Source organism: Vibrio sp. M260121 (assembly GCF_036533715.1).
Classification (GTDB): Bacteria; Pseudomonadota; Gammaproteobacteria; order Enterobacterales; family Vibrionaceae; genus Vibrio.
Window position 1 is genome coordinate 57,672 of record NZ_JATABF010000001.1, and the last position, 57,671, is coordinate 115,342.

At 45.9% G+C, this 57,671-nt stretch carries 55 protein-coding genes (2 of these 55 cut by a window edge); 31 read left to right on the forward strand and 24 right to left on the reverse strand.

Features of this window, described 5'->3' with window-relative positions; all coding sequences use genetic code 11:
- Positions 1–474, reverse strand: the 5' portion of a protein-coding gene (gene smrB, locus QTO06_RS00285) for an endonuclease SmrB (RefSeq protein ID WP_009698558.1). 57 nt of this gene lie to the left of the window's left edge; the window shows 474 of its 531 coding nt (coding positions 1–474); the start codon lies at positions 472–474; the stop codon falls past the left edge of the window.
- A 61-nt stretch (positions 475–535) separates the two neighbouring features.
- On the opposite strand from smrB, the gene prmB reads away from it, so the two are divergent.
- Together prmB and aroC are read left to right on the forward strand one after the other, a co-directional pair.
- Entirely contained in the window at positions 536–1,468 is a 933-nt protein-coding gene (gene prmB / locus QTO06_RS00290) for a 50S ribosomal protein L3 N(5)-glutamine methyltransferase (RefSeq protein ID WP_005433096.1), read from the forward strand.
- A 221-nt stretch (positions 1,469–1,689) separates the two neighbouring features.
- Positions 1,690–2,775, forward strand: coding sequence for a chorismate synthase (aroC, locus tag QTO06_RS00295; protein ID WP_039842461.1), 1,086 nt, complete (start codon positions 1,690–1,692; stop codon positions 2,773–2,775).
- Between the two features lie 85 nt (positions 2,776–2,860).
- Here aroC and QTO06_RS00300 read toward each other — a convergent pair whose 3' ends face one another.
- Positions 2,861–3,484, reverse strand: a complete 624-nt coding sequence (locus tag QTO06_RS00300; RefSeq protein WP_038896114.1) for a trimeric intracellular cation channel family protein — start codon at positions 3,482–3,484, stop codon at positions 2,861–2,863.
- A 30-nt stretch (positions 3,485–3,514) separates the two neighbouring features.
- Here QTO06_RS00300 and QTO06_RS00305 point away from each other — a divergent pair, with 30 nt between their 5' ends.
- The 4 genes from QTO06_RS00305 (at position 3,515) to QTO06_RS00320 (ending at position 5,324) form a co-directional block, all read left to right on the forward strand.
- Positions 3,515–3,652: a hypothetical protein gene (locus QTO06_RS00305; protein WP_163000554.1), complete on the forward strand. Its 138-nt coding sequence runs from the start codon at positions 3,515–3,517 to the stop codon at positions 3,650–3,652.
- A gap of 160 nt (positions 3,653–3,812) precedes the next feature.
- The gene (locus QTO06_RS00310; RefSeq protein ID WP_049536885.1) at positions 3,813–4,343 is read left to right on the forward strand and encodes an elongation factor P hydroxylase; all 531 of its coding nucleotides are present in this window, start codon (positions 3,813–3,815) and stop codon (positions 4,341–4,343) included.
- A gap of 15 nt (positions 4,344–4,358) precedes the next feature.
- Positions 4,359–4,622 carry a YfcL family protein gene (locus tag QTO06_RS00315; protein WP_256902414.1) on the forward strand — a complete coding sequence of 88 codons (264 nt, stop codon included), beginning with the start codon at positions 4,359–4,361 and terminating at the stop codon, positions 4,620–4,622.
- Between the two features lie 177 nt (positions 4,623–4,799).
- Positions 4,800–5,324 (forward strand): NADPH-dependent FMN reductase, encoded by a 525-nt coding sequence (locus QTO06_RS00320; RefSeq protein ID WP_331406478.1) that lies wholly within the window; start codon positions 4,800–4,802, stop codon positions 5,322–5,324.
- Between the two features lie 277 nt (positions 5,325–5,601).
- Here QTO06_RS00320 and mnmC read toward each other — a convergent pair whose 3' ends face one another.
- On the reverse strand, positions 5,602–7,620 hold the full coding sequence (gene mnmC, locus QTO06_RS00325) for a bifunctional tRNA (5-methylaminomethyl-2-thiouridine)(34)-methyltransferase MnmD/FAD-dependent 5-carboxymethylaminomethyl-2-thiouridine(34) oxidoreductase MnmC (RefSeq protein ID WP_017817811.1): 2,019 nt from the start codon (positions 7,618–7,620) through the stop codon (positions 5,602–5,604).
- A 128-nt stretch (positions 7,621–7,748) separates the two neighbouring features.
- On the opposite strand from mnmC, the gene fabB reads away from it, so the two are divergent.
- The 10 genes from fabB to purF all read left to right on the forward strand — a co-directional run bounded on the left by fabB (position 7,749) and on the right by purF (position 21,879).
- Positions 7,749–8,960 carry a beta-ketoacyl-ACP synthase I gene (gene fabB / locus QTO06_RS00330; RefSeq protein WP_005448024.1) on the forward strand — a complete coding sequence of 404 codons (1,212 nt, stop codon included), beginning with the start codon at positions 7,749–7,751 and terminating at the stop codon, positions 8,958–8,960.
- A 403-nt stretch (positions 8,961–9,363) separates the two neighbouring features.
- Positions 9,364–10,497: a 4-phosphoerythronate dehydrogenase gene (locus QTO06_RS00335; RefSeq protein WP_331406479.1), complete on the forward strand. Its 1,134-nt coding sequence runs from the start codon at positions 9,364–9,366 to the stop codon at positions 10,495–10,497.
- Positions 10,494–11,507 carry an aspartate-semialdehyde dehydrogenase gene (locus QTO06_RS00340; protein WP_331406480.1) on the forward strand — a complete coding sequence of 338 codons (1,014 nt, stop codon included), beginning with the start codon at positions 10,494–10,496 and terminating at the stop codon, positions 11,505–11,507. The genes QTO06_RS00335 and QTO06_RS00340 overlap by 4 nt, the downstream gene beginning before the upstream one ends.
- A gap of 209 nt (positions 11,508–11,716) precedes the next feature.
- Positions 11,717–15,850 carry a FimV/HubP family polar landmark protein gene (locus QTO06_RS00345; RefSeq protein ID WP_331406481.1) on the forward strand — a complete coding sequence of 1,378 codons (4,134 nt, stop codon included), beginning with the start codon at positions 11,717–11,719 and terminating at the stop codon, positions 15,848–15,850.
- A 90-nt stretch (positions 15,851–15,940) separates the two neighbouring features.
- A complete protein-coding gene (gene truA, locus QTO06_RS00350) occupies positions 15,941–16,735 on the forward strand; it encodes a tRNA pseudouridine(38-40) synthase TruA (RefSeq protein WP_005439796.1) in 795 nt (264 codons plus the stop codon).
- Positions 16,736–16,931: 196 nt separating this feature from the next.
- Positions 16,932–17,858 (forward strand): acetyl-CoA carboxylase, carboxyltransferase subunit beta, encoded by a 927-nt coding sequence (gene accD, locus QTO06_RS00355; RefSeq protein WP_005439795.1) that lies wholly within the window; start codon positions 16,932–16,934, stop codon positions 17,856–17,858.
- 46 nt (positions 17,859–17,904) lie between these two features.
- Positions 17,905–19,167 carry a bifunctional tetrahydrofolate synthase/dihydrofolate synthase gene (gene folC / locus QTO06_RS00360; protein WP_331406482.1) on the forward strand — a complete coding sequence of 421 codons (1,263 nt, stop codon included), beginning with the start codon at positions 17,905–17,907 and terminating at the stop codon, positions 19,165–19,167.
- Positions 19,168–19,181: 14 nt separating this feature from the next.
- Positions 19,182–19,775 carry an SPOR domain-containing protein gene (locus QTO06_RS00365; RefSeq protein ID WP_009707340.1) on the forward strand — a complete coding sequence of 198 codons (594 nt, stop codon included), beginning with the start codon at positions 19,182–19,184 and terminating at the stop codon, positions 19,773–19,775.
- 61 nt (positions 19,776–19,836) lie between these two features.
- Positions 19,837–20,328 carry a CvpA family protein gene (locus QTO06_RS00370; RefSeq protein WP_005432921.1) on the forward strand — a complete coding sequence of 164 codons (492 nt, stop codon included), beginning with the start codon at positions 19,837–19,839 and terminating at the stop codon, positions 20,326–20,328.
- 36 nt (positions 20,329–20,364) lie between these two features.
- On the forward strand, positions 20,365–21,879 hold the full coding sequence (purF, locus tag QTO06_RS00375; RefSeq protein ID WP_005439792.1) for an amidophosphoribosyltransferase: 1,515 nt from the start codon (positions 20,365–20,367) through the stop codon (positions 21,877–21,879).
- A 66-nt stretch (positions 21,880–21,945) separates the two neighbouring features.
- Here purF and QTO06_RS00380 read toward each other — a convergent pair whose 3' ends face one another.
- Positions 21,946–22,821, reverse strand: a complete 876-nt coding sequence (locus QTO06_RS00380; protein ID WP_331406483.1) for a LysR family transcriptional regulator — start codon at positions 22,819–22,821, stop codon at positions 21,946–21,948.
- A gap of 284 nt (positions 22,822–23,105) precedes the next feature.
- On the opposite strand from QTO06_RS00380, the gene QTO06_RS00385 reads away from it, so the two are divergent.
- The 7 genes from QTO06_RS00385 (at position 23,106) to recR (ending at position 28,959) form a co-directional block, all read left to right on the forward strand.
- Positions 23,106–24,212 carry a response regulator gene (locus QTO06_RS00385; RefSeq protein WP_331406484.1) on the forward strand — a complete coding sequence of 369 codons (1,107 nt, stop codon included), beginning with the start codon at positions 23,106–23,108 and terminating at the stop codon, positions 24,210–24,212.
- Between the two features lie 240 nt (positions 24,213–24,452).
- Positions 24,453–24,584 carry a hypothetical protein gene (locus QTO06_RS00390; RefSeq protein ID WP_005432936.1) on the forward strand — a complete coding sequence of 44 codons (132 nt, stop codon included), beginning with the start codon at positions 24,453–24,455 and terminating at the stop codon, positions 24,582–24,584.
- A gap of 15 nt (positions 24,585–24,599) precedes the next feature.
- A complete protein-coding gene (locus QTO06_RS00395) occupies positions 24,600–25,004 on the forward strand; it encodes a YbaN family protein (protein ID WP_331406659.1) in 405 nt (134 codons plus the stop codon).
- A gap of 166 nt (positions 25,005–25,170) precedes the next feature.
- Positions 25,171–25,716, forward strand: coding sequence for an adenine phosphoribosyltransferase (apt, locus tag QTO06_RS00400; RefSeq protein WP_005432901.1), 546 nt, complete (start codon positions 25,171–25,173; stop codon positions 25,714–25,716).
- Positions 25,717–25,724: 8 nt separating this feature from the next.
- The gene (gene dnaX, locus QTO06_RS00405; protein WP_331406485.1) at positions 25,725–27,917 is read left to right on the forward strand and encodes a DNA polymerase III subunit gamma/tau; all 2,193 of its coding nucleotides are present in this window, start codon (positions 25,725–25,727) and stop codon (positions 27,915–27,917) included.
- Positions 27,918–27,999: 82 nt separating this feature from the next.
- A complete protein-coding gene (locus tag QTO06_RS00410; RefSeq protein ID WP_005432961.1) occupies positions 28,000–28,329 on the forward strand; it encodes a YbaB/EbfC family nucleoid-associated protein in 330 nt (109 codons plus the stop codon).
- Positions 28,330–28,359: 30 nt separating this feature from the next.
- On the forward strand, positions 28,360–28,959 hold the full coding sequence (gene recR, locus QTO06_RS00415; protein ID WP_005432989.1) for a recombination mediator RecR: 600 nt from the start codon (positions 28,360–28,362) through the stop codon (positions 28,957–28,959).
- A 53-nt stretch (positions 28,960–29,012) separates the two neighbouring features.
- Here the strand turns inward: recR and aqpZ are convergent, their stop codons facing one another.
- Together aqpZ and QTO06_RS00425 are read right to left on the reverse strand one after the other, a co-directional pair.
- Positions 29,013–29,711 (reverse strand): aquaporin Z, encoded by a 699-nt coding sequence (aqpZ, locus tag QTO06_RS00420; protein WP_005432982.1) that lies wholly within the window; start codon positions 29,709–29,711, stop codon positions 29,013–29,015.
- A gap of 215 nt (positions 29,712–29,926) precedes the next feature.
- Positions 29,927–31,186, reverse strand: a complete 1,260-nt coding sequence (locus QTO06_RS00425) for an amino acid permease (protein WP_331406660.1) — start codon at positions 31,184–31,186, stop codon at positions 29,927–29,929.
- Between the two features lie 313 nt (positions 31,187–31,499).
- Here QTO06_RS00425 and QTO06_RS00430 point away from each other — a divergent pair, with 313 nt between their 5' ends.
- The 3 genes from QTO06_RS00430 to QTO06_RS00440 are packed head-to-tail and all read left to right on the forward strand — an operon-like array spanning position 31,500 to position 33,857.
- Positions 31,500–31,880 carry a RidA family protein gene (locus tag QTO06_RS00430; RefSeq protein ID WP_331406486.1) on the forward strand — a complete coding sequence of 127 codons (381 nt, stop codon included), beginning with the start codon at positions 31,500–31,502 and terminating at the stop codon, positions 31,878–31,880.
- Positions 31,881–31,894: 14 nt separating this feature from the next.
- Positions 31,895–33,172: an L-cysteine desulfidase family protein gene (locus QTO06_RS00435; RefSeq protein ID WP_331406487.1), complete on the forward strand. Its 1,278-nt coding sequence runs from the start codon at positions 31,895–31,897 to the stop codon at positions 33,170–33,172.
- Between the two features lie 28 nt (positions 33,173–33,200).
- Positions 33,201–33,857: a helix-turn-helix transcriptional regulator gene (locus QTO06_RS00440; RefSeq protein ID WP_009707329.1), complete on the forward strand. Its 657-nt coding sequence runs from the start codon at positions 33,201–33,203 to the stop codon at positions 33,855–33,857.
- Here the strand turns inward: QTO06_RS00440 and QTO06_RS00445 are convergent.
- Positions 33,854–34,102 (reverse strand): YkgJ family cysteine cluster protein, encoded by a 249-nt coding sequence (locus QTO06_RS00445; protein WP_009707328.1) that lies wholly within the window; start codon positions 34,100–34,102, stop codon positions 33,854–33,856. The genes QTO06_RS00440 and QTO06_RS00445 overlap by 4 nt on opposite strands.
- Positions 34,103–34,323: 221 nt before the next feature.
- Here QTO06_RS00445 and QTO06_RS00450 point away from each other — a divergent pair, with 221 nt between their 5' ends.
- A complete protein-coding gene (locus QTO06_RS00450) occupies positions 34,324–34,764 on the forward strand; it encodes a YcgN family cysteine cluster protein (protein ID WP_005532658.1) in 441 nt (146 codons plus the stop codon).
- Positions 34,765–34,826: 62 nt separating this feature from the next.
- On the opposite strand, the gene QTO06_RS00455 is transcribed toward QTO06_RS00450, so the two are convergent.
- The 3 genes from QTO06_RS00455 to QTO06_RS00465 all read right to left on the reverse strand — a co-directional run bounded on the left by QTO06_RS00455 (position 34,827) and on the right by QTO06_RS00465 (position 38,358).
- Positions 34,827–35,078 carry a GlsB/YeaQ/YmgE family stress response membrane protein gene (locus QTO06_RS00455; RefSeq protein WP_010643991.1) on the reverse strand — a complete coding sequence of 84 codons (252 nt, stop codon included), beginning with the start codon at positions 35,076–35,078 and terminating at the stop codon, positions 34,827–34,829.
- An 80-nt stretch (positions 35,079–35,158) separates the two neighbouring features.
- A complete protein-coding gene (locus tag QTO06_RS00460) occupies positions 35,159–36,886 on the reverse strand; it encodes an aspartate:alanine exchanger family transporter (protein WP_020195702.1) in 1,728 nt (575 codons plus the stop codon).
- A 77-nt stretch (positions 36,887–36,963) separates the two neighbouring features.
- Positions 36,964–38,358, reverse strand: coding sequence for a glutamate decarboxylase (locus QTO06_RS00465; RefSeq protein ID WP_331406489.1), 1,395 nt, complete (start codon positions 38,356–38,358; stop codon positions 36,964–36,966).
- Positions 38,359–38,721: 363 nt separating this feature from the next.
- Between QTO06_RS00465 and QTO06_RS00470 the strand changes: the two genes are divergently transcribed.
- The gene (locus tag QTO06_RS00470) at positions 38,722–40,413 is read left to right on the forward strand and encodes a mechanosensitive ion channel domain-containing protein (protein WP_005439768.1); all 1,692 of its coding nucleotides are present in this window, start codon (positions 38,722–38,724) and stop codon (positions 40,411–40,413) included.
- 74 nt (positions 40,414–40,487) lie between these two features.
- On the opposite strand, the gene QTO06_RS00475 is transcribed toward QTO06_RS00470, so the two are convergent.
- From QTO06_RS00475 to QTO06_RS00510, 8 genes are all read right to left on the reverse strand, one after another.
- Positions 40,488–40,772 carry a putative quinol monooxygenase gene (locus tag QTO06_RS00475; RefSeq protein ID WP_331406491.1) on the reverse strand — a complete coding sequence of 95 codons (285 nt, stop codon included), beginning with the start codon at positions 40,770–40,772 and terminating at the stop codon, positions 40,488–40,490.
- Between the two features lie 55 nt (positions 40,773–40,827).
- A complete protein-coding gene (locus QTO06_RS00480) occupies positions 40,828–41,223 on the reverse strand; it encodes a VOC family protein (protein WP_045480672.1) in 396 nt (131 codons plus the stop codon).
- 100 nt (positions 41,224–41,323) lie between these two features.
- A complete protein-coding gene (locus QTO06_RS00485) occupies positions 41,324–41,620 on the reverse strand; it encodes a ribbon-helix-helix domain-containing protein (RefSeq protein WP_005439764.1) in 297 nt (98 codons plus the stop codon).
- A 139-nt stretch (positions 41,621–41,759) separates the two neighbouring features.
- On the reverse strand, positions 41,760–43,337 hold the full coding sequence (locus tag QTO06_RS00490) for an alkaline phosphatase (RefSeq protein WP_331406492.1): 1,578 nt from the start codon (positions 43,335–43,337) through the stop codon (positions 41,760–41,762).
- 712 nt (positions 43,338–44,049) lie between these two features.
- Positions 44,050–44,409: a hypothetical protein gene (locus QTO06_RS00495; protein ID WP_005439760.1), complete on the reverse strand. Its 360-nt coding sequence runs from the start codon at positions 44,407–44,409 to the stop codon at positions 44,050–44,052.
- 460 nt (positions 44,410–44,869) lie between these two features.
- Positions 44,870–45,817, reverse strand: coding sequence for a ChaN family lipoprotein (locus QTO06_RS00500; RefSeq protein WP_331406493.1), 948 nt, complete (start codon positions 45,815–45,817; stop codon positions 44,870–44,872).
- Positions 45,818–45,901: 84 nt separating this feature from the next.
- A complete protein-coding gene (rlmA, locus tag QTO06_RS00505) occupies positions 45,902–46,744 on the reverse strand; it encodes a 23S rRNA (guanine(745)-N(1))-methyltransferase (RefSeq protein WP_061008726.1) in 843 nt (280 codons plus the stop codon).
- 109 nt (positions 46,745–46,853) lie between these two features.
- Positions 46,854–48,890: a methyl-accepting chemotaxis protein gene (locus QTO06_RS00510; RefSeq protein WP_331406494.1), complete on the reverse strand. Its 2,037-nt coding sequence runs from the start codon at positions 48,888–48,890 to the stop codon at positions 46,854–46,856.
- A gap of 364 nt (positions 48,891–49,254) precedes the next feature.
- Between QTO06_RS00510 and QTO06_RS00515 the strand changes: the two genes are divergently transcribed.
- The gene (locus QTO06_RS00515; RefSeq protein ID WP_331406495.1) at positions 49,255–50,223 is read left to right on the forward strand and encodes a nucleoside hydrolase; all 969 of its coding nucleotides are present in this window, start codon (positions 49,255–49,257) and stop codon (positions 50,221–50,223) included.
- Between the two features lie 10 nt (positions 50,224–50,233).
- Here the strand turns inward: QTO06_RS00515 and QTO06_RS00520 are convergent, their stop codons facing one another.
- From QTO06_RS00520 to gap, 3 genes are all read right to left on the reverse strand, one after another.
- On the reverse strand, positions 50,234–50,581 hold the full coding sequence (locus QTO06_RS00520; protein ID WP_264403481.1) for a spore gernimation protein: 348 nt from the start codon (positions 50,579–50,581) through the stop codon (positions 50,234–50,236).
- A 112-nt stretch (positions 50,582–50,693) separates the two neighbouring features.
- Positions 50,694–51,578 carry a D-hexose-6-phosphate mutarotase gene (locus QTO06_RS00525; RefSeq protein ID WP_331406496.1) on the reverse strand — a complete coding sequence of 295 codons (885 nt, stop codon included), beginning with the start codon at positions 51,576–51,578 and terminating at the stop codon, positions 50,694–50,696.
- A gap of 180 nt (positions 51,579–51,758) precedes the next feature.
- Positions 51,759–52,754: a type I glyceraldehyde-3-phosphate dehydrogenase gene (gene gap / locus QTO06_RS00530; RefSeq protein WP_228904598.1), complete on the reverse strand. Its 996-nt coding sequence runs from the start codon at positions 52,752–52,754 to the stop codon at positions 51,759–51,761.
- Between the two features lie 334 nt (positions 52,755–53,088).
- On the opposite strand from gap, the gene msrB reads away from it, so the two are divergent.
- Positions 53,089–53,502, forward strand: a complete 414-nt coding sequence (msrB, locus tag QTO06_RS00535; RefSeq protein ID WP_005439736.1) for a peptide-methionine (R)-S-oxide reductase MsrB — start codon at positions 53,089–53,091, stop codon at positions 53,500–53,502.
- Positions 53,503–53,606: 104 nt separating this feature from the next.
- Here msrB and QTO06_RS00540 read toward each other — a convergent pair whose 3' ends face one another.
- Positions 53,607–54,428 carry a DUF2989 domain-containing protein gene (locus QTO06_RS00540; protein ID WP_331406498.1) on the reverse strand — a complete coding sequence of 274 codons (822 nt, stop codon included), beginning with the start codon at positions 54,426–54,428 and terminating at the stop codon, positions 53,607–53,609.
- 101 nt (positions 54,429–54,529) lie between these two features.
- Between QTO06_RS00540 and QTO06_RS00545 the strand changes: the two genes are divergently transcribed.
- On the forward strand, positions 54,530–54,814 hold the full coding sequence (locus QTO06_RS00545) for a YeaC family protein (RefSeq protein ID WP_009707311.1): 285 nt from the start codon (positions 54,530–54,532) through the stop codon (positions 54,812–54,814).
- Between the two features lie 78 nt (positions 54,815–54,892).
- Here the strand turns inward: QTO06_RS00545 and ansA are convergent, their stop codons facing one another.
- Entirely contained in the window at positions 54,893–55,906 is a 1,014-nt protein-coding gene (gene ansA / locus QTO06_RS00550) for an asparaginase (protein WP_005439732.1), read from the reverse strand.
- Positions 55,907–56,019: 113 nt separating this feature from the next.
- Positions 56,020–57,671, reverse strand: the 3' portion of a protein-coding gene (sppA, locus tag QTO06_RS00555; protein ID WP_331406499.1) for a signal peptide peptidase SppA. 199 nt of this gene lie beyond the right edge of the window; 1,652 of the gene's 1,851 nt are visible here — the last part of the coding sequence; its start codon lies off the right edge, out of view; the stop codon is at positions 56,020–56,022.

Sequence of the window (57,671 nt, forward strand, 5' to 3'; positions counted from 1 at the left end):
AGGCGCTTGGTGGAATGCCATTACGTCTGGATGTTGAGCTAACCAAAGCGGCGCTTTCTGCTTCAGAATGTGCTTTCCGATACCGTGTTGTACACACGCACAGTGGATTTCGTTTTTCACGCAGTACGCGATCATCGCACCGAGTTCTCGCTTGGCTTCTTGTTGTGTCATGCCGTGCATGTCTAGGAAAACGTCAGGCACGTATACGCCACGACGAAGACGTTTCACTTCATAAGTGGACACATCGTCACGCGCATAACGAGTTGGTCCCTCTTCATTAAGAAGCGGAACAAACTCATCAGAAAAGTAAAACTCAGAATCACTCGCTTCACGGTTTGAGCGTGTGATTTCTTTTTGCTTAGTATTTTTTTTTGGTTGCTGGATTATGGTATCCTGTCGCAACTTTTTTACGCCCTGTACTGCATCCTTAAACAAGGCGAAATCGTCATCGTGTTCGGTGTCTTTTTTGCTCATTAGGTAAACAATTTCATTTTTACAATTTATGGCAGTATTGTAGCGCTTTTCGGAGGCAATTTTGGATAAGATTTTTGTAGAAGAGGCGGTATCGGAGCTCCATACCCTTCAAGATATGATTCGTTGGACGGTAAGCCGCTTTAACGCAGCTAACCTGTTTTACGGTCATGGCACTGATAATGCGTGGGATGAAGCGGTTCAGCTTATCCTGCCAACATTATACTTGCCGATTGATGTGCCTCCGCACGTATTGAACTCTCGCCTAACGACAAGCGAGCGTCTGCGTATCGTTGAGCGCGTAGTAAAACGCATCAACGAGCGTACACCAACTGCATACCTAACGAACAAAGCATGGTTCTGCGGTCTTGAGTTCTTCGTTGATGAGCGTGTACTTGTGCCACGTTCTCCAATCGGCGAATTGATTCAAGCGGAATTCCAACCTTGGTTGGTGGAAGAGCCTACGCGTATCATGGACCTATGTACGGGTTCTGGTTGTATCGCGATTGCTTGTGCGCACGCTTTCCCTGAAGCAGAAGTTGACGCGATCGACATCTCTACAGACGCTCTACAAGTGGCTGAGCAAAACGTACAAGATCACGGCATGGAGCAACAAGTATTCCCAATCCGCTCAGACTTGTTCCGCGATCTTCCAAAAGAGAAATACAACCTGATCGTGTCTAACCCACCTTACGTGGATGAAGAAGACATGAACAGCCTGCCAGATGAGTTCACGCACGAGCCTGAACTAGGTCTAGCTGCTGGTACTGACGGTCTAAAACTGGTTCGCCGTATTCTTGCTAATGCGCCAGACTACCTAACAGACGACGGTATTCTTGTGTGTGAAGTAGGTAACTCAATGGTTCACATGATGGAACAGTACCCACAAATTCCATTCACTTGGATTGAGTTCGAGAACGGCGGTCACGGCGTATTCATGCTAACGCGTGACCAATTGGTTGAGTGTGCAGAAGAGTTCAAACTGTACAAAGACTAAGTCTGTTTAAATCAACCATTCGAATAGACATTGAAAACACCGAGCCCAGTGCTCGGTGTTTTTTTATCCGCTTCGCACTGAGCTTGGAAAATTTCGGATGTTTTGTTTTTTCCGCCAAATCGGGCTTTACATCAAAACGTAATACCGCCACTATGATTCCACGAAGAATTGAAAAGCAGTTGCGCTCATGGAGAGCGTGGCGACAAGAACTTGAGGAAGTAATGGCAGGAAACAGTATCGGACAACATTTCCGAGTAACGACATTCGGAGAAAGTCACGGTATCGCACTAGGATGTATCGTAGACGGATGCCCTCCAGGTTTGGAAATCACTGAAGCAGATCTGCAAACGGATCTCGACCGTCGCCGTCCTGGCACATCACGTTACACTACCCAACGTCGTGAACCGGACGAAGTAAAAATTCTTTCTGGCGTTTTTGAAGGTAAAACCACAGGTACTTCAATTGGTCTGATGATCGAGAACACAGACCAACGTTCTAAAGACTACTCAGACATCAAAGACAAGTTCCGTCCAGGACACGCTGATTACACTTACCACCAAAAATACGGTGTGCGCGATTATCGAGGTGGCGGCCGTTCGTCTGCTCGCGAAACGGCAATGCGTGTGGCGGCTGGTGCAATCGCTAAGAAATACCTAAAAGACGAGTTCGGTGTCGAAATCCGCGCTTACTTGTCGCAAATGGGTGACGTTTCAATCGACAAAGTGGATTGGAATGAAATTGAAAACAACGCGTTCTTCTGCCCAGATGCAGACAAAGTGGAGGCGTTTGATCAACTTATCCGTGACCTGAAAAAAGAAGGCGATTCTATTGGCGCAAAAATTCAGGTTGTGGCAACGAATGTACCTGTTGGTCTTGGTGAACCTGTATTTGATCGTTTGGATGCAGACATTGCGCACGCACTAATGAGCATCAATGCAGTGAAAGGCGTGGAAATCGGCGATGGTTTTGACGTGGTAAGCCAAAAAGGCAGCGAGCACCGTGATACGCTTTCGCCAGAAGGCTTCGGTAGCAACCACGCAGGCGGCATTCTTGGCGGTATCTCTACTGGTCAAGAGATTGTCGCAAACATCGCGCTTAAACCAACCTCAAGCATTACGGTTCCAGGTGAAACCATCACTAAAGAAGGTGAACCAACTCAGTTGATCACTAAAGGTCGTCATGACCCATGTGTGGGTATCCGCGCCGTGCCTATCGCAGAAGCGATGCTGGCTATTGTCGTTATGGATCACTTGCTACGTCATCGTGGTCAAAACCATGGCGTACAAACCGAGACTCCAAAGATTTAAGTTTGAAACTTAACTCGATAGAAACACAAAAGGCTGCTCAGTGAGCAGCCTTTTTTCATGTCTTTTCAACAGTTTTCGATTCGAATCAGTGAATAGAACCTTCGGTTTCCAAGTGGAATGAAGGCAAGCGCCATTTGAAGCGAACTGCCGCCATACGCAGCATGTAACCAGTAATCAGAGTCACAATCGTCGCGGTTACGTCCGGTACGTTGAACTCAAGTAGCGTTAGGTACAAACCTGATGCGATAAGTGCCACAGAGGCGTAAAGCTCTTCATGCAACACAAGCGGTGTTTGACGACAAATCAAATCACGTAACAGACCACCAAATACGCCTGTTACGAGCGCAGACACCATACAAATGCCAGGGTGTAAGCCCATACCAATCGCTACCTTGGTGCCGATGATGCTAAATACGATCAAGCCCAGCGCATCCAAACGAATGAACAGACCTTTGAATTTAATCACCCATTTCGCTAAGCCAGTCGTCAGAACACCAGCTACACAAGTGATTGCCAAAAATTCTGGATTCTTTACCCAACCTAGTGGGTAGTGGCCAAGAAGAATGTCGCGCACCGTACCGCCGCCAATAGCCGTTGCACTGGCTACCAACATAACACCAAACCAATCCATTTTTCTTCGGCCGGCACTCAATGCACCAGTCATGGCTTCAGCCGTGATACCAATGATGTACAACACACTTAGCAGCATAAGGGGACACTCAAATAAAAGGGCTCTGTCATGATCCTTGAGATTAAGGAAAACAGCAGCAAAACTTACCAACAAGATTTAAACCTTGGGGAGAGGCTCAAACCCAAAAATAATCTCGCTTCAAGTGGCGTTGAAGTCGCCATCGTTAAGCGTAAAAATAAGGCGTGAGTGTAGTGGGAAATGTGATCTGTGACGAATGAGAAATTGTATGGAGAAAGCGACTTTCAGATTAACTCAGCTAATAACCAAACATGTTGTGTGGCTTTACCTGTGTAAGAAAAACAGCGACAATGCGCACCGCATATCAATTTGAAGTACAGAATCGATGATGAATCACGAATATCAAGACCTTATCACCATCTTCAACGACACGTTTCTTGAGTCTTTTAATACCAAATTAGAACTTGGTGGTGATGAGCCTATCTACTTACCAGCTGACGAAGCGCACCCACATCATCGGATTATTTTTGCTCGTGGCTTTTACGCGTCAGCGCTGCACGAGATTGCCCATTGGTGTGTAGCAGGACCAGAGCGCCGTTTGCTAGAAGATTTTGGTTACTGGTACGAGCCAGATGGTCGTACAGCAGAGGTTCAAGCTGAATTCGAAAAAGTTGAAGTTCGCCCCCAAGCTTATGAGTGGATTCTCGCGAAAAGTGCTGACTTCCCTTTTAACGTTAGTTGTGACAATCTACACGGCGATTTTGAACCAGATCGTCTTGGTTTTATGCACAAAGTGCACAATGAAGTAATGGGTATTTTAGAAAACGGTCTTCCGCCTCGCGTACAAATGCTATCGGATGCGTTGCGTGCCTTTTACCAAACCAAGCCGCTGGAACCATCTGACTTTATCGTTAAATAACCTCAGAGAAGCTCCATGATTATTGAATTTGAAGAAAAACTACTAGAACTGATTGATGCACGCATTGAAACCGCATCGGATGATGAATTGTTTGCTGGTGGTTATTTACGTGGTCACATTTCTCTGTCTGCGGCGGCGTGTGAAGAAGAAGGCATTAACGATGTGGCTGAGTTGAAATCTCGCATCGAAAACAGTCTTGAAGAAGCGCGTTCAGAATTAACACCAGCAGACCGCGTGATCGTTAGCGACCTTTGGCAAGAGCTTCAAGCACAAGCTTAAGCCACCATCAGTTTTTATAAGCTTCGACAGGTTGCGCTAAACCTCTGGTTGAAGCAAAAAGAGTTGAATTAAACTCCTTCGAAATTTTCGAATCTCTCCTTAAAATTTTTGTGGTTGTAGCACACTCGTTCACCTCTTACTCTTGTAAGTACAAAACGTGAACAAAGGACTACAACCATGAAAATTATCGCATTCGGCGCTTCTACTAGCTCTACCTCTATCAATAAAACTCTCGCGACTTACGCAGCCAATCTTGTTGAAGGTGCAGACGTGCAAGTGTTAGATCTCAATAGCTACGATGTTCCTTTGTTCAGCGAAGACAAAGAGAAGGAAATTGGTCAGGCAGAGGGCGCAAAAGCGTTTCTTGCTGACATCGCAACAGCAGACGCTTTAGTGATTTCTTTTGCTGAGCATAATGGCTTTTACCCAGCAGCGTATAAGAATTTATTCGATTGGGCGACACGCATCGAGCGTAACGTATTCCAAAATAAACCAGCGGTGTACTTAGCGACTTCACCAGGTCCTGGAGGTGCACAAACGGTACTCGCTGCGGCGACAGGCTCTGCACCTTACTTTGGTGCGGAAGTGAAAGCATCGCAATCTATTCCAAGCTTCTACGATAACTTTGATTTAGAAGCGGGCAAGTTCCGTAATTCGGAACTTGCAGATCAAGTGAAAGCAGCAGTGGCGACATTGAATTAAGGCTTCTCTTTTGCGTCATTAACCGAGAGATTCCCGACTACACTCCTTTGTCTTTATTGGGAATGACGAGGGAGTTTTCGTTTAGAAGGTCGCTGAATGAGTTGCTCCTGTTCGCTGTTAAAGTTAAAGACTTAAATTCGAACATTCCCTAGAAGGAAGAATGATTGAGTAGGGGATCTTTTTTGTGTAATGAATCGAGAGATCCCCCAACTGCATTCGTTCGTCTTTAACAGGAATAGCAACAGACTTTTGCTTTCAGCGAAATACTAAAAGCAAATTACACCTCAGTAATTGCCTTCCCTTTACGTAGCTTTCTTACCCACATACGGCTAGGGTGCAGCTCAGTCAGGACATCAACAGGCAGTGGTAACGGATCGCCACAGATTTGTGAAGCCAACACTTCGGCCATTAGAGGCGCAGAACTCAAACCACGAGAACCTAAACCTAAGAAACAGAATAGGTTAGGGAACTGGTGAATCGCGTCAACGTCTTGCTCTTGTTGATTTTGCAGATCCGCATATTGCGTTTTGATGGTTTCAAAGTCGCCTACGTTCCCTACAAACGGAAGGTGGTCACGGCTAACACAGCGAATACCTTGGCGTGACAAGTTACCAGAGGTATCCACCTCTTTCGTCCAAGTTTGGTTCGGCAGGCACTTCACCAATTTCTCAGCGTTGTCTTTTTGCGCATCCTCGTCAAACTCGTAATCGAGGTGGCTGCGGTCGTAGCTTGCACCGATGCACAAGTGCTGATTATTCGGGTTAACAGGTGTCATGTAACCGTCGTAACACAGTACCGTTTTCAGCTTGGACAAAGTTTCTGTCGCTGGTGCGTGGCTAACTTGACCTTTTACCTGACCCATTGGTAAATCAGCGGTTTGGCTTAGTGTTTGGAACTCACTGCCATTAGCAACCACTACAGTTGAATGTTCAAAGCTTTGACCGTTCGCTTTCAATATCCAAACCTTGCGCGATTCGTCCCAAGTGAGCGACTCGACTTGATGCTCGAACTTCGCTTCAAAAAGTTCTGTTTTATCCAATTGAGCTATCAAGCCTCGCGTGAGTTCAGCAGGGCATAACCAACCGCCAAGAGGATAGTGAACCGATGCCATATCAATCGGCAAGCCTATCTTCTCTGCGGTCTCTTCAGCAGATAGTTTATGAATTAACTCTGGTGTGAAATTGCCAGCAAGCATTTTCTCTAATTTATCTGCAGATTTGTCATCCCACATCAGCTGAGTAATGCCGCACCAATCGTGATCAAATTGGATATCTTGCGCTGCTTGGTCAACAAACTGACGGGCAAACAAAAAGCCCGGAGCGAATACACGAGAAACGCCTTTGTGTGGACCATTTAATAATGGGTACACTGCGCCTTGGCGGTTGCCTGATGCGCCTTCTGCAGGTTGAGCGTCTTTGCAGTAAAGCGTGATATTTTGACCGCGACGAATCAGCGTTTTAGCCAAAGCCGCGCTAGCGATACCGCCACCAATAATCGCGATGGAATCATGATTGGTCGAGGCAGTGCGGTTAAACCAAGGTAGGTGGTTTGAATGCGCTTCACGCTGCTCCATCGAACCTGCAATCATTTCACGTTTGGTGCCGAAGCCTTTGACTTTTTTCATTGCAAAGCCCGCTTCGTTTAAGCCGCGACGCACAAAACCCGCTGCCGTAAAGGTTGCGACCGTACAATCCTGTTTCGCCAATTTTGCCATACCGTTGAATAGGTTTTGGTTCCACATTTCTGGGTTTTTGCTCGGTGCAAAACCATCTAAGAACCAAGCATCAATCAAGCCTTGCTCTTCATAAGGAACAAGCGGCATGCAGTCTTTGATATCGCCAAACCAAAGATCGAGTGTGATAGCGCCGTCTTCTAAAACAATGCGATGACACTCAGGCACTGCTGCTGGATAGTGCTGTTGCAGTTTTTCGGCAAACTCTGCCAATTCTGGCCATGATTGATGCGCTTTTTCTAAATCAGCTTTGCTTAGTGGGTACTTCTCAAAGCTAACAAAATGCAATTCTTTTAGGGTTGCCTCTGGATATTCGCGACGAAATTCGGTAAACCATTGCCACACGGCTAAGAAGTTCAACCCTGTGCCAAATCCGGTTTCACCAATAACAAAACGTCTTTGGTCAAATTCCTGCCATCTTTCTGGTAGATGATTTTGTTTGAGGAACACGTAACGCGTCTCTTCGAGACCGTTTACGTTGGAGAAATAAACATCATCAAATTGGTCAGAAACCGGTGTACCAGCTTCGTTCCAACCAAGTTCTGCGTTTTTAATCGAAGTCATAATGGTGCAAATATGTGATTTGGCGCGGTTAGAATTCGGCGATTGTACGAATTTCTGGGAAAGCTGACCACTTTTGTTGACTATCTTAGTTATTATCTAGCGGATTTTTGAATTATAGGAATGTCATAATGAAACGAGTCGTAATCACCGGTATGGGTATTGTTTCAAGTATCGGTAACAACGTCGAAGAAGTTCTAGCGTCTCTTAAAGCGGGCAAATCTGGCATCACTGCGTCTGAGCAGTTTAAAGAAAACGGTCTGCGTTCGCAGGTATGGGGTGATCTGAAAATCAACCCAGCAGAATTTATTGACCGTAAGCAGATGCGCTTTATGGGTGATGCGGCTGCTTATGCATACCTATCAATGCAGCAGGCAATTGAAGACGCTGGTCTATCTGAAGAACAAGTTTCAAACGATCGTACAGGTATCGTTGCTGGTTCTGGTGGTGCTTCTGCATTAAACCAAACAGTAGCAACTGACACGATGCGTGCAAAAGGCGTAAAACGCGTAGGTCCATACATGGTTCCACGTACTATGTCTTCAACAGTATCAGCGTGTCTTGCAACACCATTTAAGATTCGTGGCGTGAACTACTCAATGAGCTCAGCTTGTGCAACGTCTGCACACTGTATCGGTCACGCGATGGAGCTTATCCAACTTGGTAAACAAGACATCGTTTTTGCAGGTGGTGGTGAAGAGCTAGATTGGTCTCAAACTATGATGTTTGATGCGATGGGCGCACTATCAACTAAATACAACGAAACACCAGACAAAGCATCTCGTACTTACGATGCAGACCGTGACGGTTTCGTAATCTCTGGTGGCGGCGGCATGCTAGTTATCGAAGAACTAGAGCACGCTCTAGCTCGTGGCGCGAAAATCTACGGTGAGATCGTAGGTTACGGTGCGACTTCTGATGGCTACGACATGGTAGCACCATCAGGTGAAGGCGCCGTTCGTTGTATGAAGATGGCAATGCAAGATGTTGATGCTATCGACTACATCAATACCCACGGCACTTCTACTCCAGTAGGTGACGTGAAAGAGCTAGGCGCTATCCAAGAACTATTCGGTGATAACAGCCCAGCAATCTCTGCGACAAAAGCAATGACAGGTCACGCACTAGGTGCAGCTGGCGTTCACGAAGCGATTTACTCAACGCTAATGCTAGACAACAACTTCATTGCCCCAAGTGTGAACATCTCTAACTTGGATGAAGCAGCACAAGGTCTAGACATCGTAACGGAAGCTCGTGAAGCTGAGTTAACGACGGTTATGTCAAACAGCTTTGGTTTTGGTGGTACAAACGCGACATTGGTAATCAAAAAGTACCAAGCGTAAGCGACTCAAAGCTAACTGAATTTGTTGGTCGGAATGTCACTATGGTTTCTCAAATGGTGTCAACGGACCGACAAACCAGTTTCCAGAGCTTGATCAGTCAAACTGATCGAACAGACGCAGACTCTATCCCAAGGAGAGCGGGATAGGATCCTTTTGTTCTGGAACTTTGCCCGGCTAATTTAGCCGGGCTTTTTCTTTTCTGAAACCTGTTTTTGCTCACAATATACCCACTAGACCTTCAAATCGCGCCGCGTCTACAAACCAAGTCATTCTCGCTGTACCAAGCATCTTGAGGTTACTTGGGTATAATTGTTGAGATTTTTCAAGAAAAGGGCACAATCGCTTTAGCTTCGCATCTTGCGAATAAACGAACTCATACAAATGGATGTTAAACGCTGGCGCTATGAAAATTATTGTTGATGAAAATATGCCGTACGCTGAAGAGCTATTCAGCCAACTCGGTGAAGTGATTCTAAAACCTGGTCGTACACTAACCGCCGATGATTTAGTCGATGTCGACGCGCTAATGATTCGCTCAGTTACCAAAGTAAACGCAGAACTGATCAGCAAAGCAAACAAGCTAAAGTTCGTTGGCACGGCAACGGCGGGCATGGATCATGTTGACCAAGCGCTTTTAAAAGAGAAAGGCATTTTCTTCACCGCAGCACCAGGATGTAACAAAGTTGGCGTTGCTGAGTATGCGTTCAGCGTCATGATGGTGCTAGCCCAACAGCAAGGTTTCTCTGTTTTCGATAAAACCGTTGGCATCATCGGTGCGGGCCAAGTGGGCAGTTACCTTGAAAAATGTTTGAAAGGCATGGGCATCAACGTGCTCATCAATGACCCATTCAAACAAGAAGAGGGCGATTCTCGCAGTTTCACTCCGTTAGCAAAGCTTATCGAACGTTCTGACATCATCACGCTGCACACACCTATCACTAAAGATGGCCCACACCCAACCCATCATTTGATTGATGAGAAGGTGTTAAATGGTCTTCGTAGCGATCAAATTCTTATCAATGCGGCACGCGGTCCAGTTGTGGACAACCAAGCGCTGAAGCAACGTTTACTGAAAAACGATGGCTTTACAGCGGCACTCGACGTATTTGAATTTGAACCAGAGGTTGATATGGAGCTTCTGCCTCTGCTAGCATTCGCAACCCCTCACGTTGCAGGCTATGGTCTGGAAGGGAAAGCTCGCGGTACGACGATGATTTTCAACAGCTACGGTGAGTTCTTAAATAACGAATTACGTGCGCATGCCAGCGATTTACTGCCGACCGCGCCTGTTCCGACTATGGTATTGGACAGAGCATGGGATGAAGCAACGCTGCACAACATCACGCAGTTAATCTATGATGTGCGTAAAGATGACGCTCTTTTCCGCCGCGAAATCAGTAAGCCAGGCTCTTTTGACCTGATGCGTAAAAACTACTGGGATCGCCGCGAGTACAGCGCTGTCACGCTAGTGGGTAACCAAACATGCAATCTTGCACCATTAGCAGAACTAGGTTTTCAGGTTGAGGTAAGTCAATGAGCCAGCAATACAATGTTGCCGTATTAGGTGCGACCGGTGCGGTCGGTGAAACAATTTTGGAAGTGCTTCAAGAGCGCAAATTCCCAGTAGGCGAAATCTTCCTGTTGGCAAGTGAACGCAGTGAAGGCAAGACTTACCGTTTCAACGGTAAAACAATTCGCGTACAAAACGTGGAAGAGTTTGATTGGTCACAAGCGCACATCGCTCTGTTCTCTGCTGGTGGTGAACTGTCAGCAAAATGGGCACCAATCGCAGCAGACGAGGGCGTTATCGTTATCGACAATACGTCACACTTCCGTTACGAGTACGACATTCCTCTTGTTGTTCCAGAAGTAAACCCAGAAGCGATTGCAGAGTTCCGTAACCGCAACATCATCGCGAACCCGAATTGTTCTACCATTCAAATGCTGGTGGCGCTGAAGCCAATTCACGATGCAGTTGGTGTTGAGCGCATCAACGTATCGACTTACCAGTCTGTATCTGGTGCAGGTAAGTCAGGCATTGATGAGCTTGCCGGTCAAACAGCAAAACTGCTAAACGGTCTACCAGCTGACAAGAAGCAATTCTCTCAGCAGATCGCGTTTAACTGTATTCCGCAAATCGACCAGATGATGGAAAACGGCTACACCAAAGAAGAAATGAAAATGGTGTGGGAGACGCAAAAAATCTTCAACGATTCATCGATCACAGTAAACCCAACGTGTGTTCGTGTACCAGTGTTCTACGGTCATGCAGAAGCGCTTCACATTGAAACGCGTTCACCGATCGATGCGCAAGAAGTTATCAACCTTCTTGAGCAAACGGATGGTATTGAAGTATTCCATGGTGAAGACTTCCCAACACAGGTTCGCGATGCGGGCGGTAAAGACCATGTTATGGTTGGTCGAATCCGTAACGATATCAGCCACCACAGCGGCGTAAACTTATGGGTCGTTGCGGATAACGTTCGTAAAGGCGCAGCAACTAACGCGGTTCAAATCGCAGAAGTTCTGATCCGCGACTACTATTAATTGGTACTTGGTCACTTTGATTAAGGATCTTAAAGCCTCGCTCAGTGCGAGGCTTTTTTGTTCTATCTGAAAAAAATTGTGTGAGATTAGTACGAATATTTCGCGAGCCCCACATTTTTTATCCTCAAACCTATAGTTTTGCTCGCTATATCCGATATATTTAACCGATCACCATTTAAATTATTTTTAGCACACAGACTGAGCTTTTTATGCATCAAAACTATAAGCGTCTATTAGCTGCACTAATGCTGATGGGCGCGACTCAGACATCGTCAGCGGTTCAAGCCGAAGGTATTCGTCTTGTAGGACCCTCTGGTGAAGTGCAAGCGTCTCCAAGCTATGCTGAGGAGATTGAACGAGCATTACCCGCTCCACCTGAAAATGACCAACCGTCGCGTTTCTTCGGTCCGACTGGTCAAAACGAGACTTTATGGTCGATTGCTTCTGAATTACGACCTTCTCGAAATGTTTCCATACAACAAACGCTACTCGCCATTTATCGCATAAACCCTCAAGCGTTTGATAAGCAAAATATCCACGAGCTTATTCCAGGAAGTCGCCTACGTGTGCCTTCTCTAGAGCAAGTGCAAAGTGCGACAACGGCCCAAGCGATTGCGATCATGAAAGCGCATGAAGCTCGCCTTACTCAGCCAAAACCAACGCCTGCTCAGCCTGTACAACCGAAAGTTGAGCCGCCGAAGCCTGTGGTTGAAGCGCCAAAGCCAGAGCCTAAACCTGAGCCAGTTAAGCCAGAAGCACCGAAACCAGAGCCAATTAAAGCGGTAAAACCAACCACTCCAGTACCTGCAGTGAGCACATCACCTGAGGGTGAAAAGCAAGTCAGTGCGTTAAAAGACAAGCTGCAAGGTTCGCAAAGTGAGTTGGAATCTTTAGAAGAGAAGAACCATCGCCTGCGTTTGATGCTTTCTGAAGTACAGAGTGAAGTCGAAACGCTAAAAATCTCGCTCAACGATGAAGAACGCATTCGCTCAGAAGTAGAGAAACTGCTGGCAGAAGAGCGCCAACGTGTCGCTGAACAACAACGCATGCAACCAAGCACCATGGACAAAATTTTGTCGAATGGTTGGCTTGTCGGTCTTGCGGCATTAATTCCTGGTGCTTTGATTGCGTTGCTAGTCGTTATGCTGCTTGGTCGACGCTCGAAAGCGAAAGAGGAAGAAGCGGCTGCGCAAGAGCAGCAAAATGTTGATCCTCTTGCAGCACCGATCGGTTTGGCCGCTGCTGACGAATTAGATGAAGAGCTAAGCCTAGATGATGACCTGTTCGGCGATGACGACGAAACAGAAAATCTATTCGAGCAAGAAGAACAGCAGCCTGAAGAAGAGGACGTTTTCGGTAACCTCGATGACGATGACCTCGACTTCAATCTAGAAGGCGACGATGGCGAAGACCCATTCGCGGGTATTGGCGACGATGGCGAGCTGGATGTCGGTTTTGATGAGTTTGATTCTTCTAGCAATGGCATCAAAGTCAATGGCGAAGAAAAAGCCCTTGGCCTTGAAGAGATGGAGCGCGCGCTTGATGAGGTGACGCCAGAGCTTGAAGTGCTCGATGACGATGATGACGCAGGTTTCGATCTTTCTGACGAAGACGGCTCTGACGCGATGTCTGATGACGCCTTTGCTGACTTGCTCGCGGCAGATGACCCTGCGGAAGAGTTACAAAGTAACGCGCTTGATCAAGCAATGCTCGATGATCTGTTTGCTGACCTTGATGGTGACGACCTCAACTTAGACGTTGAAGATGATAAGCCAACGGTATCAGAAACCGCATTCTCTGCAGGTGAAGCGACAGATGACGACATCGACAAGTTGCTTGCACAGTACGAACAGCCAACGCCAAAAGACACTGATGATGATTTGTTTGATGAGCTAGAAACGTTATCTGGTTTATCTGATAGCGATTCAAGTGAAGAAGAGGCATCTGCGTTACTTGATGAGTTGATCGGTGAAGACGATGGCGAACCACTTAACGAACTTGATCCGCTTGAAGAGTTAGAAGACATCGCAGGTTTAAGTGAAGAGCCTACCATCGACGAAGACAGCACGGATTTACTTGATGAGCTCATTGGCTTCGATGATGAAGACTTTGACCCGCTTGATGAGCTAGAAAAACTGTCGGGGTTCGATGATGACGATTCTCTAGAAGACATTGATGAAAACAGTGTTGATCTGTTAGACGAACTGCTTAGCGACGAGAGCATAGAAGAAGAGCAGGACGAAACAAGCAGTGAAATCGACCCATTTGATGAACTGATTCGTGAAGATGACGAGTTAGAGCAAGCCGAAAACAAGCTGAGTGAAGACGATCTCCTTGCTTCGTTAGGCTTTGATGATCTAGAGCCAGAAGCTGAAGAGAGTGTTCAACAACCTCAGCCGATGACAGATGTTGAACCTGCTGCCGATCTGGAAGAGGAAAAAGCAGCGCTTGGTCTCGATTCTGGTTTGGATATCGACGCTCTGCTGAGTGAGAACCAACCTGAAGTTGTTAGCGAAACTCAGGCAGAACTTCCAAGTGAGCCGATTGAACAAGAGCAACCAGAATCGATTGATGATTTTGATAGCCATGATTTCTTAGGTGACCTTGAGGACGTCTCTCCAGAGCATGAGCCGTTAATGACGGAGCTCGATGAGCTATTCGAAAGTAATAACGAAGCACTACTACCAAATGAACAAGAGCGTTCAGACTTTGCAGCAGAACTTGACGCTTTAATCGGTGAAGAGCCAGCAGCAAGTGAGAATGCGGAGCAGCAACCTGAAGCTCCCGCTGAACCATTGGTTGAAGGTCACGAACTATCAGAAAAGACAGTTGAAGAGCATTCAGCTGAAGTTTCTGAAGCGTTAGATCCTCAAGCAGAAAGCCTAACGGAAGCGTCTCAGCCACAAGAAGAAACGATGGTAGAACCGGAAATTGAACCGGCTCCAGCGTTCACGCCAACACCAAATACGGTTGAAAACGAATTTGGAATTCCTCAAGAGGAAGATTGGCTGGTTGATGAGATAGCACCTGAAAACAAAATTGAACAAGAACCCGTCGCGGCAAGCTCGACTGAATCGGCTATTGATGAAGAAGAGTTCAACTTTGACGAGTTAGAGCTTCCAGAGTTTAACGAAGAAGATGCATTGGCTTCGATGGCCGATGAACCTGCGCTAACGGAATCTGATATCACAGAGCCTGAAGCACCACTTGCGGAAGCAGAAGAAGAGTTCAACTTCGATGAGTTAGAGCTTCCAGAATTCAACGAAGAAGATGCATTAGTTTCAATGGCCGATGAGCCTGCGTTAGCGGAACCTGAAATCGCTGAGCCTGAAGCGCCAGCTGCGCAAGCAGAAGAAGAGTTCAACTTCGATGAGCTAGAGCTTCCGGAGTTCAACGAAGAAGACGCATTAGCTTCGATGGCTGAAGAGCCAGCACTTACGGAATCTGAAATTGCTGAACCAGAAGCGCCAGTTGCGCAAGCAGAAGAAGAGTTCAACTTCGATGACTTCGAACTACCAGAGTTCAATGAAGAAGATGCTTTGGCATCAGTGACAGCAGAGGTAGCAAGTTCTGACTCTGACACTGTTGAACCTGAGGTTGTTAAAGAGCACTCAGAAGTCTCTCAAGCTGTACAACAAGCAGAGAATGACCATGACGCTCTGTTTGAAGTCTTCGCGCAACCAGAAGCTTTCAGTGCCGATTTAGAGCCTGAGCCGATCAATGACCTAGAGTCGGAATTAAATGACTTTGAAGAGTCTGCGATGGCGAACTTGTTGTCTGAAAATGCTGAATCTGAAGTATTTGATGGCAAGTTAGACAGCGACACCATTGCAAGTGCAGGTATGGACTTTGAAACCATGCTGGATGTTGGTGACGATTGGGATGGCTTTAAGCTGTCGCCAGAAAACACCTCATCAACGGCAGAGGTTCCAGAAGACCAGCGTGAAGTGTGGAGTTCATCAGAAGCACTTGCACAGCCTGAGATCGCACAAGAAAACTGGGGTGAGCAAGACGACCTAACCGATTTTGATCCGAAGAAAAATCAATTCATGACCATTGATGAGTTGATGGCTCAGGTAGACAAAGACGGTGGTGAGTTTGAAGAGCAAGAGCTCAAACTCGATGTGGGGTTGAATGAGTTCCCGGATGTGATTGGCGATATTGGTGATGTTGACGTAGATACCAATGCTGAAGCCGCTGGCAAGCTAGACCTAGCAAAGATCTACCTTGAAATGAACGACCCTCAAGGCGCGATTAAACTGTTAGAGGAAGCGATCGTCTACGGTGAGGATGATATTCGCCGAGAGGCTAAAACTCTCATCGATACGATTAACGGTCGATAAGTAAAAAGGGGTAGCAAACGCTGCCCTTTTTTGTATCTGGAAGGACTTACGTATATACTTCCCGCCCCATTTTAGAGTTCGAAGGTTAAAATGAGAATCGCATTAGGTATCGAATACAACGGTACAAACTACTTTGGTTGGCAACGCCAAAGAGACGTGAAAAGTGTCCAAGAAGAGCTAGAGAAAGCATTATCTGTGGTCGCGAACCATCCTGTCGAAGTACAGTGTGCAGGTCGTACCGATGCTGGCGTACATGGCACTGGTCAGGTCGTTCACTTTGACACCAACGTGAGTCGTAAAATGGTGGCTTGGACCATGGGCGCAAACGCGAACATGCCAAGTGATATCGCTGTCCGCTGGGCAGTGGAAGTGAACGATGATTTCCATGCTCGATTCTCAGCAACCGCACGTCGTTACCGCTACATCATCTTCAACCACGCATTGCGTCCTGGTATTTTAAATTCTGGCGTTAGCCACTATCACGGTGAGCTAGACGAGAAGAAAATGCATGAAGCAGGTCAGTACCTGTTAGGTGAGAACGACTTTAGTTCATTCCGCGCTGCGCATTGCCAGTCCTTGAGCCCATTCCGCAACTTGATGCACCTTAATGTGACCCGCCATGGTGATTACATCGTGATTGACATTAAAGCGAATGCTTTTGTCCACCATATGGTGCGTAACATTACTGGCAGCCTGATCAAGGTAGGTCGTGGCGAAGAAAAACCAGAATGGATCAAGTGGCTACTTGAAGCAAAAGACCGCAAATTAGCAGGTGCAACAGCGAAAGCTGAAGGTCTGTATTTAGTGGATGTGGACTACCCAGAAGAGTTTGGATTGCCACAAGTTCCGATCGGTCCGCTGTTTTTGCCAGATAATTTGAACTAAATTTGCGATTTTGTTTCAAAATATCGGTACTTTAGACTGGATACGTGCAGAAACTGTGCGTTATTAATGATATCAAAAATAGGTACAACCAGTTTTTTATCTACAGTCGCGGCAAGATATGTTTTAATCCATCCGCAATATTCCCGAATTTATATCTTTCGCAATGAAGCGGAAGAGTTGAGAGAAAAGGTCTTCCATGAGTTGGCTTGAAAAGATTTTAGAGAAAAGCAACCTAGTAAGTTCACGTAAAGCCTCTATTCCTGAAGGCGTGTGGACCAAATGTACTTCTTGTGAGCAGGTTCTGTACCATGCTGAGCTTGAGCGCAACCTAGAAGTTTGTCCTAAGTGTAATCACCACATGCGCATGAAAGCGCGTCGTCGTCTAGAAACATTCTTAGATGAAGGTGAACGCGTAGAGCTTGGCACTGAACTTGAGCCACAAGATAAACTGAAGTTTAAAGATTCTAAACGCTACAAAGAGCGTATCTCTGCAGCGCAAAAGAGCAGCGGCGAGAAAGATGCACTGATCGTAATGCAAGGTGAATTGCTGGGCATGCCACTAGTGGCGTGTGCGTTCGAATTCTCTTTCATGGGCGGTTCAATGGGTTCTGTTGTTGGTGCACGCTTTGTTAAAGCGGTAGAAGCAGCAATTGAAAACAACTGTGCGCTTGTTTGTTTCTCAGCAAGTGGCGGTGCGCGTATGCAAGAGGCACTGATGTCTCTAATGCAAATGGCGAAAACCAGTGCAGCACTTGAGCGTCTTTCTGACAAAGGCCTACCATTCATCTCTGTACTGACTGACCCAACAATGGGTGGTGTATCAGCGAGTTTGGCAATGCTAGGTGACATTAACATTGGTGAACCTAAAGCACTTATCGGCTTTGCAGGTCGCCGTGTAATCGAACAGACAGTACGTGAAGATCTTCCTGAAGGCTTCCAACGTAGTGAGTTCCTTCTTGAGCACGGTGCGATTGACATGATCGTTGACCGTCGTGAAATGCGTCAGCGCGTGGGTGGTCTAGTGGCTAAGCTAACTAACCACAAGTCTCCTATGGTGGTTTCGGTTAACGAATCTCCAAATGAAGAACCATATTCTGTACCAGAAGCGGACGAAAAAGGGTAAAGTATCAGCTAACATAAAAACCAAAGAAATTAATGGTTAAAGTTAGATGACCCAAAACTCTATTCCTCAAGCCACATCCTCTCTAACGATGTGGCTTGATTATTTAACAAATCTCCACACTTCAGCTATCGACCTTGGCTTAGACCGTGTTCAAGCGGTAGCGCAAAAAGCCAACCTCACCAAACCTGCTCCTACTGTGATTACTGTTGCCGGCACCAATGGCAAGGGATCAACGTGTGCATTGATGGAAGCCATTCTGTTAGATGCAGGCTACTCAGTGGGTGTATACAGCTCTCCACACTTAATTCGTTACAACGAACGTGTACGCATCAATGGCGTGGATGCAGAGGACAGCAAACACTGTGAAGCGTTTGATTACGTTGAGCAGCAACGCGGCGATATTAGTCTAAGCTTGTTTGAATTCGGTACGTTAGCCGCACTTCGTATTTTCCAAGTTGAGAAAGTCGACGTAGTTCTGCTAGAAGTTGGCCTCGGCGGGCGTTTAGATGCAACAAACGTTGTGGATCATGATGTCTCTGTTATTACCAGCTTGGCTATCGACCATGTGGATTGGCTTGGTGATGACATCAATGTAATTGGCTTTGAGAAAGCGGGCATTTACCGTGCTGGTAAACCTGCGATTTGTGGCCAACCAACGCCGCCAGCAACCGTTGCTGCGCACGCTGATGACATTCAAGCTGAGTTCTTCCAAGTTGGCATCCAGTTCGATTACCAATTGACTGAGAAAGGCTGGAAGTGGACCAGTGGTGCATTTGCATTAGAAGACCTACCAGTTCCATCGCTACCGCTACCAAATGCAGCAACAGCTTTAATGGCACTTGGCGCTTCAGAATTGCAAATCACTGACATTAATATCGTTAATGGCTTGAATAATGCTCGTCTAGCTGGCCGAATGCAGGTTCTGCAAACGAGCCCAGAAATCGTTCTTGATGTCGCGCACAACCCTCACTCAGCTGAATACTTAGTTGAGAAGGTGAAACGCCAATACGCGGATAAGAATATCCACGTTGTGGTCGCTATGCTGCACGATAAAGACATCAAGGCAACAATCGAAGCATTAACTCCAATTGCAACACAATGGTACCCAGCATCGCTAACTGGCCCACGCGCGGCGACAGCAGATGAACTGTGCCAATACTTACCTCAAGGTCAAGTTCAGTTCCAAACCCCAGTCGAAGCGTTTGAGAGCGCGCAGAAACACGCCGCTCAAGCCGATGTTATTTTGGTGGTTGGTTCATTCCATACAGTGGGCGAAGTGTTGGAGCATTGGCAATCAAATAATGAGTAATCAAAGGTAATTTGATGGCAAGTAAATTCCAAAGTCGTTTAGTCGGCACCATCATTCTAGTCGCGGTGGGGGTCATCGTACTTCCAGACGTACTAGATGGTAAGAAACTGCACTACAAAGAAGAGTTTGCCAGTATTCCTATCAAACCTGAACTTGATAGCGATGTGGAGAACTTCGAAATACTAGAGCCTGTAGAAGATGATGTCTCTTTGCCTGAATCTCCGGTTACGGCAACGGTAGATGAATCTGAAGAGCCTCAAGTCGCCGTTTCGGAGCCAGAACCAGAGCCAGTTACCCAACCAGAAGAAACGAAACAACCTGAACAGGTGGAAGTTGCGGTTCGTCCAGTTGAAGAAAAAAATCAATATGAAGATTCTGCTTGGATCATTCAGTTGATGGCACTGAAAAATCATGAGAATGCTGTTGCATTAGTAGAGGATTTACAGAAGCGTGGTTACCAAGCTCATGTAAAAAAAGAGACAGCTTTTACTCGAGTGATTGTTGGTCCTGATGTATCAAAAAGTAAACTTGAACGACAGGTCAAGGAATTACAAAAAATTACAGGCTCAAAAGGTCAATTGCTTAAATTTAAGCCATTAAATCCATAAGAAAACGTTTGCGTCAGCATTTTTTCTGTTAAAATGCGCGCCAACTTAAGATGAAGAAAACATGAATTGGTTAGATTTTGTCATTTTAGGTGTGATCGGATTTTCAGCTCTGATCAGTTTAGTTCGCGGTTTTGCTAAAGAAGCTTTGTCTTTGGTGATTTGGTTTGGAGCATTTTTTATCTCCAGCAACTACTACGCCAAATTGGCGGTGTACTTCACCAACATCGAAGATGAAATGTTTCGAAACGGAGCCGCAATTGCGGCGTTATTCGTCGCAACCTTAGTGGTTGGTGCAGTGGTGAATTACGTCATTGGTCAACTGGTACAAAAAACAGGGCTATCAGGTACTGATCGAATTCTCGGTGTGGTGTTTGGTGGTTTACGCGGAGTACTGATTGTTTCTGCGGTGCTGTTTTTTATGGATGCGTTTACTGCATTCCCAAGCTCGGATTGGTGGAAAGAGTCACAGTTGGTCCCTGAGTTCAGCCGTATCATCGCCCCATTCTTCGAGCATTTAAAAGCAACATCAAGTTTTCTGTCTGGCACTATCTAGTAGTGCCAGCTACTGTCGCAAATCGAGGATTAGGACATGTGTGGTATTGTTGGAATCGTGGGCACAACGCCTGTAAACCAGTCTATTTATGACGCGTTAACGGTGTTACAGCATCGTGGCCAAGATGCCGCTGGTATTTGTACCATAGAAAGCAATCGTTTTCGTCTGCGTAAGGCGAACGGTTTAGTGAAGGATGTGTTCGAAGCAAGACACATGCAACGCTTACAAGGTGAGGTTGGTATCGGTCACGTTCGTTACCCAACCGCTGGCAGTTCAAGTGCCTCTGAAGCTCAACCTTTCTACGTAAACTCTCCTTTCGGTATTACACTTGCCCACAATGGTAACCTGACTAACGCTCATGAAGTTCGTCAGAAGCTGTTTGAAAAAGATCGCCGCCATATCAACACCACTTCAGACTCAGAAGTACTTCTAAACGTACTTGCTCATGAGATCGATACGGTAAAAGGTAACGTTACGGCGGATGACGTTTTCCGCGCTGTAACGAATGTACACCGCACCATCCGAGGCGCTTATGCTGTCGCAGCGATGATCATCGGTCATGGCATGATTGCTTTCCGTGACCCACATGGTATTCGCCCTTTATGTTTAGGTAAGCGTGAAGTCGAAGGCAGAACAGAGTACATGGTGGCTTCAGAATCTGTAGCACTGGATGCGGTTGGTTTTGACTTTGTTCGTGATGTCGCACCAGGTGAAGCGATTTACGCAACGTTTGAAGGCGAGTTGTTTACCAAGCAATGTGGCGACAATCCAAAACTGAACCCATGTATCTTTGAATTCGTCTACTTCGCTCGTCCAGACTCATTTATTGATAAGATCTCGGTTTACAGCGCTCGTGTTGAAATGGGTAAAAAGCTGGGTGACCGTATCCGCGAAGATTACGCAGATCTTGATATCGACGTGGTTATCCCAATTCCTGAAACATCGTGTGATATTGCGCTGCAAATTGCACAAGCCATTGATAAACCATACCGCCAAGGCTTTGTGAAAAACCGTTACGTAGGCCGTACGTTCATCATGCCGGGTCAACAGCAACGTAAGAAATCTGTTCGTCGTAAGCTAAATGCTATTCGTTCTGAGTTCAAAGATAAGAATGTACTACTTGTCGATGATTCTATTGTTCGTGGTACAACTTCAGAGCAGATCATTGAGATGGCTCGTGATTCCGGTGCGAACAAAGTGTTTATGGTTTCAGCAGCTCCTGAAGTGCGCTTCCCGAACGTTTACGGTATCGATATGCCAAGCGCGACAGAGCTGATTGCACACGGTCGTGATAACGAAACCATCTGTAAGCAAATTGGCGCAGATGCACTGATTTATCAGCGTTTGGATGACTTAGTTGAAGCGGTTGGTCTTGGCAACCAAGACATTACTCAATTCGATACGTCTGTGTTTAACGGTGAATACGTGACCGGTGATATCGACCAGCAATATCTAGATTTCCTTGATGGCCTGCGCAACGATGATGCGAAAACGCAACTCGAGATTCAGCAAGATTTAGCAAACCTAGAGCTGCACAACGAAGGTGCTTAAATCGCGCTGCTAAAGACATAAAAAAACCAGAGCTTCGGCTCTGGTTTTTTGTATCTGTGCTCAACATTAATGAATGTTGTAGGCGATCACGAAGTCGATGAATAGTCGAACTTTTTCTGGTAGGTGATCTTTGTGGTTGTAAAGCATGTAGATGTCACGTGGGTTTGCGCTCCAATCTGGCAATATGCGCACGAGATCGCCACTTTCGATGTACTCTTTGATCATCACATCAGGCATCAATGTAATGCCAAGACCTTCCGAACAAGAGCTACGAACAACGTTCAGTGCGTTTGCTTGAAAACGACCACGCTCTACGTTCACCACAGACTCGCCCTTGCTGTTAATCAGCGTCCACTTGATAAGTGGTGAACCTTTTAGCAAAGAGTGGTTAGAAAGCTCTTCAGCGTGATTTGGCGCAGGGTTTGCGCACAAGTAATCAGGACTCGCGACCAGAATGTCTTTCACTTCACCGATTTTACGTGCAATCAGGCTGGAGTCACGTTGTGGGCCAACACGGAAGATCACGTCCCACTCTGTAGGATCAAGTTGATCGGCATTGCTTTCCGTTGTCAGTTCGATGTTGATATCTGGGTACTGTTTCATGAACGCATTGAACATGGGCATCATCATGCGCTTTGTCAGGTTGTACGGGGCTGAGATTTTTATCTTGCCCGATGCCCCACGACAGTCATCCGTAATCTCTTCAGCGGTTGAGGTTAGGCGTTGCAACAGTGGTGAGCATTCATGGTAAAAGCGTTCCCCGGCTTCAGTCAGAGAAAGCTTACGCGCATGACGGTTCAGCAATCGAAGATTGACAGAGTCTTCTAGCGCTTGAATGCGTCGGGTGATGGTTGCCACCGGAATCATGGTTTTTCGCGAAGTTGCGGTATAGCTCCCATTTTCGACAACCAATCGAAATAGGTTTAGATCATCTAATTTCATATTTCCAGACACATTAAACTACCGTTTATGGCTAATTTATAATTAACTTTGTGATCAAAGTTTGCTTTAAGTCAACATGTTGCACCATTTGAACACAGCATAGCGCTTTTAGTAAACACTGATAAACCATGGAATATTTGTATAAACGTCAATTTAAGGCTACGGTTTATAACAAGGTGAAAGGGCCTGACGTCTTGCTGCACAACGTTTTGTAAGATGTAAATACAACAAAAATAATAACGTAGAAATTTGTTTTTTGACTGAGCTTTGTGAGGTGCAAAGGTATGTTTAAGACTCACAGTCAAACGGCAATGGTCTCGGCGCAAGAAATGGTCAATCAAAAACTCATCATGTTGGTGGACGATGACCCGATATTTCGTAAAGTGACTAGTGCTTATTTGGAAAGTCAGGGTTTTAAGGTAGTCGAAGCTGAGAATGGCCTTGAGGCACTTCAACAACTAAGGGAATGCCACCCAGATCTTGTCTTGTGTGACTTATCTATGCCCGTGTTAGACGGGATCGAATTTGTCGAGGAAGTTAGTCTAGAGTATCCGTCGATGCCATTAATCGTCGTTTCTGGGACCGATGAGATGTCAGACGTTGCGAAAGCATTGCGTTTCGGCATCAAAGACTTTTTACCAAAACCAATCGGAAACTATGAACATTTGTCTCAAGCGATAGAAAACACGCTTGAGGATTCAGACTGTCATTTTGCGGAGCAACGCGACTTTTCAAGTCAGTGGTTCCGTGTTGATGACGGTGGGGAAATGCCAGATGAACAAGAACTTCATTGGCATTTAGAGTATTTACAACAAAACCCAAACGCAGCGCGGGACTTGCTTCATGCTCTGCTCCCTGAGAAAGACACTTCGCAGGGTGATTGGAAGTGCTCGTATCGTTTACTTCAATCTACCGATGTCATGCCTTTAGTGTTTGATTATCGGTGGTTGATGAACGGTCAATTCGCTTTCTACCTGGTGGATTCAGCTTCGTTAGAAAAAGACGGTGTCGCGACTACGCTATTAGTTCGTGCGTTATTCGATGATTACTTACGTAACTTAAAAAGCTTTAGCGCCGATCTGAAAGACATGGTTGAAATCATCGAAAAGGGCATTCAGTGCTCTGAGTGTGCGGGCGCAGTAGATGCCGTTTTTGGTATTGCGGATCTAGCCTCGGCTTCGGTTTCGATTCTACCAGCGGGGCTTGATAGTCAGTGGTCTGATGGCCATGAAAATCAACACATAGCAGCTGCAAATAAACTTGGTGATGGAAGTTTGAAAAATTTCATTACAAGAGATTTGCCTCTGAAAACGAACGGGCAACTCTCTATCGGTTGTCTTGGTTCATCGAGCTTTAGTCTTAACATCATCCGATTAAACCGTCTGATGTAACTAGCGATCACTGCAGCTAATAATCATTGTAAAAAAGCAGCTTTTTGAAGCTGCTTTTTTATTGCCTGCCGCAACCACTTGGCGAGCAAATTTTGCTCAATAGCCTTACTTTTTACTGGTGTTTAGTATTTGCTGTTTAAGGTATAGTCAGCGCTTAAAACAATAATGACCCATTTATGCAACGATAATTTAATGATGCGTAGGTGGGAGAAGTAAAGTCAACAAGTGAGAAGAAGCAACATGGCAGACAAAGATTTTAAAGAACCTTATAATATTTTTTATTTTCTAGGTTTCATTGCAGTCCTTTTGATCCCAACTTTACCTGCAACGCTAACTTGGATTCGCGTAATGAACGGTTACGCAGGTTTTTAATCGAACGATTGTCTACTGGAGTCCACTATTCGTATTAAGCGTTACTTTTTGAATATTGCTGGTGGACTCTGCATTATGCTCGGCATTGCCGGTATCGTCCTTCCTCTATTACCCACAACACCGTTTATTCTTCTCGCTAGCGCTTGCTTTATGCGTGGTAGCCCTACGTTTCATCGTTGGTTGCATGATCACAATACATTTGGCCCTATGCTGGAGAATTGGCACAAAAACCGCGCTGTCACGCGCAAGGTAAAACAACGTGGTGCGTTCTTCATCGTGCTGAGTTTCACTGTTTCTATCATTGTTACGCCCATTACTTGGGTGAAAATTGCGCTTTTAGTGATGCTAATCGTTTTACTGAGTTGGTTTATGCGTCTACCTGTGACTGAGTTGGTTGCTGACAGGGAAGAAAATCACTAAGATTGTAGAGAATAGTGTGCCCGCTCTTCGAGTGGGCGTTTGTATTTTCAGCGTCTGAGACTTCAATTCAATTGAGCTCATAGCGGTGAAAACCTATTGTTTGTTGCCCTCATATATACTGCGATAAGAACAGAGGGTGATGAGCCAATCTAAGTAAATCGGTATTATGACTACAGAAACAATTTCACTGATCAGATCTAGCATCAAAAGCATTCAAGATTACCCAAAACCAGGCATTCTTTTCCGCGACGTAACTAGCCTTCTTGAAGACGCAAAAGCGTACCAAGCAACGATTAACCTATTGGTTGAGCGTTACAAAGACATGGGCTTTACAAAAGTGGTTGGTACAGAAGCGCGTGGTTTCCTATTTGGTGCACCTCTAGCACTTGAACTCGGTGTTGGCTTTGTTCCTGTGCGTAAGCCAGGCAAATTGCCTCGCCCTACAATCGCTCAATCTTACGAGCTTGAGTACGGTGTTGATACGCTAGAAATTCATACTGATGCAATCGTAGAAGGCGATAAAGTATTGGTTGTTGACGATCTGCTAGCAACTGGCGGCACAATTGAAGCAACAACAAAACTGATCCGCCAACTTGGTGGTGAAGTAGAGCACGCTGCATTCGTTATCAACCTACCAGAAATTGGTGGTGATAAGCGCCTAGAAGGTCTAGGCCTGAACGTATATAGCATTTGCGAGTTTGAAGGACACTAATACATTCAATGAGTTATTTAGCTTTAGCGCGAAAATGGCGTCCTAACAAGTTTGATCAAGTCGTCGGGCAGAACCATGTCCTGACGGCTCTAGAAAACGCGTTAGCGCAAAATCGCTTACACCATGCGTACCTATTTAGTGGCACGCGAGGCGTTGGTAAAACGTCGATTGGCCGACTGTTTGCTAAGGGCCTGAACTGTGAAACGGGGATTACTGCTAACCCTTGTGGTGAGTGTGATACCTGTCGTGAGATTGATGAAGGTCGCTTTGTTGACCTATTAGAGATCGATGCAGCTTCTCGTACTAAAGTTGAAGACACTCGTGAACTGTTAGACAACGTTCAATACAAACCTGCTCGTGGACGTTTTAAAGTGTACCTCATCGATGAGGTACACATGCTTTCGCGTCACTCTTTCAATGCGCTGTTAAAAACGCTTGAAGAGCCGCCGGAGTATGTGAAGTTCTTGTTGGCTACGACGGATCCACAAAAACTGCCAGTGACGATTTTGTCGCGCTGTTTGCAGTTCCACCTCAAGCCAATCAGTGTTGATGATATTCATCAGCAACTTGACCATATTCTGGAAAAAGAACAAGTCTCTGCAGAAGCAAGAGCACTTGGCATGATCTCGCACGCTGCAGATGGCAGTATGCGTGATGCACTTAGCCTTACTGACCAAGCTATCGCCCTAGGTAACGGTACGATTCAAACCGATATCGTAAGCCATATGCTTGGGACGATCGATACAGACCAAGCGATTCACTTGCTAGAGTCGATCAGCAGTAAGCAACCTCAACAGGCGATGGACAAAATCCAGCAACTTGCATCAAACGGTGTCGAGTGGGATGGATTGCTACAACAATTGGCGTCGCAGCTTCACCGTGTCGCGATGTACCAAGCTCTGCCATCGACCTTGGATCAGGCGCAACCTGATGCCGAAAAAATCGAATTGTTAAGTAAAGCTCTCACACCACAAGATGTTCAGCTTTACTACCAAATTGCTTTAAAAGGTCGTGAAGATCTGACGTTATCACCAAATGGTCGGGTCGGCATGGAAATGATCGTATTGCGCATGATGGCATTCCGTCCGTCAGCAAATAATAGCGCAAACGTGATTTCTACTTCATCACAGCCTCAAGTCGCGCCGACATCAAGCGTGAGCCCATCATCGCAAGCGGCTCCGCAGTCATCGCCACAACGGCCACCGCAGCAACAAGCTCCAGTGGCTCAGGCGCCTGCACAGCACATGCAAAGCCGACCAACGCCGTCAGCGCAACATCAAGCGCCTGCTCAGTCGATGAGTCAGCCGGCGACACAATCTCCGGCTTCGATGAATGAAGCGCCGCAGTACCAACCTGAGTATCAGGGTGGCTACGATATGGCACCACAATACGATATGGCTCCGCCGATGAGTGAGAACTCTGCACCAACGCAGCAAGCTCTTCAACAAGCTCAGTCACAAGAGAGTGCGCCGGCACCAGCTCGCAGTAACTTGAGTGGCCTGCGCCACCAATTGCGTTCACAGCGTCAGGGGCAGCAACAGCAAGCACCTGGACAAAGTGGTGGTCCAAAAAAGTCTAACGCGACATCTGCACAAAAAGAATCGGTTATTGACCGTCTAGCGCAATTGCATGGCAATTCCGCGCAGGTGTCGCCTAAGTCTACTCCTCAAGCTGAAAAACAAGCTCCAGAGGATGAAGCGTACCGTTGGCGACCAACCAAACCGGTTGAAAAGAAAGCCAATACGCAATTGACACCTACGCAGCTCAAGCAAGCGCTAGAGCACGAAAAGACGCCAGAAATGGCGCAAAAACTGGTTGATGAATCGCTAGAGAAAAGCGAGTGGGCGAACCTGATTAGCAAGATGGATACGCCTAAGTTGGTTGAACAACTTGCATTAAACTCGCATTTCAACAAAGAAGGCTCGACAGTTTCGCTACAATTAAGAGGCAGTCAGGCACACTTGAACACCGACAGAGCGCAAAGTGAGCTGCACAGTGCACTGAACCATGTGTTGGGTGAAGAGTGTCATCTGAGTATTGATGTTAGCGAAAGTGGTGAGACGCCACTAGAGTTGAGAGATAGACTCTATCAAGAGAAATTACAGCAAGCGCTGAACAGTTTAGAAAACGATCCACACGTTCAGTTCATCGAACGTCGATTCGCTGCAGAGCTTGATAAAGATAGTGTACGCCCTATCTAAAAATTGAACGGAATGGGGTTGAAAACCCAAAGTGACAACCCCATTAACAGATGCAACACCTAATTAAACCAGAGAGATAAACATGTTTGGTAAAGGCGGTATGGGCAACCTAATGAAGCAAGCCCAGCAAATGCAAGATCGCATGCAAAAGCTTCAAGAAGAAATCGCGAATATGGAAGTAACTGGCGAGTCTGGTGCTGGTCTAGTTAAAGTTACAATCACTGGTAGTCACAGTGTGCGTCGTGTAGAAATCGATGAAAGTCTGATGGAAGACGACAAAGAGATGCTAGAAGATCTTATCGCTGCAGCATTCAACGATGCAGCACGTCGCGTTGAAGAAACTCAAAAAGAGAAAATGGCTTCAGTAACTGGCGGTATGCAACTACCACCAGGCATGAAAATGCCATTCTAATCTGCTGAATTCTAACTAAGCGGATTTTCAATGCGTACCAGTCATATGCTGGAACAATTGATGGAGGCCTTACGTTGTCTACCTGGGGTTGGCCCCAAGTCGGCGCAGCGTATGGCCTTTCATTTGTTACAGCGTGATAGAAAAGGCGGTCTGCAACTAGCAGACGCGCTTAGCCAAGCAATGACAGAAATTGGCCATTGCACCGAGTGTCGTACTTTCACTGAAGAAGAAGTTTGTCATATTTGTACTAACCCAAAACGCCAAGAAAATGGTCAGATTTGTGTGGTAGAAAGTCCGGCAGACATCGCAGCAGTAGAAGCAACGGGTCAATACTCGGGTCGATACTTTGTACTGATGGGGCATTTATCACCGCTGGACGGAATTGGTCCAAGTGATATTGGTCTAGATGTATTGGATTACCGTCTGCGCCGAGGAGATATCTCTGAGGTGATTCTCGCTACCAACCCAACGGTAGAAGGGGAAGCGACGGCTCATTACATCGCAGAACTTTGTAAAGAACACCAAGTGGAAGCAAGTCGCATTGCACACGGTGTACCAGTAGGTGGCGAGCTTGAGCTCGTGGACGGGACTACCTTGTCACACTCCCTTCTGGGTCGACACAAGATTTAATAAAAAAGCCGCTGAATTCAGCGGCTTTTTTGATCTTGAGGTTCGAGAATCAATTAATCGTTTGATTCTGTACCAAGCAGATTTTTGTAGATAAGTGCACCTAGAATACCACCAACGATTGGTGCTACCCAGAATAGCCAAAGCTGAGAAACCGCCCAGTCGCCAACAAATACCGCAACACCAGTACTACGTGCTGGGTTAACCGATGTGTTTGTCACAGGGATGCTGATTAGGTGAATCAGTGTCAAACATAGACCGATAGCGATAGGTGCAAAGCCTTGTGGTGCACGTTTGTCTGTCGCACCCATGATCACGATTAGGAACATCATCGTCATCACAACTTCAGTCACTAAAGCTGCAACCATTGAATATTGGCCTGGAGAATGCGCGCCGTAACCGTTCGCAGCAAAGCCAGAACCAACCACGTCAAAGCCCGCTTGACCCGTTGCGATCACGTAAAGTATGCCACCTGCAATCACACCACCAATCACTTGTGCGATGATGTAAGGCACTACGTCTTTAGTATCAAAGCGACCACCGGCCCACAAACCGATGGTTACTGCTGGGTTTAGGTGACAACCTGAGATATGGCCAATAGCAAATGCCATAGTAAGAACGGTTAGACCGAACGCAAGAGAAACGCCCAACAGGCCAATGCCCACATCAGGGAAGCCAGCCGCTAACACTGCACTACCACAACCACCAAGCACTAACCAAAAAGTACCAAAAACCTCTGCCATGTATTTATTCATATTGTTTCCTATTGCGGATTTAGATTACCCGCTGAACATAGTAGAGAATTGTCAGAAAAGTGTGAGTTGAAGCACGGAAATTAACCAAAATGCCAGATATGAGCGTTTCTGTCTCATACATGAAACGAAATGAGTAAGGAGAGGGTAGGTGGATGAGTTGAAAGGAAAACCTCGGCTATCGTTATAGATATTGATAACCGAGGCGAGAGGAAGCGTTAGCTAAAAGCAATAAATGGTGAGATACACAACAAGATGCCCGTAGCGATGATCAAGTAAAGTGAAGCGCCTTTGTATTTATGTAAGGAAGGCACTTGGTATACCAAGTAAGCTGGGATTAAACAGCCGATCAAACCGAAGATTGGGCTACATACTGACGTGAAGCTCAACACAGGTAAGTTGAGTACGATTGCTCCCCAAGCCATTAGGATGGCAAATAAGATGATGCCTTTGGTGACGAGTTCGCGATTGATTTGTTCTTCTGGCATCACTTTTTTCAATGCCAACATCGCAAGGCCTTGGCAAGAATCACGGAAGCCAAGGTAAACACCAAAGAAGGCTGTCATTACAGAAAAGATGTTCAACATCAGGCTAAGCAGTTTAAGCGTCGTGCCGTCCATGCCTTGTGCTACCATTGCAAGCGCAGATATGTTCTCGCTTGCTGCACGAACTGCTTGTTCATGAGACATCGCCAACGTGAAAGAAATCGCGTAGAAAAACACGGTCACAAATAAAATGCCAAAAGCGATATTCATAGCGCGCATCGCTTTAAAACGGGCAACTTCAATAGATTTCTCTTTCGAACGGTAAGAGATCACCATCGGACTCAAGCTTTGAATAAACAAGATAGAAGTAAGGGTGAACGGCAGCAGTTCAATCGCATCTTTTAAGCCAGCACCAGCAGTTGGTACCGTACCGACGTTAGCTAAATCCCACTTTTCTACCATCATGAAACCCAACAGTGCAACGGTGCAGAGCTTAATTAGCACTAAGCCCGTACTGACTTTAAATAAGATCTTTTCGCCACGAGATGCGATCGCTACCAAAACGCAAACCAATGCTAGACCATACAACGGGTTTTCCGACAACAGCCCCTCAGTGATACCAAAGCTGTGTAGGAAAGAGGCTGAGTCATTATTGATTGCTGTCGAGTATACGAATACCCAAATCACCAATATGATGAAGTAGAGCACGCCTAACAAAGCGCCCCATTTATTACCAAGGTAACCTGAGATAACCCCCGCATAGTCTTGACACTTCGGAGAGGTGGAAAGCGTGTTAATAAATAGGCGTTGGAACAAGTACATCGCTGGATAACCAATCACCGCGGAGGCAAGAAATACCCATATGCCAAGTACGCCCACCTTTACTGGAAGAAAAACAATACCAGCACCGATTGCCATGCCGATGCTCATGATTACCCAGCCCCAGTCAGTGCTATCAAACTTAGTTGCTGCTTTCCATTCTGTGGCTGTCATTCCGGCTTTAACGTGAGGTGGTTCTTTAGTTATTGGAAGAGTTTGTGTAGGTACAGTAACGCTCATTGTCGTTTTCTCTTTGTTAGTATGAATTTTTCTCAAATCTATTTGATAAAAAGATTAACAACAATTTTTTGTGGAAAATTCAGATAAATTTGAGTTATCGGCAAAATTACTCAATGAAATCTGAATTTAGATCGATTTTTGTGATCTGGAGTGGTTGTTTTGCTCATATATAGTTGAAAGAATAGCTTTGAAACGAAAGCGAATGCTGAATTTTACGACTAAAACTAAAAACTATATGAGGATTAACATGAAAGAATTGATCGCTTCAGAGCACGCTCCTGCCGCAATTGGCCCATATTCACACGGTACCACTTACGGGGATTTGATTTTTACTTCTGGTCAGCTCCCAGTTGATAGCGCGACAGGTAAAGTAGTAGAGGGAGGGGTTACTGCTCAAAGTCATCAATCTCTAATGAACTTAAAACATGTGCTTGAAGCTGGTAACGGCAGTTTAGATACGGTTCTAAAAACGACGTGTTACTTGGCAAACATTAGCGACTTTGCGGAATTCAACAAAGTTTATGCAGAGTTTTTCCAAAAAGATTGCCCAGCACGAAGCTGCTTTGCGGTGAAAGATCTTCCGCTAGGTGTTTTGATTGAAGTTGAAGCGATTGCTAGTAAAAAGTAATACGGAGAATAAGCATGAATCAGCAATGGAACCAATATATCCAAATCATTAAGCAAGTTGTAAAACCTGCCCTCGGATGTACAGAACCCATTGCTGCTGCATATGCGGCAGCAGTTGCAAAGCGTGAGCTTGGATGCCAAACCCCGGACATGATTGAAGTACGTGTCTCAGATAACTTATTTAAAAACTCAATGGGGGTTTACGTTCCCGGCACTGGGAAAATTGGCCTTAAGATCGCGGCGTCAGTTGGCGCATTAGCGGGAGATCCAAACGCAGAACTGGAAGTGCTCGCTAAAATTAATCAAGACGATGTGACTGCTGCCCAGCAACTTATAGATGAAGAGCGAGTCAGTGTTGCTCGCATTGATACACAAGAATTTATCTTTTGCAGTGTCACCATGAGCGCTGGAGAAGACACAGTCTCGGTGACCATCAGTGGTGGACACACTAATATTATCCAGATCACTCGCAATGGAGCGGTGACGTTCTATGCCCCTTTGCAGCAGCGAGTCGCGACAGGATCAGTATGTGAAGGGGTTGATATCTCTATTAAGCAGATTTACGACTTTGCCCTTCAAGCGCCATTTGATGACATCAAGTTCATTCTGCAAGCGGCGGAACTCAACTCATCTTTAGCGCAAGAGGGTATCGACCGAGGTTACGGTTTAGAAATTGGCCGGACATTAAAAGGCAATATCGAACAAGGTTTACTTGGCAATGATCTGATGAGCCGAATTCAAATGATGACTTCTGCCGCATCAGATGCTCGAATGGGCGGCGCTACGTTACCAGCCATGAGTAACTTCGGCAGTGGTAATCAAGGTATCGCGGCAACTATGCCAGTGGTGATTGCAGCTGAAGCTTTCCAAAGTGATGAAGAGCACTTAGCACGAGCCCTGATCATGAGTCACTTAGGCGCTATATACATCAAGTCTTACTACCCCCCACTGTCTGCTTTTTGTGGCAACACGGTAACCAGTGCTGCAGCATCCATGGCGTTGGTATACCTAGCAGGTGGTTCGTTTGAGCAATCCTGCGATGCGATTCAAAACGTTATCAGTGATAGTTCGGGCATGGTGTGCGATGGCGCAAAATCCTCTTGTGCGATGAAAGTCTGCACTTCTTCAACTACGGCAGTACGCTCATATTTGATGGCGATGGGTAACCACAGTGTGAAGAATCAAGGTATAGTAGGCGACGAAGTTGAACAAACAATAAGAAACGTAGGCTCTATGGTTAGACTTGGTATGCCGTATACTGACAAATCTATTATCGATATTATGTCGGCCTAGCCTCAAAGTTTTTGCTAAGGGAAGTAAATTGCAGCTTAAGAAACTCACCAAAAGTGATTTAGATATTTTGAATTCAATGAAGAACGTCGTCGATGGCATTGCTCGTATGTACGGTGAACATACTGAAGTCGTTCTTCACAGTCTTGATGCAGAAGCACCAGAAATCATCAAAATTGCCAATGGCCATGTTACTGAACGTGGAGAAGGCGCGCCAATTACCAACTTAGCAAGAATGAAGCTACTTGAGGGCAAGGACGTGTCAGACTCGTATCTGACCAAAACCGCGAGCGGAAAGACCTTGCACTCGATCACCACCATCGTTCGTAACCCAAAAAATAAGCCTATCGGTCTACTTTGTATTAACGTGGATATGGATGTGCCGATGCAGGACTTCTTACGTTCAATCTTACCGCAGCAGCAGAACCCTTGTTGCACGGGAGCGAGCTCGCCAGAAACGTTTGCACGCAACATCGACGAAACCATCATTAGTACGATCGAAACCGTTCAGTCAGAAGTATGGACGAATGAGGCAATCACACCTTCCAAACGCAACCGAGAGTTGGTGACACGCTTACAAGGTTTGGGGATTTTTAAATACAAAGATGCGGTATTGATGGTGGCAAACCACCTAGGTATCTCGCGTGATACGATTTACCTTTACCTAAGGGAATTGGGTAACGATTAAGTGAGCTGCTCTAGCTCGGTAATGTTGCTCAAAGCTTCCTGATTAGTTTTGCCACATACGATCGGACACGGTTTGAAATCGTGGCAAACTTTTGGGCGTTCTGGTTTTCCGAACAGCTTGCACAGGTTATCGTCATTCAGTTGAATGCAACGTTCACCTGCTGGTTTGCCGTTTGGCATGCCCGGAATAGGGGAAGAGATACTCGGTGCAATACAGCACGCCCCACAACCTAATCGACAATCCATCTAAAAGCCCTCGTAAAAATGAAGGGGGCATTATGGACATTTCTCGCCAGATTGGAAGAGGTACGCGTAAATTCCTATCCATAAGATTACTTGGCTAAATACGAACAAATCTTACTCAATGCTCCTATCACTCCAGTAAGGCCGTAAAACTTGAATTTTGCCGTTCAGAGGGGTATAAAACGCACCCAATTCAATCCCATTCAGTAATAAGTAGTAAGCGTATGAGCACTCCATTTTGGCAAAGTAAATCGTTAGAACACATGACAGAAGAAGAATGGGAATCGCTCTGTGATGGGTGTGGCAAATGTTGTCTGCACAAGCTAATGGATGAAGATACGGACGAAATCTACTACACCAACGTGGCGTGTAGTTGGCTGAACAGCAAAACATGTTCGTGTAAAGACTACCCGAACCGTTTCACTTCAGGCGAAGAGTGCACCAAGCTGACGCGTGAAGATATTGATGACTTTACATGGCTGCCACACACTTGTGCATACCGCTTGTTGGCAGAAAACCAACCACTACCAGAGTGGCACCCATTAATCACTGGCTCTAAGTCTGCAATGCACGCTGCTGGGGAAAGTGTTAGAAACAAAGTGGTGTATGAAATCGATGTGGTGGACTGGGAAGACCACATTTTGAATCACCCAAATCGCTCATAGCCGAATGTAAACAAGCCTTTCATTATGAAAGGCTTGTTTGTTTTTAAGGGATTGAAAATCGCTCAACCTTTAATAAAGCGGTTGTAGACAAACAATACAACGAAAGCACCTAACGTTGCGGTGATGATGCTGCCTATATTCACGCCGTCTGCAGCGCCAAGGCCAACAAAGCTTCCTAAGAAGCCACCAACGAAAGCGCCCACGATACCCAGTACCATAGTGGCAATCCAACCGCCGCCATCATTACCTGGCATCAACCATTTAGCTAATGCACCTGCAATCAAACCTAGAATAATCCAAGATAGAAAGCCCATGATTTCTCCTTAATCTTTAATCAATTAGCGTTCAGTTCGCTTAAATGATAGTTCATTGTGGGTAATGTGCAGATTCTTCATCAGCTAATGACCATTGCAATGTAGCCCAAAATCAACACTAAGACAGAAGTTAGGGCGTAAGGGACAGGGTAGCCAATCGCAGGCATGTCACTGTGGCTGGCATCTTGAGCCCCTTTCATTGCCGGTGTGCTATTGCGTCCGCCAGCGCAGGCTCCGGCTAAAATCGCAGGATTCATTTTGCGGAAATACAAGCCGTATAACCAAGCTAACAGAGGTGGTACGAGTGCTGCTGTCACACCCAAGAGTGCAATCTTAATCACGATGATGCCTTGGAATGACGCTAAGATTTTCGGCCCAACGGTTGCCGCCAATACCGCGACAAATAGGTTTAGACCTATGTCTTGTAAAAAGCTTCTCGCGCCTTCGCTCATCGGGCCGCCAAAGCTTGGGTTACGGGTTCGCAAAAAAGAAAAGACGATTCCCGTTAGCATGCAGCCGGCTGATGTCCCTAACGCAAATGGAATGCCAGCAACGGTGACACTCAAATGACCAAAGACATAGCCAATAAGAAGGGAGAGGGCAAGGTAGAAGGTTTCAGTGACCGTGCTCTCTACAATCGGAACGCTATTGAGTTTGGACGCGGTTTGCTCGACACACCATTGGGATCCAGCAATGCGGACAACATCGCCCACTTCGACCTTAGTTTGCGGCAATAAAGGCTGCTGGTGGCCTTGTCGAAATATCGCTTTGAAATAAACGCCAAAACCCACTTCAGCATGCAATTGTGCGACCGTTTTCCCTGCGTGTTCGGATTTGCCTACGTGGATATCAGCCACTTCGATATCGACGTTTCTTGCTCTTGGTTCATCGACTTCGTTACCGATGTCCGCTTCGCCTTCGGCAATCAGCACGTGATACTCCCCTCGAATGCCAATCACATCATTTAACTCAAGTGTTGGATTGTCAGAAGCATCAATGACTTGGTCTCCTCGAACCACTTTCAGTACCGCGGCGTCAGGGAACTTCTGATACAGCTCTTGAACTGAACGACCGACGAGCTCTTGGTGTGAAACTTTGTAGGCTCTCACATCAATCGGAAGTACGCCGACATCGGAAAAGCCAAAAGTACTTGGCAATTTTTCGTTGTCGTCTCCAGTGGAGTATTCCGCTTCGGCGTCTTTGCCCGCTTTAACGGGATCGATACCAAATAGGGAAGGAAGGTACTTAATAAATAGGATGATTAAGACGGTTGAGAGAACATAACTGATTGCGTATCCGGCGGCGATGTTGGCACTGACATGATCAATACTCATGCCTTCAGGAGGAGTAAAGGCTCCCGAGCTTATTGCAGATTGTGCAACGCCCATTACGGCGGTCACAGTATAGCTTCCGGAAATGATGCCAGCCGCATAGCCCGGTTCTAGCCCCATTAATTTTGCGCCGATCACCACAATCGCGAAGTTGCTAAAGACCACAATGAGTCCAATAACCACAAAGTCGATACCGCCCCGTGCTAACCCAGAGAAGAATTGCGGTCCGACTTTCATTCCGATGGCGTACATGAACATCATCAAAAAGATGTCTGACACCAAGCCCGGTTCTTCAATTTTTAGCCCGTAAACAGAAAAGGAGGTCAACGCGAGAGCAACACCAACGACTAAGGTTCCGGCGGTTGTACCTAAGCTAACGCCTTTAAAGGTTAATCGGCCAAGTGGATAACCAATGGCGAGAGATAAAAAGAGAAAAACGAATGGGTTTTCTGACAAGTAACTAAAGAGAAAAGACATAGTGTCACCTGTTACCTAGTGAGTGGCAGAGCGAGGTACAACGCATATTCCTCGCTCTTGCGTGTAAGGTGGGAGCGTTAACCGTGATTGAAGTTGCTCGATTCGTCTGCATCACTGCCGTTAACAATCGGATGTTTGGCAAAGAAGTCGACGCAGTGTTGCAAATCGGCAATCAAAAGATCGGCCATGTCGCGGCTAAATCCGTGGCGAACCAAAATTCGCATGATCACCAGATCTTCGCGTTCTGCTGGCATGGCGTAAGCGGCGATCTGCCAACCTCTTGATCGAATGCGATCTGAGAGATCATAGAGGTTGAAGCCCGGATTCGCGTCTTCTTTGAGTGACCAACTCAGTGCAGGTATCCCGCCGTGTCCGTCGTAGATAATCTTGAACATGCCCATCTTCTCGACCTCCTCTGCTAGATATCGAGCGGTGTCGTAACAGGCTTGGTGGATTTTGCGGTAACCCTCTCGGCCAAGGCGAAGGAAGTTGTAGTACTGAGCAACGATTTGACCACCAGGACGGGAGAAGTTGAGGGCAAAAGTTGGCATGTTCCCGCCGAGATAGTTAACGTTGAAGATCAGATCTTCATGCAACGCATCCGCATCTCGCCAAACCACCCACCCAACGCCTAGCGGCGATAGACCAAATTTATGCCCAGAAGCGTTGATTGATTTGACTCTTGGTAAACGGAAATCCCACTCTAAGTCTGGATCACAGAAAGGAGCGAGGAACGCACCACTTGCGCCATCGACATGGATTGGAATGTCTAACCCCGTTTCCGCTTGGAGCCTATCCAGTGCATCATGCACCTCTTTTACAGGCTCATATTGGCACGTAAAAGTCACACCAAGTGTTGGCACCACACCGATCGTATTTTCATCACAGCGCTTGATCACTTCCTCTGGTGTCATGATTAAGCGATCGCCTTGCATTGGTATTTCGCGTAATTCAATATCCCAATAACGAGCAAACTTATGCCAACACACTTGTACCGGACCACAGATGAGATTAGGGCGGTCAGTCGGTTTGCCTTGCCTTTTCATTTTTTCGCGCCACGCCCATTTCAGAGCCATACCGCCGAGCATCGCAGCTTCACTGGAACCCGTCGTTGAACACCCCATCGGGTTTTCCGCATCTGGCGCATGCCAAAGGTCTGCCAACATGTGAACACAGCGAGACTCGATTTCTGCGGTTTGTGGGTACTCATCTTTGTCGATCATGTTTTTGTCGATGCATTCATCCATCAGCTTGTGTACTTCTTCTTCTACCCAAGTTTGACAAAATGTAGCGAGGTTCTGGCGAGAGTTGCCGTCGAGCATTAGTTCATCGTGTACCACTTGGTAAGCATGTTCCGGCGAGTGTTCTTCATCTGGAATACGATACTTGGGCATAACAACGGAAAGATCTTTCGATGAGTACACGTCATCGAGAATAGAGCCACGGACGGTCGATTTTTTATGAAGAGGCATGTGAAATCCCTTATCTTATTGAAACAATTGCGCTTGTTATCAGTAGTGATTGGTGTTCATAAGACAGTTTTGACTGCCAATTAAACGTAGCAGAGATTTTTATAGCCGTTGATTTTGTGACTCGTTGTTTGGGCTGTCGCACAGACTTTGTGCTGAGTTAAGCGAAGAATACAGAAGAAGTGGCAGCTGCAATCCCATATTTAGATTAAGAAAATTTGGATCCGCTGTAGGAACTTTGACGCATAATTTACTAAATGCTGCTCGGTTTGCGGATTCGTGTTGTAAACTTAGAGCATCTAATTTCAAGGATTTACATTCCGGCGCTTGGTCACCCCGATCAAGATTGTCTCTTACGAGGTAAAAATGACGTTACTATCCCCCCTAAAAGTGCGTTTTACACCATTTGTGGTGTTATTTATGGCGTTTGCTTTGACCATGAGTTCTTTTGTGGTTCGAGCAACAGAAAGCACAGAAACGGTCGTAGAAGTACCAAAGGTTTCTGCCGCTGAAAAAGCGATCGATAACATCAACCAAGACATCATCGATTTGTCTGAAAGCTTGAAACAAGCCAGTGGCGATGAGCGTGATGCACTACAACTGCAACTGTTCCAAAAAAATGAAGAGCTGCGCAGCCGCCTTGCGACAGCAATCAGCAACAAGTCGATTCCTCATGAGAAGCTGATTGAGCTTGTTCAAACTCAAGAGAAGTATTCAGAAGGCGCGGTCGTTTACCTAGATGACAAAGTCAAAACGCTCAATGAAGAAATTAATACTGCAAAAGACGAAGACAAACTGTCGTTAGTAAACAGCTATCGTGAATTGCAGCAGTACTTGGACGTCAGCTACGAATCAAGCTGGCAAAACCTGAACTGGCTGAAAACACTAGGTGTGCAAGATGAAGATGCGGAAGCGACATTCAAAGACAACGTTGATAAGCGCATGCGCTTGCTGTCTGCGTCGATTGAGTACTTGAATCAGCAAAGCGAAATCATCGGCTCACAAATTTCCTCTAGCCCAGAGTCAGAAAAAGCGTCTCTGCAGCTAAGCCAACTGATCCTAAAGCAACGACTAAATATCGCGACAGAGAGCCTACGCAATCTGATCACCATTGGCGATAAAGTTGGCCTAGAAACATCGGAATACAAGCGTCAGATCTTTGAGGTGACGGGTAGCATCACGCATGATTTGCTGAACACCAAAGTAATTCTGTCTATCTTGAGCCATTGGTCGAACTCAATGGTGGATTGGTTTGCTGAAAACGCACCACAACACATCTTCCAGTTGTTTGTGTTTGCTCTGATCCTGCTGATTGCCCGCGCACTGGCGAAGCTAACGCGTAAAGTGGTTAGCAAGACGGTGGCATCGAAGAACTTGAAGCTGTCACACTTGATGCAAGACTTCTTTATCTCGATGTCGGGCAAAGCCGTGTGGATCATCGGTATCATGGTTGGTCTATCTCAAATCGGCCTTAACCTTGCTCCAATCCTGACCGGTTTCGGTATTGCTGGTGTGATCATCGGTTTCGCATTACAAGATACGCTATCAAACTTCGCTGCGGGTATGATGTTATTGATCTACCGTCCGTTCGATGTTGGTGACTTTGTTTATGCCGGTGGTGTAGACGGTAAGGTAAGCCACATGAGCTTGGTGAACACCACAATCCGTACTTTCGATAACCAAATCATCATCGTGCCAAACAGCAAGATTTGGGGTGACGTGATTAAGAACGTGACACATGAGCGCATTCGCCGTGTTGATATGGTTTTTGGTATTGGCTACTCAGATGACGTACTAAAAGCAGAAGAAGTATTGGCAGATATCGTGACGTCTCACCCTTCAGTACTTCGCTCTCCAGAGCCAATGATCAAGCTTCATACACTGAACACTTCTTCAGTTGACTTCATTGTTCGTCCTTGGGTTAAAACGGATGACTACTGGGATGTTTACTGGGATGTGACCCGAGAAGTGAAACTGCGCTTCGATCGTGAAGGCATTTCGATTCCATTCCCACAACAAGATGTGCATCTACATATGGTGGAGAAGAAGGAAGCTTAATCGTTTCTCAATCAGACAAAACTAAGGCGCTCAAATCGAGCGCCTTTTTCATATCTCACAGCTTTATCTTAGTGTTAAAGCTCATCAAAAAAGGTGATGGTTGGTTCATTCGCTAGCAAGCCATCGATTTCACCTAGTAGCTTTTGGAAATGCGTTGTTTTGCAGTGTTCGTCAAACGCGGCTTGGTCTGCAAATTGCTCTTGGAATAAGAACTGGCTTGGATCGTTTTTATCTTGGAACAGTTGGTAGCGTAGGCAGCCGGTCTCGTTTCGAGTCGGTTCTAGCATGGCTTCTAGCGCTTGCTTAAGTTGTGTAATGGTGTCTGTTTTAGCGTGAAATGCAGCAGTTAAATGAATCATAGTTGTATTTACTTCTTTGTTGTTATGAAAGGTATCTTTATGACTGATACCGTTACTAAAGGTACCGACCTTGACGCTGCAAGAACTCAATTTTGTAGCCGTCTGGGTCGGTAATGAAGAAGAAGGTTGCTAAGTGCTTTTCCTGATGGTCAAAGACTTTGATGTCACTGGTTTCAATATCCAATGAGTTAAGGCGTCGATGTGTCGCCGCAATATCCTCCACACTTACAGCAAGGTGGCCGTAACCTGTGCCATGTGTGTAAGGTTCACTTTGGTCGTGATTGTGCGTCAGTTCTAGCTCAAACCCTGTTTCTGGGTTCGCTAGGTAGGTAAGAGAAAAGCCGTCGAATACGTATTGGTCTTTGATTTCTAGCTCAAGTGCGTCTTGATAAAACTTAAGAGAACGCTCCAGATCGCTTACGCGGATCATGGTATGAATCATTTTTGTCATGAGTACTCCTTAATTGTGCGTTTAGACTAGTCAGTTTTCGCGCGCAATAGGTAGTACTCAGGTACGACAATGAAGGTTGGGGGAGGTGTGGGTGTTTTGTTTAATGCAGTTCGTTCAACGCTTGTGCCATGGTCTCTTGAGGCTGGCGTGCATACGTTAGACAAGCGCAACGCAACAAGGAGGCAAAGTTGTTTACTTCACCATTATGCTCCAACGCTTCTTGGTAAACCGTACTGATGAACTTCGGCACCGTCATCTCTTGTGCAGAAGCGATCTCTTCTAAGATCAGCCAAAAGCTGGACTCTAGTTTCACGCTCGTAGCATGGCCATCGATACGGATAGAGCGGGTGATAAATTGGTAGTTTTCCTGAGGTTGCTTAGCAAATATTTCGCACATGGTATTGATCGTATTTATAAATAACCCGCAGATATTGGAACGTTGAGCGCGGGGCGTCAACCGTTTCTATGTAAAAAAACGCCCTCTAATGAGGGCGTGAAGGTTTCAGCAAAAGATGAAAGTAAGTGCAGATTTCGGATTATTTGATTTGTTGAATCAGGTATTCACCCAGCTGTGAGTGATGCATGATTTTCGAAACCGGAAGAATAGTACCCGCTGGCCCCCATGCAAAAACGTTTACCGGAGTATGCGTGTGTGTACCTGTTCCCCAGACTGTGTTTTGTTTGGTCGCTTGCTCACGAGCTAACAAGTTGCCACGGTCGTTGTATGGGAAGAAGGCGTCAAAGTCGTTGACCGCTGGGACATTCTCTTCACTCAAATACTTGTGGCTCGCGAGGCGGTAAGGGTTAGGTTTGCTTGCTAATACGCGCGCAGCTTGCTCTGGTGTGATGAAGAAGTCGCTGCTCGCGTTGACAATCTCGGCCAACTTTTCTGGTGTCTGTGCAGTTTCATCGAGTTTCTGGAACTCACTGATCATGCCGTAGTAGCTTTGCTTTTGATTGTAGAGGCCATCGAGAATATCAAACTGGCCAAAGTTGAAGTTGGGCGCGTAATCGTGGTTCGCAAATGCTTTGCCACTGCGCTTTTCTGGTTTTGGCAAATTTGCTGATGAGTAACTGAATCCAAAAGAACCAGTTTCATGATCGGCAGTGACGATAACAAGAGTGTCTTCGCGACCTTTTGCCCATTCATAAACTGTATTTACCGCTTCATCAAACTTGATCAATTCATGCAACATGGTGCCGGCGTCGTTACTGTGACCTGCCCAGTCAATTTGACCGCCTTCCACCATCAAGAAGAAACCATCTTTATCCTTTGAAAGGACATCGAGCGCTTTCTCTGTCATTTCTTTTAACGATGGTTGGGTACGTTTCGGATCGTCTTTGCTGTGGCTGTAAGCGATGCCATCATTCATGCCTGAATAAGCGAAGAGTCCCAGTACTTTTTCACCCTTTGCTTGTTCAAGCATGTTGCGGTTAAACGCTAGGCTGTAACCTTGCTGCTGCGCTTCCGTCAGAAGGTTTCGCTCATCTTTACGTTTCGATTTTAGGTAGACATCGCCTTGAGTCAGCTGCTCAAGTTGCTTGTAAGTGTCGCCTTTGTCGTTGGTCGATTTAGGGATCCAATGACGAAGGCCGCCAGAAAGCATCACATCCACGCCGGTCTCTAGCATGTCCACAGCGATGCTGTTTTCCAACGAGCGGTGAGGTTGGTGAGAGGCAAAAGCGGCAGGTGTTGCGTGCGTCATGCGGGTATCTGAAACCAAGCCAGTTGCTTTGCCTTTAGCTTTCGCTTTCTCCAAAATCGTTTCAACGTGGTTGCCTTGGCTATCGATTCCAATCACCTCAGAAGCGGTCGGAATACCGGTCGCAAGCATGGTTGCTGAACAAGCAGAATCCACAACGATGGCATCTTCTGGGTTTGTCAAAGAGGAGCCGATTACTCCTTCTTGTGCCAGTTTGTATAGTGCGGTGGTTTTGCCTTTGTAGATAGAGTTTGGTGCATGATTGGCGTAGGTCTCTAACAAGCCAACTTGTTGAGGGCCCATGCCATCGCCAATCATCAAGATGACGTTTTTGATTTCTGCAGAGAGCGCATTGAAAGAAAGTGTGGATGCCGCTACTGCGGTTACGATTGGGGTCACTAAGTGCTTCATTGTATATTCCTTATTTATAAAAGCGCTCGAATTAAAACAAGGATTTATTGCAGAAATGCTACCGTCATAAAAGGTTCATGTGGAAGTCACTTTTATTCACTAAGTCTAGGGGGCGTTGCTCTTTCGTGGTTGAGTTTTGTTCGGGTGGGACGCCCAGCTATGTTTAACCTCTGCCTTATATAAACTCCCCAAACTGCTGCAAAAATCAGCTCGAAAGGTTAACAGACCTTAAAATAAGAAAAGCCCACAAGAAGTGGGCTTTGAGTTAAGTTTAGGAGTCGAAAGTCATGAGCTAAAGCTACACCGCGTAAGCAGGGCTTTGGGTCACGATGAGCAAACTCGATTGAGGAAGGCATGGAAGCCTTTTTAGAACCAAGTTTGGTCAGTTTTGCTCTCACCATGTTGTCTGAATAGAGTGGCAACTCCTCTTGCCCTTCTAAAGACAAATGATGAACAGCAAACAGAACTCGCCTTACGCAGAAGCATAATCGAGATAATTCTGTGAAATTTGGGATTCGTCGGGCGCGAACTTATCGGCCGTACTTAATAGGAAAATGGAGAAATTGAGTTGAAGAAGGGCAAGATTGAAAAGCCTTTTTCATAGTCCATCGTCCAATAATGAATCGTCGACCATTATGGACTGGAGCAAAAAACGCGTTCAAATGAGGATGGTTATCGTAACGAAAGAAACTCTTGCTTAACGCGGGTGAGGTTAAACAAGAGCCAGAATAATGCCGCCAACGGTCAGTGCAGCTGAAAGATATTGGCCTGCCGAGTATGAGCCGTCTTCCTCTTCTTCGATAGTATCTGGATGGTCCATACCGAGAGCGCCATGTGCAAAAGATTCAACCTTATCGCCAACGGTTTTGTTTTCCGCTTCGACCTTTTTACTCTCATGGTCGATTTGCTGTAGAGCGGCAAGCAGCGCTTTTCCTTCAGAAGAAAGCGTCACTTTGTTTTGCTCAACCTTTAGTGGCGCTGCGTCGGTAGTTTGATCTGCCTTTTTTGCTTGCTCAACTTTGTTTTGTTGAGCGGCGTATGTATTAACTGAATTGCTTCCTACTGGATTCATCTGTTACCCCTTCGAACAACGACACTCCTTCATTGAGTGCAGGTATACCCAAGTGACTTCAAGATGCAGGATTCAGAGCGTTGTCATTGATTCGAGGTCAAGGAAAACAACGCAGCGTAATAGCTGGCTCTTTCCAAGTTGTTTGACGCAGAAATTGGGTCAATGACACGCTCCCGAAGGGCGAGTTGACTTGGCTTGTATACTTTGTTGTCGATTCTTGATTTGGATCCACCAAACCTTTAAATCGCCGCCGCGTCTACAAACCAAGTCATTCTCGCTGAACCTAGCATCTCGAGGTTACTTGGGTATAAAAAGCAGTTATATCTATATCGACGGGAAACGTTATTTCTTGAATCAATCAGAACGAAAATAGGTCTGTTTTTGCCGCTTCCTGTCACTATTCGGAAACTAAAGCAAAAAGCAGACCTATTTATCTAAAGGCGTAGTCAGATTTTTCTGATTACTTACACTGAAGATCGCTATTGCGCTTAGCAAGGTGCTTGTACGCCGCCATGCGGTTTGCGTCTTGTACGTAACGTACCGGTGGCGCAAGGACTTCTAGTTGGTAATCCGAACCGTCTGAGGTGATATCAGCAGTAGGGGTAATGACGACAACGTTTAAATCTGGGTTGCGATTCAAGATAGAAGCCGCTGTCCCTAAACCGCCTTCAGTATGGAATTTGCCCGCGACGTGAACTACTTGAGTTCCCGGGTGTTTCTCTAGGTATTTGACGATGGATTCTGCCATGGTCTCATCCCATGTAACCTGAGCTGCGTACTGCTTTTCGGTCTGCTCTGGCTTGCCATGGTGCATGGATGCCATGAACTTTTCTTTGTATGGGCTGTCTGCGGTGTTGACTTCGTCCGCGACAAAACTGCGCTCATCACTGTCGAGCTTATCTAAGTAATCGATGCCTTGGCGGCCAATGCAACGCACAATATTTTTCGGCGCATTTGCCGCGATCACAGGAATATCAGCTTGCTTGGCAAACTCAACCAGCGGGCGGTAATCACTTTCGTAGTTTGGCCAAGCATTACTTTGCTTCATAAAGTATTGCTCACCAATTTCGCCGTTTAGGTAAGAATCTAAGATTGCTTGCTTGTCGCGTGTGACCTGCTCCATTGAAAGCGCAAGAGGGCGACTAGCAGAAGACAGCTGCTTTAGCATGTCGGTTTGAAAACGGTGGATACCAGCGTGTGTGTGCCATTCACCAATCAAAATTACGTCGGCTTGTTGTAGGGCAGGGGGTAGCTGATTGACTGAGATGGCTTCACCGGAAGGGGCATGAAGCTGGTAGTCGTAGAAACTGGTTACGTCGTCAGTTTCGGCGTTGGGAGCGGTCGGTGCATTTGAAGCACAGCCAGTAAGCAAGCCTGCAAAAATCAGACTTAGTGTAGAAAAGCGCATTAAAAAGCCTCCAAAAATGTCCGAATGATATTAATGGAGGCTGATAAATGAATCAATGGTAATAAGAATAATTAGCGTTACACCTTATGCTTCATTCTCAGATTGAATCGATTTCTTACGGTAAACACGCAACATAAAGTCAGCCTCACATTGGAAAAGTGTAGATGACTTTAGCTCTTCGCGAAGTTCGTCGCTGGCTTTCCATGCGAATGGTGTCATTTGCAGTAGGTCGAATGCGACGCCGTCTTTTAAGTCCATGGTATAGTTGAGCTTTTGTTGATGTTCAAGTTCAAACCCTTCAATGTTCTCTGGCTCTTCGTTGTGTAAGCGTATTTCTTGGTAGATACGTTCACGGAACTGGTACAAGTGACGGCCTGCTGGCGTGACTGTGATAACAACGCCGTTGTCTTTAATCACACGTTGTAGCTCTTCTGCTTTACACGGAGCATAGATACGCAAAATCGCGTCTAGAGATTGTTCTGCAAACGGCAAGCGATGGCTTGATGCCACGCTGAAATCACAATTTGGGTAGCGCTTAGACGCGAAACGAATGGCGACTTTAGAAATATCTAGACCATATACCGTCGCTTCTTCATTTTGTGAATGCAGAGACTGCTGAACTTGGTCAGTGTAGTAGCCTTCGCCGCAACCAATATCCAACAATTGATGGCTTGTGCCTTCGGTGTATTTGGCACATAGGCTTGCCACTTCTTGGCGCATCGGATCGTAATGATTGCCTTCTAAAAAGCGACGACGTGCTTGCATCATCTCTTTGTTGTCACCTGGATCTTTTGAGCGTTTGTGGTGCGCTGGCATCAAGTTGACGTAGCCTTCTTTTGCTAAATCGAACTGATGGTTGTTTTCACACTTAAACGTCTTTGCAGTTAGCTCAAGAGGTTGGTGACATAGAGGGCATTGATAGTTCATGACGATCTCTGGACAGGAAGTAGGGCGGCAAATTCTATCAAAAAGGGATGCTGCAAGCGAAACAAAAAAGAGCCGAATTATCGGCTCTTTCATCGGTTTTATTGGAGGGTTAGTGGAAGAAATCCACTTGCTGTTTCAAGTTTTGCGCTTGCTGCTGTAGCTCGGTTGCGCTTTGCGATGTTTTAGCGCTGGTATCGCGGCTTTCGCGGTTCAGTTCGCTAATAGAATGAGCATTGGCGGCAATCTCTTGAGAAACTTGTGCTTGTTCCTCTGAGGTTGCAGCAATAGCATCGGCTTGAGACGCAATAGACTGAACTTGTCCTGCTATAGCTTCCAGTGCTGTGCCTGCTTCTTGTGCTTTATCCAATACCTTATTCGCGTTTTGCTGGCTCTCGGTCATCATGCTTACGGCATTGCTGGTGGAGCCTTTTAGTTTCTCGATGATCTCTACGACATCTTTCACGGAGGTCTGAGTACGATGAGCAAGGGTTCGCACTTCGTCTGCCACTACAGCAAAGCCACGGCCTTGTTCACCTGCACGTGCTGCCTCAATAGCCGCGTTAAGCGCCAGTAGGTTGGTTTGCTCTGCGATCTCATCAATCATTTTCGTCACGGTTTGGATGCTTTCGCTGTCACGGTTCACTTGCTCGATAGCTGCCGCAGATTGGTCTAGCTGATCATTCAACTGTGCAACATCAATACAAACGCCTTCAACAACTTCCAACCCAGATTGGCTGTCAGTGTTTGCAGAGCGAACATTTTCGGCAATTTGCTCAACTTGCTGAGCGACAGATTGAGCAGACGAAGCCATCTCTTCAATTGCAGTTACCACTTGCTCTACCTGTTCTTGCTGAAGATCCGATTGCATCAGGTTGCGGTTTGCATCATCCACAACGCTGGTCGAGTTACTTTCAACTTGGTCGCTAGTCGAGCGAATTTGACCAACCAACTCGTTCAGCTGTCCCGCCATATTGGCAACGCCGTTGTTCAAGTTAATGATTTCGTTTTTCGATGCTTTGCCTGAAGCCGGAATATCGATACTCACTTCACCTTTTGCCAAACGGTTCATGTAACCATTCAAAATGGTGAGTGGATTTAGCGTTCGGTTAAGGACAAGCGTAAGCACCACAAAAGTGGCCGCTGCCACAATGAGAGAAATCGTTGCAATCAGTTGAAGCAAAGCTTGGCTGCCTTTGGTGACTTCATTGATGAAAGTGCCACCTAACAGTTTCCAGTTCCAACCTGGTACTTGAGTGTAAACGAGGTACTTTTCACCCACGGTGCCTTGATATTCAAATGGGTAGCGAATTAAGCCACTGTCCTGTTCGAAAAGTTGGTAGAAAGGCTTGTTGCCGTTGTAGTCAGACACTTCTTGAATCGGTGGATCGCTCTCTTCGTGTTTTGGGTGAAGAAGGTAATGACCTTGGTTGTCTTTTTCGTTATCCAGAATGATGGTGTAACCAGTGTCACCCCATTTTACGCTTTGTAGTGAGCTGAATAGATCTTGGGTCGCGCGCTCAACAGGTAAACCAATGAATGAGATACCGTTGACCTTACCATTCGCGTCTTTTAAAGGTGCGTAGTAGGTGATGTACCGCTCACCATAAAGTTTGATTTGCGCATAGTAAGGTTGGCCGTTTTTAAGCTTTTGGTAACCCGGGTGGTTAAGCCCCAATGTAGTGCCAAGCGCTCTTTTACCTTGAGGATCTTTTAGTGAAGTAGCGACGCGAATGAAGTCGTTGCCCATTGGAGCAAACAGGGTCGCAACAGCGCCAGTGTCACGAGTGAAGCTATCAACTAACTTAGTGTCACCAATCAAGCTTTCACTGTATTGGGTGATGTTTGGTACTTGGTGACCTTGAAAGTCAACATTGTAGCTCTCGACATAGACGCCCGCTAAATAACCATTACGGAAGGTTGATTCCAAAACTTCTGCAGTGTGCAGATAAGCATTGAACTGGCCTGCAATGGTTTTTGCCATCGATTCCACTTTAGATTGATGTTCTTTCAGCGTGTTTTCTAAAAGTACGTTTGAAGCGTTTTGATAAACAAGCGCAGCAATGCTTGAAAATGCAATAAGCAGACACAGTGTGATGACCAGTTTGAGCTGGAAACCGACACTTTGATTCCGATATTTGTCTAGCATGTAGTGTCTTTCCTGATTATTGATAGATGTTATAAATGTTGTATCGGCATGCTGGCGATTTATATGACGAGTTTTTTTGATATTTATTAAGTTAATTGTCAAAAAATAAGAGCAACCAATAGCTTAGATAACAAATGACCGCTGACTGGGTGATTTTATTGCAGAAATGAAATGACAAAATAAGGTTGAGTAAGTTGAGCTACCAATGAATTGGATGCTAGTGGGCGAAAGGTTCATTTGTTTGGTTAAAGCAGTGGTGAGGAGCTGTGATTAAAAGAAAGCTCATACCTTCGGCTTTGGTCACGTTTATCCTTGTTTTTTATAGGTATTGTTGGGGCTTTCCAAGCGTTTAATAGAAGCTGTTATGACAAAGAAAATCATCCTAGACACAGATCCTGGCATCGATGATGCGATGGCCATTCTTTTTGCTGAAGCCCATCCTGATATCGACCTTATGGCCATTACAACTGTTTATGGCAATGCGACGATAGACAACGCGACGCAAAACGCCCTTTACCTAAAACAGAAGTTTGGTATGAAAGCGCTGGTTGCGAAAGGTGCAGATAAGCCTTTAGTAAAAGCGCCGGTTGGAGCAACGGTTGTCGTGCACGGTGAAGCTGGCTTTGGTGATGTGAAAGCGCCGAGCGCACTGGATGTAAGTGTCATTGATACGCCTGCCTATCAGTTTATCATCGACAGAGTTAGAGCAGAACCGGGAGAAATCACCTTGGTGGCCGTGGGCCCTTTAACTAACCTTGCGCTCGCTTTGGAAGCAGACCCAGAAATCGTTAACTTGGTTAAGGAAGTGGTTGTAATGGGCGGCGCTTTTGGTGAGAACGATCATCGAGGCAATGTTACGCCATTTGCGGAAGCAAACATTCATGACGACCCTCATGCCGCCGATAAGGTATTCACGGCTTCGTGGCCAGTCGTCATCATCGGTTTGGATGTTACGGAAGAGAGCTTCTTTACGGGGCAATACCTAGACCAACTGCGAGAGGATGCAGGAGAAGTAGGGCAGTTCATTTGGGATGTGAGCCGCTACTATTTGAAGTTTTACTCCGAGAAGGTTGGAATGGATGGTTGCCATGTCCATGATCCTTCAGCGATTGCGTATGTCATTGATCCTGAGCTGTTTACTTTGCGCAGTGGTGCCGTCCGAGTAGTGACTGATGGACCTGCCGAAGGGATGACGATTCAGAAAACGGATCAACGCAAATACATGAACGATGAGTGGAGCGCTTTCTCCGCGCAAAACGTTGGGATCGGTGTGAAAAGCGATACACTGCTTTCACTTTATCGAGAATCGATTATTCGTTATTCAAAGCGATAACGGAGTGGGGTTATCTGTAATAGTCGATGACTTGCACAGATATTCTCTCGTTGTCTGATTTTACGGGAAGAGTAAAAACATTCGACGTCGGATATTGATTTTGATTGTCGTAGGTCAGCCCCTCAATCTTCTTGAACGGTTTATTTTCGGCATAGAACATCTCAATGCTTATTGCTGTTTTCTGGTTTGCGGAAACTTGGAAGCGGCAGATTCCGGTGGGGCAATAGACTTGATATCGTGTTGGAGACAATTGCTTGTATTCGGCGACGTTCTTTTCGTCTTGTAACGAGACCTCAGTGTTGGCACAGCCAAACAATAAGCCCGTAAGAAGCGATATTGAATAAATGCGGTATTTCATCGTTACACCATTATCTCGACTCGTTTTGGTTAGCCTTAGTATGGCATGAGTGATTCTTGTGTTGTGCTTTGGAAATGTAAAAAAGGCCGGATGAACCGGCCTTTAAACTGGATTACTGCGCTGAAATCACAGTGATAAGTTCATGTGTCTCACCTGGCTGTAACGTCTTGCCTTGCTCGATACTTGGCGCATGCACTGTCGATTCAACACACATCATGGTTTCATAGCCGTTGTCTGCCATGTCCCCCATGCCTTGTGCGCCTTGTGCCCAAGGGTTCCACAACACTGCTGAGTTATGGCCTCGGTTTTCAATGCTCAACGTGCGATCTAACACTGGGTCTTTCACCAAGATTTGCGCTTCTGGCTGAGTGTAAACACGGTCAATTGTATCAGTTAGTTGAAGGACATCACCGCCTTGGCCGATTTCACCTTCTTTTAAGCTGTCAATGTACTCAGGTCCCATACCTGTTGTTTGTGCTTGTTTGATATCACCAACGTTTAGATACGTGTGTAGTGCACCTGAGAATGTCCACTCTGCATCATCAATGTTGGTGACTTTCAATGTCACCTTTAGCTCGTCGCTGATTTCAACAACAAGACGAGCATCAAACATATGTGGCCAGATGTCGTGAGTTTCTTCAGTTGGGAAGAGAGCGAGTTCGACGATCACGCCGTTGTCGTTCTCACGATGTTCAACCAATTCCCATTCTGCTGTGCGCGCAAAACCATGAGCTGGTGCTGCGATGCGGCCAAACCAAGGCCAACAAACAGGAATACCACCACGAAGTGCTGCTTTGCCATCAAAGATTGCTTTTTCGCTCATCCAGATTAGGTCTTCTTGGCCTGCTGGTGTGAACGACACGACATGACCACCGTGTAGTGCGATACCTGCCGTTGCTTTCTCATGAATAACGCGAACGACTTTAACCTGATCAACTTCGACGATAGTGACGTTATCAGATAGAACGGTTAGAGCTGGGAGAGTTTTTAAATCCATGTGTTGCTTCCTATCGCTGGGAGGGAGAGCTTTTTAGACGCGCTTCGCACATTGAGTGCAACGTCGAGTCTTCATTCTCTCAAATTCCAGATACAAAAAAGGCGACTCTAGAGCCGCCTTTTATTCAAATCTTATGTTTCAAACACAAGCTTCGCTAATTGCTTTTCAGCTAAGTAATAATTACTTAGAGATGTGAGCGATTAGGTCTAGAACTTTGTTTGAGTAACCGATTTCGTTGTCGTACCAAGATACAACTTTAACGAAGTTATCAGTTAGAGCGATACCAGCTTTAGCATCGAATACTGAAGTTTGAACTTCACCGATGAAGTCTTGAGAAACAACTTGGTCTTCAGTGTAGCCTAGAACGCCTTTTAGTTCGCCTTCAGAAGCTTCTTTCATTGCTGCACAGATAGCTTCGTAAGATGCGCCTTCTTTTAGGTTAACTGTTAGGTCAACTACAGAAACGTTAGCTGTTGGTACGCGGAAAGCCATACCAGTTAGTTTGCCGTTTAGTTCAGGAAGAACAACGCCTACAGCTTTAGCAGCACCAGTTGATGATGGGATGATGTTTTGAGAAGCACCACGACCACCGCGCCAGTCTTTAGCAGAAGGACCGTCTACAGTTTTTTGAGTTGCTGTAGTAGCGTGAACTGTAGTCATAAGACCAGATTCGATACCGAACTTGTCGTTAAGAACTTTAGCGATAGGCGCTAGACAGTTAGTAGTACAAGAAGCGTTAGAAACGATGTCTTGACCAGCGTAAGTAGCGTGGTTAACGCCCATTACGAACATTGGAGTAGCGTCTTTTGAAGGACCAGTTAGAACAACTTTCTTCGCGCCAGCAGTGATGTGCTTACGTGCAGTCTCGTCAGTTAGGAAAAGACCAGTTGCTTCAGCTACTACGTCAACACCGATTGCGTCCCATTTTAGGTCTTCTGGGTTGCGCTCTGCAGTTACACGTACAGTTTTACCGTTAACGATTAGGTTACCGCCTTCAACTTCAACAGTACCGTTGAAACGGCCGTGAGTTGAGTCGTACTTAAGCATGTATGCCATGTAATCTACGTCGATAAGGTCGTTAATACCTACAACTTCGATGTCGTTGCGCTCTTGCGCTGCACGGAATACGAAACGACCGATACGGCCAAAACCGTTAATACCTACTTTGATAGTCATTATAGTTGCTCCACAACTTAATTTCTGATTAAAGATAACTGGTAGTAAAATTACAAAATCCAGTAAACATCTGCAACAGATAATCGGACTTAACTTGTTTAAAGTCAAAAAAAAGCGACGCTTTTTTTAACAATTCTTCGCAAATGCTCGTTTTTTAAACTTTTAACTGGTTATTCTACATTCCAGTTGGCGTAATATAACTTTCGAGATAAGAACTCGTATCAAATTAATTACACATGGTGTCCTGGTGAGAAAGTATGTGCTACAACTGTTACGAGAAGCAAGTTTTTTGCTAAAAAAGTCATTGCCAAAAATAAGAAATAAGGAACAGAAATTGGTAGAACAAAGCGGAAGAAAAGTAACGAAGTCCGATGAACAGTGGCGCGAGCAGCTCTCTGAGGAAGAGTTTCGCGTCTGTCGCGAGCAAGGCACAGAGCCTCCGTTCTCCGGTAAACTGCTTCATAATAAAGAGACAGGTGTGTATGCCTGTACCTGTTGCAACACCCCTCTATTTATCTCCGATAACAAGTATGACTCTGGCTGTGGTTGGCCGAGTTTCGATGCCCCGATTAACGATTCTGCGGTGCGTTATCTTAAGGATTTGAGTCACGGAATGGTCCGAACTGAGATTCGATGTGCCACTTGTGACAGTCATTTAGGTCACGTTTTTGAAGATGGACCGCAAACAACGGGTGAGCGTTTTTGTGTCAACTCAGTGTCGTTAATTTTCAACAAATCCGATCAATAACGCCAGTTTTGGTAGAAAGAATGTTTCATCCTTTCAATTAATAAAATACTGAACCGTTACTGTAGAAATAAAAAACTCCCGACACGAACGGGAGTTTTTTTATTTTATAAATCGCTAGGGATCATCCTTGGTGAATAATTCCCTTTATCTATTGCCTTAGATATAGATTTAGCCAAATCATCTAATTGTTCATATTTCTCTGGGTCGGCAAAGTTAAACATGCGCTGCAATTGTTGCTCGTCAGCAAGCGGGACATCGTAGCGCTTTGCAACCATGGCCCATAAGTAAGCCTGCTCTTTCTTACCTAGACCTTGGTTAATGCTGGCCAATGACTTCAAAATTTCTGGTTTTAAGTTGTCTTCGTTCGACATTGATAGCGAATTATGAAGTAATGTTAATGTCTTTTGTGGATCGCGGTTGGTATAGAAGGTGGCGAGTGCGTACTGCATTTCTGCGGTATTGAGCTCTGGTTTGCCTTCCATTTGTAAAAACTGACGACGTGCTTGGTCGTCACCCGTTTGAGACCACAAGAAGTAAAGTGTTGCTGGGTCACTAGAGCCTTTTAAGTTATTGACGATACGATCCAGCTCATCAATGCTGTGTACCAAGGCATCAAATCTTTTACGTTTTAGCGCGCTTTGAGCAATCGGAGTGATCTGTGACGCGAGTTCTAAACATTTGCGATACTCAGCAACTAACCCGTATTCGATGACTTGATTGGCTTCTGATGGATCTTTGAGTAGCTCAAAGCGATGCCAAACCAAATTGGTACGAGGTATGCGACATTGACCATCGTCCATATTTAAGTTTTCACAACGAAGCTGTGGGTTCTTTTGGCACAATTCTTCAGTGGTGACGTTGCCTTCGAAGCAACCTGTTAATGTCAGGCTGGCAAGGCCTGCGAGTAACCAGTATGTTCGTTTCATGGTTTTGCTTGTGATCCGTTACACCAATTCATTTTCGAGCTCTTGACTCTGCTTTCTATACCGTTATGTTCTGTAAATAGAATGTAATAAGAAGGTACATTATGGACGCAGAACAATTATTAAATGCGATAACTCCAGAAGTCTATGAGCGATTGGTTTACGCAGTAGAGACAGGAAGATGGCCTGAGGGTACACCACTTTCCCAAGAGCAGCGAGACTCATGTATGCAAGCTGTGATGTTGTATCAATCAAAACATAACACCGAGGCGCAGCACATGACGGTAGCCGCTGGTGGTGAAATCAGCTTTAAATCTAAGCAAGAATTGAAGAAACAATTCAGTGGAGAAGAGCAAGACATCGTTCGAGTTAACCCGAACTTGAACTAAACAGCACGCCTCTTTCAAAGCAAAAAGCCCAATTATGTAAATTGGGCTTTTTCGTATTCGGATGTTGAAGAGAGCCGTTTACAGGCTCATTTCGCCACGCAATACTTCTTGCATCTTTTGCTTAATTTCTTCGTAAGACAAATCTTGGCTTAGAAGGTAGTGAAGTTTTGCTAGTGCCGCTTCTGGTGTCATATCAAAACCGCTGATCACGCCGGAATCTGCCAGAGCACAGCCTGTTGCGTAACCACCCATGTTAACTTTACCGGCCAAACACTGAGTTAGGTTCACGACGATAACGCCACGCTCAGACGCTTCTTTTAGATGACCAAGTAGCTCAGGATTTTGAGGGGCATTACCCACGCCAAACGTCAGTAGAATCATTGCGTTAACTGGCTGACGAAGTGTATTGCGAATTACCTCGTGCGAAATGCCCGGATACATGGTGATCACACCGATAGGTTGAGGTGTGATGTTATGTACTTTGAACTCACCTTCTGGTTGCTCACCAACAGCAATGTTGTTGCTGATTTGGATGTTGATACCCGCTTCCAATAGTGGTGGAAGGTTTGGTGAAGTAAAGGCATTAAAACCATCTGCATGAGACTTAGTGCTGCGGTTACCGCGCATCAACTGGTTGTTGAAGAACAACGTCACTTCGTTGATAGGGTAGTTTGCTGCAATATGCAGAGCATTCAGCAGGTTTGCTTGGCCGTCAGAGCGCAGTTCTGCTAGAGGAATTTGTGAGCCTGTTACGATTACTGGCTTACCTAGATTTTCCAACATGAAAGACAAAGCAGAAGCTGTGTATGCCATGGTGTCAGTACCATGCAGAATCACAAAGCCATCGTATTTCTCGTAGTTATCACGGATGTCATCTGCGATTTGCTGCCAGTCTGCCGGTGTCATATCAGATGAGTCGATCAGAGGCTCGTACTCATGAATGGTGTATTCCGGCATTTCTGGGCGGTGGAACTCGGGCATACTGGCTAGTTGTTTTTCCATAAAGCCAGCCACAGGCACGTAGCCGTGATCCGATTTTTGCATACCGATGGTGCCACCGGTGTAAGCGATGTAGATGTGTTTTCTAGTCATCGTTCTACTTTATTTCATGTAGGGGGAACAGTGGCGGGGATTATAGCGAAATGACACCTAATAAAAAGGGGCATCTCGCACAGAGATGCCCCTTTTTGGCTAAGCTGGGAAAGCTATTGCACTTCGCAGTTCAAACAGAAGGCGTACTGACCTTTTGGATCGTTGAAGCTTTGCATCATGCTCGCGTCTTGTTCAAACTGTTGCGCGACTGGCTGAAGGCTCTTAGGTAAGAAGCTCGTTGCGTCAATACCGAGTGATACTTTGACTTGGTTCATGAACTCTTGAACAAATTGCTCTGTCGGTGAAAGTGGTTCTTCAACCCAGTAGATTTCGTAGTTCTCTACCTCAGCCAGTTTTGCTGCCAGTTTCACAGCATCATCGAAGTCACCCATTTGGTCGACTAAACCGAACGACAGTGCATCTTGGCCTGTCCAAACACGACCTTGTGCCACTTTATCGACTTCGTCTAATGACATATCTCGGTTTGAACCAACCAGAGAAATAAAGCGTTTGTAGCCGTGCTCAATACCCAACTGGAACGCCTCAGAAGCGCCGGTAGAAAGACCTGTCGTGATGCCATCACCAGAGAATGGAGACGTGCCAACACCATCTGTGCTGATGCCAAGTTTGTTGAAACCTTTCTCGAACGTCGTGATAACGCTGAAGATACCAATTGAACCAGTTAGAGTCGTTGGTTGAGCAACGATCTTATCTGCACTCATAGAGATCCAGTAACCACCAGACGCCGCAAGACTCGACATTGAAACCACGACAGGTTTACCTGCTTCTTTCAGCGCTTCTACTTCATTACGAATGACTTCAGACGCAAACGCGCTACCACCAGGGCTATCAACACGAAGTACAACCGCTTTTACTTTGTCGTCATTGCGCGCTTGACGAAGTAGACTTGCAACCGTATCGCCGCCAACAGTGCCGCGTGGTTGTTGACCATCCATGATTGTGCCGCTTGCGACAACCACTGCAATGTCGTTTTCTGAAGGAGTGAGATTAGGGCGCATGGTCGCTAGGTAGTCGTAGTAACCAATCGCGTTGTAGCTGTCCTTACCATCGCTACCAAACTCTTTCGCAAATAGCTTACGTACGTCTTGGCGAGTAGCCAGTTCGTCGACTAGGCCCATTTTTACGGCCAGCTGAGCGATGTCGCCATCAACCGACTTCATCTCTGCAAGCAATTCATCCATAGTTGGATTTAATACTTTGGCGTCGATTTTGCGGTTGGTTGCGACGTCATCAACAAATGCGCTCCATAGTTGTGTGATCCAACGAGTCGCTGATTCTTTTGCTGCGTCTGACATGTCATCGCGGATGAATGGTTCAATCGCGGATTTGTAAGTACCTACTCGGAATACGTGCGTTGAAACATCGAGTTTCTCTAACAAGGTTTTGTAGTACATGGAGTAAGAGCTATAACCCTTAATCAATACGCCACCATCGGGTGCTAGAAAAACTTTATCAGCGTAACTTGCAAGGTAGTATTGGCTTTGATTATAGAAATCACCCACCGCGTATACTGGTTTGCCTGATGCTTTAAACTCGTTCAGTGCTTTTGCAATGTAACGAAGCTTAGTTAGGTTAGTTTCTGGCATATCACGCAGAGCAAGGACAAGGCCCGAGACTTTAGGGTCGTCTTTTGCGTATCGGATGGTATCGACAATGTCGAATAACACGTTTTCTTTCGGAATTTCGTTACCTAAAACCGAACCAGCAATGGAATCCATTGGGTTAACGTAACGACGTTGCTCAA

Coding starts and splice junctions, on each gene's coding strand:
- aroC (WP_039842461.1), top strand. CDS start 1,690: ATGGCAGGAAACAGTATCGGACAACATTTCCGAGTAACGACATTCGGA.
- QTO06_RS00300 (WP_038896114.1), bottom strand. CDS start 3,484: ATGCTGCTAAGTGTGTTGTACATCATTGGTATCACGGCTGAAGCCATG.
- QTO06_RS00305 (WP_163000554.1), top strand. CDS start 3,515: ATGATCCTTGAGATTAAGGAAAACAGCAGCAAAACTTACCAACAAGAT.
- QTO06_RS00310 (WP_049536885.1), top strand. CDS start 3,813: ATGAATCACGAATATCAAGACCTTATCACCATCTTCAACGACACGTTT.
- QTO06_RS00315 (WP_256902414.1), top strand. CDS start 4,359: ATGATTATTGAATTTGAAGAAAAACTACTAGAACTGATTGATGCACGC.
- QTO06_RS00320 (WP_331406478.1), top strand. CDS start 4,800: ATGAAAATTATCGCATTCGGCGCTTCTACTAGCTCTACCTCTATCAAT.
- mnmC (WP_017817811.1), bottom strand. CDS start 7,620: ATGACTTCGATTAAAAACGCAGAACTTGGTTGGAACGAAGCTGGTACA.
- fabB (WP_005448024.1), top strand. CDS start 7,749: ATGAAACGAGTCGTAATCACCGGTATGGGTATTGTTTCAAGTATCGGT.
- QTO06_RS00335 (WP_331406479.1), top strand. CDS start 9,364: ATGAAAATTATTGTTGATGAAAATATGCCGTACGCTGAAGAGCTATTC.
- QTO06_RS00340 (WP_331406480.1), top strand. CDS start 10,494: ATGAGCCAGCAATACAATGTTGCCGTATTAGGTGCGACCGGTGCGGTC.
- QTO06_RS00345 (WP_331406481.1), top strand. CDS start 11,717: ATGCATCAAAACTATAAGCGTCTATTAGCTGCACTAATGCTGATGGGC.
- truA (WP_005439796.1), top strand. CDS start 15,941: ATGAGAATCGCATTAGGTATCGAATACAACGGTACAAACTACTTTGGT.
- accD (WP_005439795.1), top strand. CDS start 16,932: ATGAGTTGGCTTGAAAAGATTTTAGAGAAAAGCAACCTAGTAAGTTCA.
- folC (WP_331406482.1), top strand. CDS start 17,905: ATGACCCAAAACTCTATTCCTCAAGCCACATCCTCTCTAACGATGTGG.
- QTO06_RS00365 (WP_009707340.1), top strand. CDS start 19,182: ATGGCAAGTAAATTCCAAAGTCGTTTAGTCGGCACCATCATTCTAGTC.
- QTO06_RS00370 (WP_005432921.1), top strand. CDS start 19,837: ATGAATTGGTTAGATTTTGTCATTTTAGGTGTGATCGGATTTTCAGCT.
- purF (WP_005439792.1), top strand. CDS start 20,365: ATGTGTGGTATTGTTGGAATCGTGGGCACAACGCCTGTAAACCAGTCT.
- QTO06_RS00380 (WP_331406483.1), bottom strand. CDS start 22,821: ATGAAATTAGATGATCTAAACCTATTTCGATTGGTTGTCGAAAATGGG.
- QTO06_RS00385 (WP_331406484.1), top strand. CDS start 23,106: ATGTTTAAGACTCACAGTCAAACGGCAATGGTCTCGGCGCAAGAAATG.
- QTO06_RS00390 (WP_005432936.1), top strand. CDS start 24,453: ATGGCAGACAAAGATTTTAAAGAACCTTATAATATTTTTTATTTTCTA.
- apt (WP_005432901.1), top strand. CDS start 25,171: ATGACTACAGAAACAATTTCACTGATCAGATCTAGCATCAAAAGCATT.
- dnaX (WP_331406485.1), top strand. CDS start 25,725: ATGAGTTATTTAGCTTTAGCGCGAAAATGGCGTCCTAACAAGTTTGAT.
- QTO06_RS00410 (WP_005432961.1), top strand. CDS start 28,000: ATGTTTGGTAAAGGCGGTATGGGCAACCTAATGAAGCAAGCCCAGCAA.
- recR (WP_005432989.1), top strand. CDS start 28,360: ATGCGTACCAGTCATATGCTGGAACAATTGATGGAGGCCTTACGTTGT.
- aqpZ (WP_005432982.1), bottom strand. CDS start 29,711: ATGAATAAATACATGGCAGAGGTTTTTGGTACTTTTTGGTTAGTGCTT.
- QTO06_RS00425 (WP_331406660.1), bottom strand. CDS start 31,186: ATGACAGCCACAGAATGGAAAGCAGCAACTAAGTTTGATAGCACTGAC.
- QTO06_RS00430 (WP_331406486.1), top strand. CDS start 31,500: ATGAAAGAATTGATCGCTTCAGAGCACGCTCCTGCCGCAATTGGCCCA.
- QTO06_RS00435 (WP_331406487.1), top strand. CDS start 31,895: ATGAATCAGCAATGGAACCAATATATCCAAATCATTAAGCAAGTTGTA.
- QTO06_RS00445 (WP_009707328.1), bottom strand. CDS start 34,102: ATGGATTGTCGATTAGGTTGTGGGGCGTGCTGTATTGCACCGAGTATC.
- QTO06_RS00450 (WP_005532658.1), top strand. CDS start 34,324: ATGAGCACTCCATTTTGGCAAAGTAAATCGTTAGAACACATGACAGAA.
- QTO06_RS00455 (WP_010643991.1), bottom strand. CDS start 35,078: ATGGGCTTTCTATCTTGGATTATTCTAGGTTTGATTGCAGGTGCATTA.
- QTO06_RS00460 (WP_020195702.1), bottom strand. CDS start 36,886: ATGTCTTTTCTCTTTAGTTACTTGTCAGAAAACCCATTCGTTTTTCTC.
- QTO06_RS00465 (WP_331406489.1), bottom strand. CDS start 38,358: ATGCCTCTTCATAAAAAATCGACCGTCCGTGGCTCTATTCTCGATGAC.
- QTO06_RS00470 (WP_005439768.1), top strand. CDS start 38,722: ATGACGTTACTATCCCCCCTAAAAGTGCGTTTTACACCATTTGTGGTG.
- QTO06_RS00475 (WP_331406491.1), bottom strand. CDS start 40,772: ATGATTCATTTAACTGCTGCATTTCACGCTAAAACAGACACCATTACA.
- QTO06_RS00480 (WP_045480672.1), bottom strand. CDS start 41,223: ATGACAAAAATGATTCATACCATGATCCGCGTAAGCGATCTGGAGCGT.
- QTO06_RS00485 (WP_005439764.1), bottom strand. CDS start 41,620: ATGTGCGAAATATTTGCTAAGCAACCTCAGGAAAACTACCAATTTATC.
- QTO06_RS00490 (WP_331406492.1), bottom strand. CDS start 43,337: ATGAAGCACTTAGTGACCCCAATCGTAACCGCAGTAGCGGCATCCACA.
- QTO06_RS00495 (WP_005439760.1), bottom strand. CDS start 44,409: ATGAATCCAGTAGGAAGCAATTCAGTTAATACATACGCCGCTCAACAA.
- QTO06_RS00500 (WP_331406493.1), bottom strand. CDS start 45,817: ATGCGCTTTTCTACACTAAGTCTGATTTTTGCAGGCTTGCTTACTGGC.
- rlmA (WP_061008726.1), bottom strand. CDS start 46,744: ATGAACTATCAATGCCCTCTATGTCACCAACCTCTTGAGCTAACTGCA.
- QTO06_RS00510 (WP_331406494.1), bottom strand. CDS start 48,890: ATGCTAGACAAATATCGGAATCAAAGTGTCGGTTTCCAGCTCAAACTG.
- QTO06_RS00515 (WP_331406495.1), top strand. CDS start 49,255: ATGACAAAGAAAATCATCCTAGACACAGATCCTGGCATCGATGATGCG.
- QTO06_RS00520 (WP_264403481.1), bottom strand. CDS start 50,581: ATGAAATACCGCATTTATTCAATATCGCTTCTTACGGGCTTATTGTTT.
- QTO06_RS00525 (WP_331406496.1), bottom strand. CDS start 51,578: ATGGATTTAAAAACTCTCCCAGCTCTAACCGTTCTATCTGATAACGTC.
- gap (WP_228904598.1), bottom strand. CDS start 52,754: ATGACTATCAAAGTAGGTATTAACGGTTTTGGCCGTATCGGTCGTTTC.
- QTO06_RS00540 (WP_331406498.1), bottom strand. CDS start 54,428: ATGAAACGAACATACTGGTTACTCGCAGGCCTTGCCAGCCTGACATTA.
- QTO06_RS00545 (WP_009707311.1), top strand. CDS start 54,530: ATGGACGCAGAACAATTATTAAATGCGATAACTCCAGAAGTCTATGAG.
- ansA (WP_005439732.1), bottom strand. CDS start 55,906: ATGACTAGAAAACACATCTACATCGCTTACACCGGTGGCACCATCGGT.